Genomic DNA, 56,144 nt, shown 5'->3' with positions numbered 1-56,144 from the left:
TCGAGCGCCAGCGGGATCGAAGCGGCCGAAGTGTTGCCATGCTGGTCGACGGTGACGACCATCTTGTCCAGCGGCAAACCGAGTTTCTTGGCCGTGCTGTTCATGATGCGGATGTTCGCCTGGTGCGGGATCAGCCAGTCGATCTGGTCCGAGGTCATGTTGGCGTGCGTCAGGGCTTCGTGCGCGACCTTTTCCAGCACGGACACGGCCAGCTTGAACACGGCCGGGCCATCCATGTACAGGAAGGCGCTGCCGGCCAGCGCGCCGCCAGCCAGGCTGCCCGGCACGCTGAGGATGTCCGAGTGGCGGCCGTCCGCGTGCAGCTTGGTGGCCAGGATGCCCGGCTCTTTCGATGCAGTCATGACGATGGCGCCGGCGCCGTCGCCGAACAGCACGCAAGTGCCGCGGTCGTCGAAATTGAGGATGCGCGAAAATACTTCGGCGCCGATCACCAGCACGTTTTTATGCATGCCCGACTGGATGAAGCTGTCGGCCGTGGCCACCGCATACACGAAGCCGCTGCAGACGGCTTGCACGTCGACGGCGGCGCAGTTGTTCGTGATGCCCAGCTTGTTTTGCACGATGCAGGCGGTGCTGGGGAAGCTGCCGAAGAAATCGGGGGTCGAGCTGGCGACGATGATCAGGTCCAGGTCGTTGCCGTTCAGGCCCGCCATTTCCAGGGCCTTCTTGGCCGCTTCCACGCCCAGGTCCGAGGAATTTTGCGACGGTGCCGCGTAATGGCGCGCCGAAATGCCGCTGCGCGACACGATCCATTCATCTGACGTCTCGATGCCCTTGGCGGCGAGCTGTTCTGTCAAATCCTGGTTGGTGACGCGTTTCTCCGGCAAGTAGCTGCCGGTACCGATAATTTTGCTGTAAGTTTTGCTAAAAACAGTCATGCAAATACCCGTCCACTAAATGGTAGAGCTTGTTGATGTAGGTTCGTCCGGTACTGGCGTGCGCGGCATCAGCTCGGCGATCAGGCTGGCCAGGTGCGCTTGCACGTCATTTTTTGCCGCATCAAAGGCGCGGCGCAAGGCCCATTCGAAGGAATAGGCATCGGCGCTGCCATGGCTCTTGAAGACGAGACCACGCAAGCCCAGCAGGCTGGCGCCGTTGTAACGCGAAGGATTCAAGCGGTTGCCGATGGCTTTCAGGGCCCCGCGGGCGATCAGCGCGCCCAGCATGGTAATCGGATTGCGCTTGAATTCGGAAGTGAGCACGTCTTTCATGAAGCGCGCCAGGCCTTCGATGGCTTTCAGGGTGACGTTGCCGACAAAACCGTCGCAGACGACGATATCGGTCGTGCCCTTGAAAATATCGTTGCCTTCCACGTTGCCGTAGAAGTTCAGCGCGCCACGCTCGTGGTCGGCCTGCAGCAGCTTCGAGGTGAGCTTCACCACTTCATTGCCCTTGATGTCTTCCGTGCCCACGTTCAGCAAGCCGATCGTGGGACGTTCGATGCCTTCCATGGCGGACACGAGCACGGAACCCATGATGGCGAACTGGTGCAAGTGATGCGGTTCGCAATCGACGTTGGCGCCCAGGTCCAGCATGTAGGTGGGACCGTTCTTTTGATTCGGCAAGATGCTGCAGATGGCCGGGCGGTCGACGCCGGACATGGTTTTCAATACATAGCGCGACACAGCCATCAGGGCTGCCGTATTACCGGCGGAGACGGAGGCTTGCGCCACGCCGCTCTTGACCTGTTCGATGGCCACGCGCATGGAGGAATCCTTCTTGCGGCGCAGGGCCACTTCCAGGGGATCGTCCATGGTAACTTGTTCGGAGGCATGCAATACCGACAGGCGCGGATGCGTGTCGGCTTTATGTTTTTTCAGTTCGGCACGAATCACGTCTTCCAATCCAACAAGGATCAGTTCGGCTTCAGGCTCATGTTTTACGAAGGAAATTGCTGCGGGGATAGTGACTGAGGGACCGTGATCTCCGCCCATGCAGTCGATAGAAATTTTGATTGTCATTTGTGTTGATTCAATACCGCTGCGGGCGTGCGGCAAGATGTGAATCGGACTGGAGCATATGCAGGGCGCAGCATGTCATGCACCGCCTGAGCAAGCCTGATTCAAAATGACGGGTGCGCAAGATGAATTGCAGCCGATAAAAAAGAAGAAGCGGCGCCACGCCGAATAACCACGCAACACCGCTTTCATCTTACCCAACAAAAACGTCGATTACTCGTCGTTTTTGGTCTTCAACACTTTACGGCCACGATAGAAGCCGTTAGGGCTGATATGGTGACGCATGTGTGTTTCGCCGGTAACTGGCTCGACGCTCAATTGCGGCGCGACCAGGAAGTCGTGCGAACGGTGCATGCCGCGCTTGGAAGGGGTTTTCTTGTTCTGTTGAACTGCCATGATGACTCCTAATACATAAGTTCTAAAATTTTAGCACATTCGATTAGCAAATACATGCGAATCGAGTATCCCAGCGGCAAAGACTACCCGAAAACAGTCCGGACCGACATCGTTTATTACAATTACATTTCACTACACTTGCCATACTCGATTACTACACGCGTTTGACACGTTCTTCAAGCGGGACCTCACAAACCTACGGTTTTTGAGGCCCTCTACAAACTACCACTACTACTTAACTTATTCTGGCTTCAAGTCTTTCAGTGCCGCAAACGGCGACTTCTTTTCAGTCTTGAGAGCATCAAGCTGCGCCGTATCGGGGCAGACATCGTGTTTGGGTACCTGCGGCAGGGCCAGCAAGGCTTCATCTTCGATCAGGGCCGCGGCATCCATGCTGCGGCTGCCGACGATCACGTCGATCGATTCATCGTTGATGATTTCTTCGATCTCGTCCGCGTGCTCGTCATCCTTGCCCAGCATCAGAACAGTCGAAGAATCAATTGCGTAAGCATACGGAGTCAGGCAGCGCTGGCAAACCAGCTGAACGGTGCCGTTGACCGACAAGGTCAGTTGCGGGTAGCCCAGCTTGCTGGTGCCGCCAACGATCTTCCAGGCGATCTCGCCGGAACTATCTGCACAATCCTTGGTCAACCGGGTCATTTCAGCGACAGGAGTTACACCCTCGCGGCTCCCGCTGATACGACAAAAATCAAAGGCGTCGATCACAAAAGCATTCATTGGTAGAAAATTTCCCCGGAAAACCTGCGATAATAACAGGGTTTTTAGCACCGAGTCAAAGCCTAAGCATCTTTTTTGACGTAATGATTGCCGTATTCGTGATAAGCGCAGTTATAAACTCATCAACACCGTCATGCCGCATGGAGCCTCAGTTATGGGCTTCGCGCCCTGGAACCACGTGAAATTCCGCTGACATTGACCAGCGCGGCCATGCCGGCCGCCATCCACTACCGAATGATACCAACTTCCGCCCCATTGCGCTTGATTCTTGCATCGAGTTCGACCTACCGCAAGGAATTGCTGGAACGCCTGCGCCTGCCTTTCGAGGTGGCCGTGCCTGATCTCGACGAAAGCCCCCTGCCAGGCGAAAGCCCCAGCGCCACGGCCCTGCGCCTGGCCCAGGCCAAGGCGCAGGCCGTGCTCGACCGCTATCCTGGCAGCCTCGTCATCGGCTCCGATCAGGTCGCCACCCTGGACGGCGCGCAGATCGGCAAGCCCGGCAGCCATGACTACGCCCTGCGCCAGCTGCAAACCATGCGCGGACGCGAGACCGTGTTCCACACGGCACTGTGCCTGCTCGACGGGCGCCAGACCCCGGCCTTGGCGCAGGTGGAAGATATCCAGACCCTCGTCACCGTGCGCGACTTGCCCGATGCCGAGCTGGACGCCTACCTGCGCATCGAGCAGCCGTACGACTGCGCCGGCAGCGCCAAGAACGAAGGCCTGGGCATCGCCCTGCTCGAACGCATCGACAGCACCGACCCGACCGCCCTCACCGGCTTGCCGCTGATCGCCCTCACCGGCATGCTGCGCAAGGCGGGCGTGGCATTTTTCACCCTTTAATTTCCCCACAAGAAGAATATGACCGGCACCCTGTACCTGATCCCCAACCACCTCGGCCTGTCCGACGGCGCCATCGACCCGCTGGCCCGCATCATTCCCGAGCAGGTGCGGCACCTCACCTCGCAGCTCGATTATTTCGTTGCTGAAAATGCCAAGACGGCGCGCGCCTTCCTGAAATTGATCGGCAACCAGCATCCGCTGGCCAGGCCGCTGCAGGAAATCACGATTTCCGAACTCAACGTCAATACCCCGGCGCAAGCGCTGGCCGGCTTGCTGGCACCGCTGCTGGCGGGACGCGATGCGGGCCTCGTGTCGGAAGCGGGCGTGCCCGCCGTGGCCGACCCCGGCGCCGACCTGGTGCGCCTGGCACATCAGCACGGCATCAAGGTGCGCCCGCTGGTGGGGCCGTCGTCGATCCTGCTGGCCGTGATGGCCAGCGGCTTGAACGGCCAGAGCTTCGCCTTCAACGGCTACCTGCCCACGGATGCGGCCCTGCGCGCCAAGCGCATCAAGGAACTGGAAAGCCGTTCGCGCAATGAAAAGCAGACCCAGCTCTTCATCGAAACACCCTACCGCAACGCCGCCATGCTCGAAGCGCTGGTAGCCCAATGCGCGCCATCGACCCTGATCTGCGTCGCCACCAACCTGAGCCTGGACACGGAAAGCGTGCAGACGTGGAATGGCGGACAGTGGAAGAAACAATTGGCCGCGGGCAAGGCGCCGGACTTCCACAAGAAACCCACCGTGTTCTTGCTGCTGGGACAGTAATCCCTCGCCAGCCAATAAAAAACGCCACGGTCGACTGCACCGTGGCGTTTTTTTATTGCCGCACTACCAAGCAGAGCATGACTACACCCTTCTGGTGCCCGTATTTTTCTGTCCGCCCTTGCCCGTTTCCAGCACAAACTTCGCGCCATCGTCGCGGCCCAGTACCTTCACCAGGTAGGGCATGACTTCGCGCAACATCGGCTCCAGGGTGTACGGCGGGTTCAAGATGAACATGCCGCTGCTGTGCAAGCCGAAGCCGTCCGGCGACGGCGTGTTGACGGTCAGGGTCACGTGCAGCCAGTCCGAGCTGGGCAGTTGCTTGAGCTTGTCGGCGAACTGGCGCGATTCCATGCGCTGCAGCACCGGGTACCAGACGGCATACATGCCCGACGGGAAGCGCACGAGCGCGTCGGCCAGGGTGTCCTTGACCTTGCGGTAATCCATCTTGTCTTCGTATGGCGGGTCGATCAGCACCAGCGCGCGGCGCGATGGCGGCGGCAGCAGGGCTTTCAGGCTCTGGAAGCCGTCCGCCTTGGTGATGAGCACGCGCTTGCCGCGCACGGTCGGACGCTCGCCCTGGGCCAGCGCATGCGCCTCGACCTTGCGGAAGTTGTCAGCCAGAATCTTGGCATCGGCGGGATGCAGCTCGAACAGGCGCAAACGGTCTTGCTCGCGGCTGACCTTGTCGGCGCAATACGGCGAACCCGGGTAGTAGCGCATCTTGCCGCTCGGATTCATTTCCTTGATCAGCTTCATGTACTCAGCCAGCGAGGCCGGCCAGTCCGTGCGGTCCCACAGGGGCGCGATGCCCGTTTCGTACTCGGCATTTTTCGAGGCATAACCGCCGTCGAGCGCATACACGCCCGCGCCGGAGTGGGTATCGATATAACTATAGGCGGTATCTTTTTGATTCAGATATTGCAACAACTGAATCTGCACATAATGTTTCAACACATCGGCGTGATTACCCGCGTGAAAGGCGTGGCGGTAACTCAACATAAGCTGGCTAATTCCATAATAAAAATAAACAAAGGCGGGAGCGCTGACACCGGGCAGGGCATGAGAACAGACTGGAGGGGTCAGGCTGCGGGGCCAGGAAACAGCATGGACCAGCGTAATCAGCGCGCAATTATCAGCATTATCCACCAGAAAGGTGTATTACATCAAAAAACACCCATAAACAAGCTCATGCATTCTCGGGACTGAGGGGGCCGGGCGCGGTAGAATACGCGCATCGGGCGCCCCGCGCCCATCAGCCTACTAATATATACAGCCATGCACAGCCTGACCCTCACGACCGATAACCGCGCCGACGTCGCGGCAGCCCTGGCCGGCCCGCGCTGGACGGTGGCTTGCCTGTGCGCGCTGTGGTGCGGCACTTGCGGCAGCTACCGCGCCACGTTCGAGGAACTGGCCGCGCGCCACCCGGATACGGTCTTTGTCTGGATCGACATCGAAGACCAGGCCGATGTGGTGGGCGACCTCGACATCGACAACTTCCCCACCCTGCTGATCCAGCGCGAGGACAACGTGGCCTTCTTCGGCACCGTGCTGCCCGACGGCGGCCTGGCGCAACGCATGGTGCAGGCGCAGCAGGCGCTCAGCGCCGAGGAACTGGCGGCGCTGGCCAGCAGCACGCAGGAACGGCGCGACTGGCAGCGCGACTGCAATCTGCGCAACTTGCTGGCCGCCACCCTGGCCTAGAACACCCGACAAAACCTACTGCGCGTCGCGATTTGCGGCCTCCGATGCTCACTGTGCATCCGCACAGCTCCGCTTCTCAGCCACAACTCACTGCCGCTCGCTACGGTTTTGTTAGGTGTTCTTAATAAACTTTACCCCAGGCGCAGCGGCAGGCTGCGCAGCCGTTTCCCCGTCAAGCTGAACACGGCGTTGGCCACGGCCGGCGCAATCGGCGGCGTGCCCGGCTCGCCCACGCCTTCCGGATGCTCGGCGCTGGCGATGATGATGGTTTCCACCTCGGGCGTTTGCCCCATGCGCAGCACGGGATAGTCGTGGAAGTTGCTCTGCTCGACTTTGCCATCGTTGAAGGTGATCTCGCCGCCCAGCGCCGCCGACAGGCCGAACAGCACGGCCGACTCCATCTGCTGGGCGATGATGTTCGGATTGACGGCGATGCCGCAATCGATGGCGCACACTACGCGCTGCACGCGGATCTCGCCGTTTTCCACCGATACCTGCGCCACTTGCGCGACGATGCTGCCGAACGACTGGTGCAGGGCCACGCCATGCGCATGGCCCGGTGGCGGGCTGCCCGCCTTGGCCACTGCCGCATCGAGCACGGCCAGGTGGCGCGGATGCTTCGTCAACATGGCGCGGCGGAAGGCGATGCCGTCCTGCCCCGCCGCGTGCGCCAGTTCATCGATAAAACTTTCCTTGAAGAAAGCGTTGTGCGAATGCCCCACGGAGCGCCAGTAACCGACCGGCACGGCACTGTCGGCGATCACGTGGGCGATGCGCTGGTTGGCGATTTCATACGGCATGTCGAATTCGCCTTCGGCCGTGGTCTTGTCCGGCCCCGCACCGGGCAAGCCGAAATTACGCTGCAAAAACTGGTGCGTGATGGAGCCGCTGACGGATTTATTGTCCCAGGAAACGATGCGGCCGTGCTCGTCAAGGCGGGCCGCAAAGCGGGCCAGCGCGGCGGGGCGGTACATATCGTGTGCCGTGTCCTGTTCGCGCGTCCACACCAGTTGCACGGGAGCGCCATTGCACTGCAGCGCGATGGCCACGGCTTGCGCGACCATGTCCACTTCCAGGCGGCGGCCGAAACCGCCACCGAGCAGCAGCACCTCGATGGCCACATCCTTCGCATCTACGCCGGCCACCTTCGCCGCCACGTCGACGGCGATGCCGGGCGCCTGCGTCGACACCCACAGCATCACCTTGCCATTTTTCACCTGCGCGGTGCAGTTGACGGGTTCCATGGCGGCGTGCGCGAGGAAGGGCGCGCGGTATTCGGCCTTGACGCTGCGCAAACCCTGCACGGCTTTACTCTCCACCTCGCCGCTGGCGTGGTAGGCATAACCCGCTTCGGTGTCCAGCAGGCGGGCAAATTCCGCATACACGCCGGCGCTGGACAAGTTCGCTTGCGGCCCCGCCTTCCACTGCGTCGGCAAGGCGGCGGCCGCCTGTCTGGCGCGCCACCAGGTGTCGGCCACCACGGCGGCACAAGACACGCTGCGCTGGGCCAGCTGCGGCGTCAGGTCCACCACCTTTTTAACGCCGGGCATGGCCAGGATGGGCGCCGCATCGAACGCGGCCAAGACATCCCCCAGGCGCGGCGGCAGATGCAGGGCCGCGTACAGCATGCCGGGCGGGCGCGCATCGATGCCAAAACGCGCGCTGCCGTTGACTTTGGACGGCGTGTCGCGGCGCGGCGCCGGCTGGCCGATCAGTTTGAAATCCTTGGGCGACTTCAGCACGGGCGTGCCCGGATCGATGGCGGCGGCGCGCTGCGCCAGGCTGGCGTAGCTGGCACGGCGGCCGTCCGGGTGGAGCACGTCGCCATTTTCCGTGCGGCATTGCGCAGCCGGCACCTGCCACTGCGCGGCGGCGGCTTGCAGCAGCATGGCGCGCGCGCAGGCGCCGGCCTCGCGCATCGGGCCCCAGCCATCCTTCACGCTGGACGAGCCGCCCGTGACGATCACGCCCAGTTCGCGCGCCGCCTTGGCCACCGTCCACTGCGCCAGCGCCTTCAGCCGGCCCTGGTCGTCCGGATGGAACGGCAGGCTGTCCTTGAGCATGGCCACATTGCCGAAGATTTTATCCATGGGCGCCTGGATCAATTTGACGCTGCTCAAAGGCACGTCGAGTTCCTCGGCCACCAGCATGGGCAAGGCCGTGTGCACGCCCTGCCCCATCTCGCTGCGCGGCATGGCCAGCAGCACCGTGCCGTCCGATTGAATCGCCAGCCAGCCGTTCAGGGCCACGGCGCCATCGTGCAGCGGCAGCGGCGCGCTGCCGTGCAGGCGCTGGCGCGGCGGCAGCACGCCCCAGCCCAGCACTAGGGCGCCCACGCCGGCCACGCCGAGGCCCAGGCCGCCGAGCAGGAAACGGCGGCGCGACGTGTTTTTTTCTCCGGCCATGGGATACCCTTTAATTGGTTAGTGGTCGATCCTGCGGGTCGATCCAGCGCTCCAGCATATCCTGTGCCAGCACCGGACGGCTATAAAAATATCCTTGCGCCAGCTTGCAGCCATGGCGCAGCAGGAAGGCGGCCTGCTCTTCCGTCTCCACGCCTTCGGCGATCACGGACAATTGCATGCTCTTGCCCAGCTGGATGATGGCAATCGCAATCGCCTCGTCGTTGACGTCCGTCGAGATATCCTTGATGAAGGAGCGGTCGATCTTCAGGGTCTGCACGGGCAGCTGTTTCAGATACGCGAGCGAGGAATAGCCGGTGCCGAAGTCGTCGATGGCCAGGCCCACGCCGATCGCGTGCAGATCGTTGATGAAACCCAAGGCGTCGCCCGTGTTCATGATCACCGATTCCGTCACTTCCAGCTGCAGCCGCTGCGGCTCCAGGCCCGTTTCCTTCAGGATATCGGCCACCATGCCGGCGATGCTGCCCCGCTCGAATTGCTTGACGGACAGGTTGACGGCCATCTTCGGCACGTGCAAGCCCTGCGCCTGCCAGCGCATCATCTGGCGGCACGCTTCGTCGAGCACCCATTTGCCCAGCTGGTTGATGAAACCGCTGTCCTCGGCCAGCGGGATGAAGCGCGCCGGCGGCACCAGGCCCAGCTCCGGGTGGTTCCAGCGCACCAGCGCCTCGACGCCGACCAGGCGGCCCGTGTCGATTTCCACCTGCGGCTGGTAATTCAGGAACATCTCGTTCTTTTCCAGCGAACGGCGCAGGAAGGTTTCCAGGCGCAGGCGCTCGACGCCTTCGCCCGTCATCGACGGCGCATAGAAGCGGTAGCCGTTGCGCCCGCGCGCCTTGGCCTGGTACATGGCCACGTCGGCGTTGCGGATCAGCATGTTCAAGTCCAGCGCATCGTCCGGATACAGGCTGATGCCCACGCTGCAGGTGACGAACAGCTCGTGGTCGGCCACCGTAAATGGCTGGTCGAACATGGTCATCAGCTTTTCCGCCACCTGCGTCGCGCCATACTCGCCGTCTACGCCCTCGAGCAGCACGATGAACTCGTCGCCGCCCAGGCGCGCCAGGGTATCGCCTTCGCGCAGGCGGGCCGCCAGCTGGCCGGCCACCTTTTGCAGCAATTCATCGCCCACATGGTGGCCCAGCGTGTCGTTGACATTCTTGAAACGGTCCAGGTCGATGAACAGCACGGCCAGCTGCTCCTGGTCGCGCGCGGCGCGCAGCAGGGCGTGCTGCAGGCGGTCGTGGAACAGCAGGCGGTTCGGCAGCGCCGTCAGCGGGTCGTGGTGCGCCATGTGGTCGAGCTTTTCCTGCGACTCCTTGATCAGCGTGATATCGCTGAACACGCCCACGTAATGCGTGGTGTCGGCGCGCGCGTCGCGCACGGCGCTGATGGTCAGCCACTCCAGGTAGACTTCGCCGTTCTTGCGCTGGTGCCAGATTTCGCCGCGCCAGAAGCCGCTGGACTTCAGCTCGTTCCACATGGCCTCGTAAAATGCCGCGTCATGGCGCGCCGAGCGGTTCAGCGACGAATGCCGGCCCAGCGCCTCCGCTTCGCTGTAGCCCGTGATCTGCGTGAAGGCGGGATTGACGGTGACGATGATGCCGCTGGCATCGACCACCATCACGCCGTCGGCGATGTGTTCCAGCACGGTGGCCGACAGGCGCAGCTTTTCCTCCGCTTCCTTGCGCGCCGTGATATCGGCATACACCCAGATGCTGCCTTCGTTCGGGCGCAGCGGATCGAGCGCGCAGCCGCTGACGAGCGCCCAGAACAGGCTGCCGTCGCGGCGCTTGTACTGGCGCTCCTCGCTGAAGTCCGCGCCCGTCGCCAGGGCCGGATACTGGCGCTCGCCCGCCTCCTCGAAGTCATACGAGGTCATGAACACGATGGCGGTCGAACTGCCCGTCATCTCGGCGTGGCCGTAGCCGAACAGCTCCTCGCAGCGCCGGTTGACGGAAATGATGCGGCGGTGGCGCACGAACATCACGCCGAACATCACGTTGTCGAGAATGGCGCTCTGCTCCGTGAGCAGCGCTTCGATGCGCATCTCGTGGTGCTTGCGCTGGCTGATGTCGGCAATGATGCCGTCGACCCAGATGACGCCCTGCTCGCCCGCCTGCGGCTGGCCATTCTCGGCCACCCAGCGCTCGATGCCGAAAGCGTCGACGATGCGGTATTCCAGCGCATACGGCCGCACGTCGGCCACCGCCTGGCGCACGGCGCGGCGGTGCTCGCGGCGGTCTTCCGGGCAGATCAGGTCGGCCCAGGCATGCGTGGTGCCGCGCATGAACTGGCGCGCCGAATAGCCGGAAATCTCTTCGATGGCATCGCTGACGAAATCGATGGGGCCGTCGGGCCGGTAGCGGAAGACGGCGCCCGGCACCTGCGTGACGATGGTGCGGAAACGTTCTTCGCGCTGGCCCACGTCCTCGAACAGCTGGCCGATGGCCGCGCGCATTTGCTCGAGCTGGGCCGTCAGGCGCCCCAGCTCGTCATTGCTGTGCGAGGCCAGGGGCGTGTCGAAATCGCCGTGCGACAGGCGGTCGGAAAAGCGCGTCAGGCGGCGCAAGGGTTTCAGCAGGCGGCGGTTCAGGAACAGCACGATCAGCGCCATCGACACGGCCAGCTGCGCGCCCAGCACGAAAATATACGACACCTGCTTTTCGCGCAGCTCCTGCTGGCTGCGCGCGTCGTCCATCTCGACGACGATGTGGCCGATGCGTTCGCCGCGCACGAGGATATCGCGTTCGGCGCGGTACAGATTGCCCACGGGCCGCTGCGGCGCCTGCAGGCGGATGAATTCCGTGTCGCCCTGCCCCAGCACCTTCACCAGCAGCACGGCGCGGTCGCGCATCACCGACTCGACCAGCGAATGGGCCGATTCCGCATTCATGTTCCACAGCGACTCCTGCATGCCCAGCGCCAGGATGTCGGCATTGCGCTGCAAGGCTTCGTTCAGGCTGGTGCGCGCCGACTGGCGTTCATGCACGCCGACCAGCACATAGCTGCCGAAGATGGCGGGCACGACCAGGCCGCCAAACACCACCAGCAGCAGGGCGCCATAGATAGACGAGCCGTACAGCACGCGCAGGCTGGCGCGCAGGCGCTGATAAGGTGAATTAAACATGCGGCAACAGGGCAACAGGGATCAGGCGGGCGATCATCGAACTTTACGGGGAATCTGGGTGATAAGGCGGGAAGAAACTTTTTCAGGAGCAATTATGCATGCAAAAAGCGGGGAAAGTCACCAATAAACACGCGCCAGCGGCGACCTCATGCCATATACACAGGGTGGAAAAACCACACGCCAGCCCGCGCGCCCGGCCGGCGCCAGCAGAAAAGCGCGCAGCTTGCTATCATCGCGCCACTTTACCTAGAGGAACTACCATGACCTTCTCCATCTACTCCGCTTCCATCCCCGTCTTCAAACAGATCCTGGGCAGCCTGGCCGCCATCCTGGACAAGGCGGAAACGCACGCGCAAGACAAGAAAATCGACCCGAACGCCCTGCTGCAATTCCGTTTGTTCCCGGACATGCTGCCGTTCGTGCGCCAGATCCAGATCGCCACCGACTTCGCCAAGGGCTGCGGCGCGCGCCTGGCCGGCGTGCCCGTGCCGCCGTATGAAGACAGCGAACAGAGCTTTGCGGAACTGAAAGCGCGCATCGTGAAAACCATCGCCTTCCTGGAAAGCCTGCCGCAAGCGGACATCGACGGCAGCGAAACGCGCGCCATCACCACCGGCAGCGGCGAAAAGACCAAGCATTTCACGGGCCAGACCTATCTGTTCCACTACGCACTGCCGCACTTCTTCTTCCACGCGACGACGGCGTACGACATCCTGCGCCATAACGGCATTGAAGTGGGCAAGAAGGACTTTATCGGCAGTTACTGAGACGCATAAGCAAATCTACTGCGCGGCGCGCTTTGCGGCCTGCGATGCTCGCCGTACTTGAGTACGGCTGCGCTTCTTAGCCACAAATCATCGCCGCTCGCTACGATTTGCTTAAGCGTCGACGCTTTAGAGTAATACCGCTTGATATTGCTCTATTGCGTCGCTATCAAGTATTCCGGCGCGGATACCCTTGCGAAAGAATCCGCACCCACACCACTTCCTTCTCCTCGTCCGTCATCGACACCCAGTGGGCCACTTCCACCACGGTGCGGCCGCAGCCGCGGCAGATTTCATCGAAGGTCGTCGAGCACACGGCCACGCAGGGCGTATCTGGACGCGGCGGCAATTCCTTGTCCGCCATCAAGACACCTTCGGCAAGCCGAGTTTTTCCCAGCCTTCGACGCCCAGGGCTTCCAAAGTGGCAATATTCTTGTCGAAGATTTCGGACGCTTCCGGGAACGCCTCGACGGCGCGCTCGATGCTGTCTTCGCGCAGCAGGTGCAGCGTCGGGTAGGGCGAACGGTTGGTGTAGTTGCTGATGTCGTCCTCGAACGTCTCGGCAAACTGGTAGTTCGGGTGGAAACTGGCCACCTGCAGTTCGCCGGCCAGGTGCATGTCTTCCACGGCCGCGTCGGCCACGTCGAGAAATTCGTTGTAGTCGAGGAAATCGTTCAGGGTGTACGGGTGGATCAGCAGGGTCGTGTCGATCTGCTCGGGGTCCGTGTCGGCCAGGGTTTGCAGCTCGTCCATCAGCATCGCCAGCAGATCTTCCGGGTTCTCCGACTCGCACACGACATAGCGGATCTGCTTCTTGACGTGCACGGCCTTGGCGAACGGGCACAGGTTCAGGCCGATCACGGCCTTTTCCAGCCAGGCAACGGTATTGGCGATGATGACGGCGTTGTCGTCGTCGTGGCGCGGCGGGGTGTTCATATACTTGACTCTCTATCAATAAGGCGGCCGGCAGCCGAATGGCCGGCCAAAGCCAAATTGTACGCACTCTTTGCGCAGTCTCATACCGGACGGCTGCCAGCCTTGCGCCAGACTCCTCGCCATGTATGCTATAACAGCGGCCGAATCACGCATTGGGCAAATTAAATTTGCAATAATGACAGCATTTGCGAATGGAAACCCAGCCGTTTCCTGCTTATTGCCGCTTATTTCCTGTCATCATGCTGACATAATTCTTGACTCCGGCATGTGGATATACGTACACTCGCAGCTTGATCATGGGTCTGTCCGATGTTTCTCCGACGACAACAATGGAACACTATGCACGAAAACTCCTTTAAATCTACCGTCCTGGCGGCGTTGGCCCTGGCGCTTGCGCCCGCCCTCAGCCAGGCGTACGAAGCCGGTGTTGAGAGCGATAACGCGCCAGTCGCCGCCACCACGCCGGCCTTGATCCCGATGACCGCCCAGGTCACGGCGAAACTCCCCACCCTCGACAACCGCCTGCAAAAGACCGACCGTCTGCTGAAAAACCTCAGCGACAATTCCGATCCGCTGCGCGAAGCCGACGTCTGGGGCCGCATCCGCAGCGGCTATGCGATTCCCGACATCAATAACCAGCTGGTGGCCAACCACGTCAACTGGTACGCCACCCGCCCCGACTACATCGCCCGCACCACGGCGCGCGCCTCGCGCTACATCTTCCACGTGGTACAGGAACTGGAAAAGCGCGGCATGCCGACGGAACTGGCCTTGCTGCCGTTCATCGAGTCCGCCTTCAACCCGCAAGCGTTCTCCAGCGCCAATGCGGCCGGCATGTGGCAGTTCGTGCCCGCCACGGGGCGCGATTTCAACCTCAAGCAAAACATGTTCAAGGACGAGCGCCGCGGCGTGCTGGCCTCGACCGATGCGGCCCTGACGTATTTGCAGCGCCTGTATGACATGTTTGGCGACTGGCAACTGGCCCTGGCCGCCTACAACTGGGGCGAAGGCTCGGTGCAGCGCGCCATCAAGAAAAACCAGGCGCTGGGCAAGCCGACCGACTTCGAAAGCCTGGCCGACCTGATGCCGGCCGAAACGCGCAACTACGTGCCGAAATTGCAAGCGGTAAAGAACATCATCGCCAATCCGGCCCAGTTCGGCCTGACCCTGCCCGTGGTCGACAACCAGCCCTACTTCACGGCCATCGACAAGACCAGCGACATCGACATCACCGTCGCCGCCCAGCTGGCCGAACTGTCGATGGATGAATTCAAGGCCTTGAATCCGCAATTTAACCGCCCCGTCATCATCGGCGGCGAAAAGACCAAGATTCTGTTGCCGCAGGAAAACGCCGCCAAGTTCACCACCAACCTGGCGCAATGGGGCCATGCCTTGTCGAGCTGGACCACGCACAAGATCACCAATGCGCGCGAACGCATCGAAACGCTGGCGTCGAAATTCGGCACCACGGCCGACGTGCTGCGCCAGGCCAACAACATTCCCCAGCGCACCAGCCTGCGCGCCGGTTCCACCATCCTCGTGCCGAAAACCTCGGCCACGATGAACAACGACATCACCCAGGAAATCGCCGACAGCGCCACCATGCTGCTGGAAGCGGACCGTCCTGAACGGGCCGCCAAAGCACTGCGCCGCGCCGCCAAGGGCGGCAAGGTGCAGGCCGCGCCAATTTCCCTGGTGAAACCACGCATCCAGCGCGGCGGCGGTAACAACCGCGCCAAAGCCCGTCATTGACCGCCTGATCCGTATCGATACACGCCACCGGCCGCCACAGCTTTGCTGTCGCGGCCGGTTGTACATCCGCCCGACCCACCACCCCAGACAGGAGTCGTCATGGCTTTCTTGCAAGGCAAAAAAATCCTCATCACGGGCTTGCTGTCGAACCGTTCCATCGCCTATGGCATCGCCAAGGCTTGCCACCGCGAAGGCGCCACCCTCGCCTTCACGTATGTGGGCGAGCGCTTCAAGGAGCGCATCACGGAATTTGCGGCCGAATTCGGCAGCGAACTGGTGTTCGACTGCGACGTGTCCAGCGATGAACAGATCAGCGCTGTCTTCCGCGACCTGGCGCAGCACTGGGAACATTTGGATGGCCTCGTGCACGCCATCGGTTTTGCGCCGCGCGAGGCGATCGCGGGCGACTTCCTCGACGGCCTGTCGCGCGACAGCTTCCGCATCGCGCACGACATTTCCGCCTACAGCTTTCCCGCCATGGCCAAGGCCGCCCTGCCCCTGCTGCATCCGGGCGCGTCGGTCCTGACCCTGACCTACCTGGGCGCCGTGCGCGCCGTGCCCTACTACAACACCATGGGCCTGGCCAAGGCGTCGCTGGAAGCGTCCGTGCGCTACCTGGCCGAATCGCTGGGCCCGCGCGGCATCCGCGCCAACGGCATCTCCGCCGGCCCCATCAAGACCCTGGCCGCCTCCGGCATCAAGGATTTCAGCAAGCTGCTGGGCTTTGTGGCCGAGCACGCCCCGCTGCGCCGCAACGTCACCATCGAGGAAGTCGGCAACACGGCCGCCTTCCTGCTGTCCGACCTGGCGTCGGGCATCACGGGCGAGATTACCTACGTCGATGGCGGTTTTTCGCAAGTGATGGCCGTCAATCCCGAAGTGGAGTAATGCGGTGACGTGTGCCGACCTGGCGGCATGCCAAGGGAATGTATCAGCTGGAGTCCGGCCTGCACGGCAGGCGCCGCCGCTGCCCGCCGACATCGTGGCCATGCTCAACTAAACGGGCGAAAGCTACGTATTTCTACTGATTTCAGATAGGAAACATCTGCAAAACGTGGTAGCAGTTGCGTTACTTCCCCGTTTCTTCCCATTTAGGCCGTGCAAAACGGCGGCAAATACGGTATAGTGTCGTTGTGCGCTGCAATATGTTCCCTTGAAGCGATGGCAACACCGCAGTCATGCACTACAAACTTAGCAGCTTCGCAAGCCTTAGCGCATCCACAGGATGCCGCTTATAAAGCCCTCCCGCCTTGTGTGTCGCACCTGACACCGTCCCGGCGCAAAGCTTTTGTGCCGAAATTTCTTTCTAGTTGAGTCATTTCGTTTTGGTTGGCGTTGCTATTTTGCGTTCTGCTTTTTGCAAGAACGCTGATTTTTACGAAAGAAAAGAATGACATTTGAATCCTTAGGCCTGCATCCGTCCATCATCGCCGCTCTGACCGAATCGGGCTACACCGCGCCAACCGCGGTACAGTCGCAAGCGATTCCAGCCGCGATCGAAGGCCGTGACCTGCTGGTCTCGTCGCAGACCGGTTCGGGCAAGACGGCAGCTTTCATGCTGCCATCGCTGCACAAACTGGCCAGCGCCGAACAAAGCGCCGCCGGCAAGACGCCGAACCAGGAAATGCAAGCATCGCGCGCCCGCGGCGAGCGTCCACGTTTCAAGGCTGCCCAGCCAAAAATGCTGGTGCTGACGCCAACGCGCGAACTGGCCCTGCAAGTGACCACCAATACCGACAAGTACAGCACCGGCATCCGCCGCATCAAGGCTGTGTCGATCCTGGGCGGCATGCCTTACCCTAAACAGATGCAATTGCTGGCCAAGAATCCCGAGATTCTGGTCGCGACCCCTGGCCGCCTGATCGACCACATGGATTCGGGCAAGATCGACTTCTCGCAACTGGAAATCCTGGTGCTGGACGAAGCCGACCGCATGCTGGACATGGGTTTCATCGACGACATCGAAAAAATCGTGGAAGCGACGCCGGAAGGCCGTCAAACCATGCTGTTCTCGGCAACGCTGGATGGCGTGGTCGGCAACATGGCCCGCCGCATCACGAAAAACCCGCTGGTCATCCAGGTGGCAAGCTCGAGCAACAAGCATGAAAACATCACGCAGCGCGTCCACTTCGTCGACGATCTGTCGCACAAGAATCGCCTGCTGGACCACCTGCTGCGCGACGAATCGCTGGACCAGGCTGTTGTGTTTACCGCCACCAAGCGTGACGCCGACACCATCGCCGACCGTCTGAACATCGCCGGTTTCTCGGCTGCCGCCTTGCACGGCGACATGCATCAGGGCGCGCGTAACCGCACCCTGGACGGCATGCGCCGCGGCCAGGTCAAGGTGCTGGTTGCCACCGACGTTGCCGCCCGCGGCATCGACGTGCCAACGATCACCCACGTGTTCAACTACGATCTGCCGAAGTTCCCGGAAGACTACGTCCACCGCATCGGCCGTACCGGCCGCGCTGGCCGCAATGGCCTGGCCATCTCGCTGGTGAACCACGCTGAAGGCATGAACGTCAAGCGCATCGAACGCTTCACCAAGCAATTGATCCCGGTCAATGTCATCGAAGGTTTCGAGCCGAAGAAAACGGCATCGGCACCACGTTCGAGCGCCCGTCCAGGCGGCTGGAAACCAGGCGACAACCGTGGCGGCGCGAAGCCGGGCCAACGCACGTTCAGCAAGCCGGGCGCACCACGCAAGGACGGCGCACCGAGCACCGGCGGCGGCTACAAGGGTTCCAACCCGCGCAGCACCGACGGCGCACGCCGCAGCTACGGCGACCGTTAATCACGGCGCCATGCCGCCAGCAGGCGGCAGGCAATAAAAAAACGGCCACCAGAGCGATCTGGCGGCCGTTTTTTTATGCCGATTGCGTTTACTTCTTCGACACCTTCTGGCGCGACAGCTTGCGCAGCTTGGCTTGCTCGAAGCGCGCATGCTGCTCCGGCGTCTCGAGCACCAGCGGCGGCACGGCCACCGGCTTGCGGTTGGCGTCCACGGCCACCATCGTGAAATAGCAGCTGTTGGCGTGGCGTACCAGGCGCTGCTGGATGTTTTCCGTCACCACGCGGATACCCACTTCCATCGACGTCGTGCCCGTGTAATTGATCGAGGCCAGGAACGTCACCAGCTCGCCCACGTGGATAGGCTGCAGGAACATCACCTGGTCCACGGACAAAGTCACCACATAGCTGCCCGAATAGCGGCTGGCGCAGGCGTAGGCAACGCTGTCGAGATATTTCAGGATGGTGCCGCCGTGCACGTTGCCGGAAAAGTTGGCCATATCGGGCGTCATCAGGACCGTCATCGTCAGTTCGTGGGCCGACCAGTTCATCGCGCTGTCCAAAGTGTTCTCCAAGGGGAAATAATAGGGGGATGTGAAAACCGGCCCCAGGGGCCGGTTGCCGGGACAGGCTGTTACAGTCCCAGGGTGTCGATGTCGGCCAGCGATTCGCGGCCCTTGTCGGAAATGTCGTGGCCCTCGCCTTCGGCGCGCGCCACGATATGGGCTTTCTTGCCCAGGAAATACGCCACGTCCGAGTCCAGCTTGGTCAGCGGATCGGTCGCCACGGCGCGCAAGCCCATGATGCAGCGGCGCAGGAACAGCAGCTGTTGCGCTTTCTCGGTGATGGACAAACGGCCATCGCGTGCATAGCTGAGCAGCTTCAGGCCGGACAGGCGCTTGGCATTGCGGGCAACGCAGGCGCTCGGGCGCTCGGTCTTGATGCCGCGTGCAACTTGCTCCAGCGCGTCATATTCATCGGTTGTTAATTTCTCGTTCTTCATTACTTTTCCATAAAAGGCCAGGTGTTCGGCCCCCATGGTACGCGCCCCGCTGCGCATCGGCAACAGGCAACGTAAATCTGCCGCCGCCGGCCAGGCGGCCAGGCGGCTGAAACATGGACAAGACGGCGCTTATTTGTAGCTGCGCAGCAGCAACCAGGCCAGGCCGCAGCCAGCCACGGCGCCTGCCAGCGCCAGCGCCGCGAGGTTCTTGCTGGTGATCACAGGGCGACGGCCCAGGTAGATTTTGTTATGCAAGGAATTGCCCATGATGGTCTCCTGTACAAGAATTTTTATGATGTCTCATTATAAGAACAGAATCGTGACGGCCGCATGACACTCGGCGGTTCTCGCTTGATTTATATCCACTCGGCAACATTTATTGGCGTTTTTGTTGTTTAAATGGCGTGGCGATACCGCCGCGCATGGGTTCCATTTCCGACTGGAAATAAACCACACGGCGGCAGCTGACGCGGCCCACAGCCTGCCGTTTACCCCATCTTGACGGGCGGTGGCGGCGGCGTCGGCTCCTCGACCGGCACGGGGTCGATGTGCGGCGGCGGCTCCGGCGGCGGCGCGAGGGGATCGCCTTCCGGCGGTGGCGGCATATCGGGTTCGGGCGTGCTGTGCGCACGCAGCGGGGCAAGACGGAATTGTGGCTGCATGGTGGCCTCCTTTTGCCCCACTGTAGCCGATGCCGCAAATGCCCGGCGCCCGCCTGTGGCATGCCGAGGGAACTAAACGGCGTGGCGCCGCTCCAATTGGAGAGCATCCCCCACGGTACCAGTGCAAGCGATCCCCACACGATGGCGCGCAAGAAAATCTTATTCATGGCCGAGGCAGTGACCCTGGCCCATGTTGGCCGCCCCCTGAGCCTGGCCCAGGGCCTGGCCGAGGAAGAGTACGAGGTGCACTTTGCCTGCGCCGATGGGTATGACTTTTGTTTCAAGCAAGCCCCGTTCCGGCGCTGGCGCATCGACAGTATTTCGTCGCGGCAATTCCTGCAAGCGCTGGCCCACGGCAAGCCCGTCTACACGGAAAGCACGCTGCACGCGTACGTGGAAGACGACTTGCGCCTGCTCAATGCCGTCCAGCCCGATCTGGTGATCGGCGACTTCCGCCTGTCGCTGTCCGTCAGCGCGCGCCTGCAGCGCATTCCCTACATCACCATCAGCAACGCCTACTGGAGTCCGTGGGTGCGCCAGCACTACACGGTGCCCAGCCTGCCCCTGACCGGCATGCTGCCCATCTGGCTGGCCGATCCCCTGTTCCGCCTGATCCGCCCGCTGGCCTTCGCCTCGCACGCCGTGCCCCTGAACCGCGTGCGCCGCCGCCATGGCTTGCCCTCACTGGGCGGCGACCTGCGGCGCATCTACACGGATGCCGACCGCACCTTGTACGCGGATATTCCGCAACTGTTTCCGCCGCACGGCATGCCGCCCACGCACGACTACCTGGGTCCCGTCATCTGGGCGCCGCCGCTCGACTTGCCGGACTGGTGGCAGCGCCCGGAACTGAGCAGCGGACGCCCGATCATCTATGTCACCCTGGGCAGCTCGGGCCAGGGCCAGCTGCTGCCGCGCGTGCTGCGCGCGCTGGCGCCCCTGCCCGTCACCGTGCTGGCGGCCACGGCTGGCACCATCCGCGTCGATGCCGTGCCGCCGAATGCCTATGTCGCGCCCTTTCTGCCGGGCGACGCGGCCGCCCGCCGCGCCAGCCTGGTGATCTGCAACGGCGGCAGCCCCACCAGCCAGCAGGCGCTGACGGCAGGCGTGCCCGTCATCGGCATCGCCGGCAACCTCGATCAATTCCTCAACATGCACGGCATCGCGGGCGCCGGCGCCGGCCTGCTGCTGCGCGCCGACCGTTTCCAGGAAACCGCCCTGCGCCATGCCGCCACGCGCATGCTCGACGATGGCCGGGCCAGGCTGGCGGCGCGCCAGCTGGCCACGGCCATGCGCGAGTATGTGCCAGCGCAACGCCTGCTGCCCCATCTGCACGCCTTGCTGGGCCCCCTGCCGCAAGACGAGCAGCCTTGACCTGCAGCGTCGGTTTTTCTTACAACGCGTCCGACAACACCTGCAGCACGTCAACAAAAGCACGCCAAGTCATTGATTTCAAAAGAACCTCATGCGTTGGCATGGAAGTCGCTAGGTACTGGCCATGAGCACCTGCCGACAGGACTCAGGCAAGACTTCCAGACTCAATCAACCACGAGGTGAATGACATGAAACTTTCTAAACTGAAACTGCTCCCGGCGGTAGCAACACTGGCCATGCTGTGCGCGGCCGGCAGCGCACAAGCGGGCGCCTACGGCTACTCCTACAACAACATCTTCGGCCTGGTGATCGCCGTGCCGACGGGCCAGATCACGGTGGCCAACAGCACCACGATTTCGCGCAGCACGGCCACCCTGAACGGCGTGAGCGTCATCAACGGCGGCGCTGGCTCGCTCGACGCGCCGCGCGCCAACGTCGGCGCCGTGACCAAGGGCGAGAACGACTTCACGCAGCAAGGTCCATCGGGCAATTATTCGCGCGGCGATGCGCAGATCGTCAGCACGCAATTCCCCTCGTTCCCGCCCGGCTCCACCTCCACCCAGGCCGTCAACGTGGCCGAAGCCCACCTGGACGGGCCTGCCGGCACGGCCGACGCGTCCGGGCGCAACGGCTCGACGACGGGCTTTTCCGTCGATTTCGTCGTCGGCTCCCCCACGGCAACGCTGAGCTTTGACTTCCTGGCATCGCCCTTCATGCAAGTCTTCCTGCAAAGCACGGTGGGCGTGCTGTCCACGGCGACGGCCAACCTGGTAGTCACCTTCACCATCACCGATGCCAATGGCGCGACCGTCTTCAACTGGACGCCCGATGGCGTGGTCGGCTCGGGCATCTTCGGCGGCACGGAAAACACCGATGGCGCCAACCTGAACACCAGCCTGGCAACCAATTTCCTGACGCGCGGCAACCTGTTCACCTACGACCCTTCCGGCTGCGGCACGCCCACGGGCACGGGCGTGGGCACGGGCTGCGGCAGCAACTTCAGCTCCGTCAGCAATGCTTTAACGGCCGGCAACTACACCTTGACCTTGAATGCGGTGGAAAGCGTGGACCTGGTGAAACAGGCGGTGCCGGAACCTGGCACTCTGGCATTGCTGGGTCTGGGCCTGGCTGGCCTGGGCTATGCCCGCCGCCGCAAGATTGCCGCCTGAGCCGGGCAACAGGGGGGATTCACAGGCGAGGGAGTCTCCTCGCCTTTTTTATGTGGCAAGCCTGTCGGTTTTCCTTACAACGCGGCCGACCAGGAGATGAGGATTTTCATGACTACATTTTCTTGCACCCGGTTGCCAACGGTCCTGCTGGCCTTGCTGTTGCTGGCAGGCAGCGGCACTGCCGGCGCCGCCGCCTATGGCTATTCGTACACCAGCGTCTTCGGCCTGGTCATCAGCAATCCCACCGGCTCCACCGCCTTGATCAGCAACATCGACCTGTCGCGCACCACCGCCACGCTCAACGGCAGCAGCGTCATCCACGGCGGCAGCAACGAGATCGATGCGCCGCAAGCGACACGCGGCGCCGTCACCAAGGGGCAAAATGATTTTACGCAGCAAGGCATGGGCAATGCCTCGTATGCGCGCGGCGAGGCGCAGATCGTCACCTCGCAAATCCCGCCCTTTCCACCGGGCTCGACCAGTACGCACACGGTGAATGCGGCGGAAACCTTCCTCGCGGGCGGCGGCAGCGCCGATGCCTCGGGACGCAACGGTTCCAGCACCGCCATGGCCGTCAATTTCGTCGTCGGCCAACCGGGCGCCACCCTGGCGTTCGACTTCCAGGCCCTGCCCTACATGCAGCTGTACCTCGATGCCCTGGCCGGCACGGGCTCGGCGGCCACCACGAATATGGCGCTGACATTTACCATCGTCGATGAACATGGCCAGATCGTCTTCAACTGGGCACCCGACGGCAACCTGGGCTCCGGCATCCTGGGCGGCACCGAACTGGCCGACGCCGCCAGCCTCAATACGGGCTACGCGCAAACGCCGCTGACCAGCGGCAGCGTGTTCACCTACGATCCCAGCAACTGCGGCGCGCCCACGGGCACGGGCATCGGCACGACGTGCGGCGGGCAGTATGGCGCCGTCACGGACAACCTGGTGGCAGGCAGCTATACCCTGGTATTGAACATGCTGAACAGTTCCGAACTGGCGTATGTGCCGACGGTCACGCCGATGCCGCTACCGGGCACCTTGCCGCTGCTGGCCGCTGGCCTGGCAGCGCTGGCCAGCCTGGCGCCACGGCGGCGCCGCTGACGCGCAGGGAGCGTCTCACGGCCCAGCCGTGGGCGCCACCAGCAAGTCTTGCAGCGGACGGCGCAGCGAGCGCGCACTGGCCGCCGGCCCGGCGCCGATGCGTCCGAGGAACACGGCCCGCTCGACCGCCTCCGCCCCCAGCACGGCCTGGCATTGCACGGCCAGTTCCTGCGCCATGTCCTGCATGCCATCGGTGCGCGAAAAGGTGCGCCGTTCTCGCACGTAGCGGGCAAAGATCAGCGGCGTCAGTTCCGGCTGCAATTGCAGGCCCAGCTGCGTGGCCGTCAGCCAGAAGCGCTGCATGGCGCGGCCGGCCGCCACGTAATCGTCGATATGGCGCGGCGGCGCATCGGCCAGCAGCACGAAATGCGCGGCGCAATACAGTCCTGGCAGCAAATCCATCTGCAGCCGCGGGGCAATGGTGCCGCCCAGCCAGGTATTGAAAAAATCCACGCGGCGCCAGCTGTGCATGACCCAGCGCATCAGCCGCGCCGTCATCGGGTCGACACCGAGCGCCTGCTCCGGGATGCGGTCGGCACTGAAGCGCGCGCCCCATTCGATCACGTCGCGGTGCACCTTGTGCGCTTCGGGCATGGTCAGGCGCAGCTTCGCATTGTCGAACATCAAACGCGCACAGGCCAGGCGCGCGCGCCCGCCTTCGAACCACTGCACGCCGTAGCCCGGCGGCAAGCTGGCCGCCAGCGCCGCCTTTTCGCTGGCGCGCAGGCGGCGCGTGCTGAGCCGGCGCCGCTGCACGCTGCGGCGCGGCAGGAAGGCCGCCAGCGGATCGGGCAGCATGCCGGGGCTGTCGACCAGCAGCACATCGAAGGTGGGCAGGGTGTCGGGCATGGCCGTGCGCCGGCGCGCTTGCATGCGCAAGCCGTGACAGCTGGCCGCCAGGGCCATGCTTTCGAGCAAGGCGCCCAGCGACAGCTGGCTGGGATGGCCGTCGAGGTCATACACGCAGTGGCTGCGCGTATCGAAGCCATGCACGACGACGTGCCGCGGCTCCACGACTTCAAAGCGCCACGGCTGCGTGTTGTCGCCGCTGGGCGCCCAGCGCGCCTGCTCGAGGATGTTTTCCAGCACAGAATCGACCTGCGCGATCTGCGGTGCTTGCGCCATTTATGCCCCCTGTGCGGCGCGGCGCCGCTTGATGATGGCCATCGCCAGCCGTTGCAGCGGATGACGGTTGCCGCCGGGACGCCAGGTATGCACGAGCTTGTTGCGGTAGGCGTCGAAATGCACGCCGTGCGGCGCCGCCATCACCTTGCCCCGTTTTAACAGGATTTTCAAGGCTTCCGTGGCGGCCGCGCCCGCGCACAGCTGGCAGCCCATGATGGTCGACGGTCCGCGCCGCTCCTTCAGGTTGATGGCGGACGGGTCGACCAGATACGGGCCGTGCAGGCCGGCCGGCGCCAGGCCGACGAGAAAGCGCAGGGCCTTTTCTTCCTCGGGCAAGTCGCCCCAGCCAAAATATTCTTCGAACGTCATGCCGCCCGGCATGAAGCTGAGCACGGCCGTGCCCATGCCCAGCGGCGCGGCCGTGATGGCGGGAATGCCCAGGCGCGCGCACGTGGCGAAGGTGGCCTGGCGCGCGGGAAAGGCGAAGAAATCGAGGCCATCCACGTACAGGTCGACACCGGCAAAGAACTCGGCCAGGTTGCTGTCATGTATGCCGTCGGGAAATTGTTTAATCTCAAGCTCGGGATTGATGTCCGTCGCCATCTGCGCCAATACGGCCACCTTGGGCTGCCCCAGAGTGGAAACCATGGCGCCGGCCTGGCGGTTGAAGTTGGCGATATCGAAGGTGTCGAAATCGGCGATGTGGAAGGCGCCGATGCCCAGCCGCGCCAGGGTCAGCAAGTGCACGCCGCCCACGCCGCCCATGCCCGCGATGGCCACGCGCTTGCCGCGCAAGCTCTCCTGCTCCGCCTGCGTGACCCAGCCCAGGTTGCGGGCAAATGCCGCGTGATAGGAAAAACCTTCTGTCATGCTCACCTCTTCTGTGCATCCATTGCGGACGAAAAAGTTTGGACAGGTGAGCCGGGGGTAAGTTCCCCCCGTAACAGAAAAAAAACGGCTAGCGCGCCAGGCGCCGCTGCGCCGCGGCCGGCGCCACGGCGCCCACCTTGAACACGCTGACGATCTGCGCCAACCCCGCCGCCTGCTCGTTCATCGCTTGCGCCGCCGCCGATGCCTGCTCGACCAGGGCCGAGTTTTGCTGCGTCATGTTATCCATCTCGACGATGGCCTGGTTGATCTGCTCGATGCCGGCGCTCTGCTCGGCGCTGGCGGAGGAAATCTCGGCCACGATATCGGTCACGTGCTGCACGCTGGAAACGACTTTTTCCATCGTTTCGCCCGCCAGCGCCACCAGTTTTTCACCGGCGCCCACTTGTTCGGCGGAACTGTCGATCAATTGCTTGATCTCCTTGGCGGCACTGGCTGAGCGCTGCGCCAGGTTGCGCACCTCGCTGGCGACGACGGCGAAGCCACGGCCCTGCTCGCCCGCGCGCGCCGCTTCCACGGCCGCATTCAGGGCCAGGATATTCGTCTGGAAGGCGATGCCGTCGATGACGGCGATGATGTCGCCGATCTTCTTCGACGAGGCATTGATGGCGCCCATGGTGTCGACCACCTGGCTCACCACGCCGCCCGCCTGGCTCGCCACTTGCGAGGCGGAAATGGCCAGCTGGTTGGCCTGGCGCGCATTGTCCGCATTCTGGCGCACGGTCGAGGTCATCTCTTCCATGGTCGATGCCGTTTCTTCCAAGGAACCCGCCTGCTGTTCCGTACGCGCCGACAGGTCGTGGTTGCCGGAAGCAATCTCGCCCGATGCCGTGGAAATCGATTCCGCATCGCTGCGCACCTGGCTCACCAGGTGCGCCAGGTTGTCGCGCATGGCCTTGATCGCCATCAACAGGCTCGATGTATCGCCGGGACGCGTGTCGATCTGCGTGGTCAGGTCGCCCTGGGCGATCTGTGCCACGATGGCGGCTGCATAGTCGGGTTCGCCGCCGAGCTGGGCCAGGATGCGGCGCAGCATCAGGGCCGCCAAGGCGCCCACCACCAGCATCAGCGCGCCGCCGATGGCCAGCAGCACGCCCGCCTGGGCCCAGAACTTGTGGTTGATGTCATCGATATACGTGCCCGTGCCGATCAGCCAGTCCCACGGCGCGAATTTCACCACGGCATACATCTTCGCCACGGGATCGGGCACGCCCGGACGCGTGCCGTCCGCCTGCACCAGGCCGATGCGGCTGTTGGCCAGCGCGGCGCGGTAGCGGTCGCCCGACTGCTTCATGTTCTTTTGCGGCGTGCCGATGCGCGACGCATTCGGATGCACGTACAGCAAGTCCGTGCTGAAATCGCGCACAAAATAATACATTTCGTCCTTGACGAAGCTGCCGATGGCCAGCTTGGCCTGTTGCTGGGCCTGCTCACGCGTGAGCTTGCCCGACTGTTCCAGCGCATACGCCTTTTCCACCGACGCGTTGGCCAGCTCGACCAGCACCGTCAATTGCTCGACGCGCTCGGCCATCATGGTCTGGCGCAGGGAATACAGGGAAAAGGAAGCGATGAGGACGATGCCCAGCAAGGTGCTGAAACACAGGAGGAGAATGCGCGAACGGAGAGTCATGGGTGCCTGGAGTGAATAGGATATTTAATTGCCCGCTGGAAATCTTTTCAGAAAAGCAAAACGGGCGGCGCTACCGGGCTGTGCCCGGCAGGCACCGCCCGCTGTGAGTCTTGCTGGAGGATCAGGCCAAGGCTTCCTTGGCTGCCTCTTCCGGCGTCAAGCCGTCGTAGAACTGGTCGGTAAACCACTCGACCTGCTCTTCGATATGGTCCTGCGCCTGCGCCACGGTGGCGCCGCCGGCCACGAGGAAGCCTTCGACCTCGATGCACCAGTTGATCAACTCCAGGGTTTCCGGATCGAGTTCTTCTTTCTTCGCCATCGTATTTCCTTGCTTGTTAAATTGCAGTATCACATCAATTAGCAGCAGTTTAACAGCTTCGGCACGCTAGCGCCCCGGCAACTCCAGCATGAAGATTACTTAGATGCAACGTTTTTACGTTCCGGGTAAAGCACTACCTGCACATAATTGTGCATGTCCAGGTAGCGCTGCGCGGCCAGTTTGACGGCTTGCGGCGTGATGGCGCGCACGCGCTGCTCGTAGTTCAGGATGTGCGCGGGGTCGCGCCCCTGCGTCACCGAACCCATCAGCTGGTTCATCCAGTAGTTGTTTTCGCGCAAGGATTTCTGCTGGCGCGTGATCCAGTTCAGCTTGACCTTTTCCAGGTCGGCCACGGACGGCCCGTCCGCCTTCATCTTGTTGATTTCGGCAAAGGCCGCGGCGATCACCTTGTCCACGTTTTCGGGTCCCGTCGGCAAGTTCAGCGCCACGGAATAATGGCCGTACGGATGCTGGCCCATCGAGGTGTCGAAACCGCCGCCATAGATCATGCTCATCTTTTCACGCAGCACTTCGATGACTTTCAGGTTCAGCACCTCGCCCAGCGCCTGCAGGGTCAGCTTTTGCTCGTCCGAATACGCCGCGTCGCCATTGAAGGTGATGGAAATCGTACTCTTCGGCTCGCTGCCCATGTAGATATCCTTCTTGACGACCCCGGTCACCGGGCGCATGCCCACGTCGCGGTAGGCGTGCGCCACGTCGGCCACGGGCAAGGTGCCCAGGTAGCTGGCGATCAGCGGCTTGATCTTGTCGAGCTCGAAGCTGCCCGCAAAGATGAAGGTCATGTCGCGCGCGCTGGAAAAACGCTGGCGGAAGATGTCCAATGAGCGGTCCAGGCCCACCTTGTCGAAGTCGGCCGCGCGCGGCACGCCATCGACACGCGGGTTGTCGCCATACATGGCGTGCTGGATGGCATCGTAAAACACGGCTTCCGGCTGTGCCATGCTGTTTTTCGCCAGGTCCTGCTGCTTGCCGATGAAGGACTGGTACAGGCCCGCGTCCTTGCGCACGTCATGGAAATACAGATATACCAGTTGCAGCATGGCTTCCACGTCGGCGCTGCTGGCCGAGCCGCCAAAGCCTTCGCTCAATTCGCCCAGCGAAGCGCCCACGTTGACCGTTTTTCCTGCGAGCACTTTTTGCAGGTCCAGCGGCGCCAGGTCTTTCAGGCCCATGCTGCCGACCACGGCGCTGGCATAGCGGGCGTTGTAGATGTCGGCGTCGCCGAACAGCGACTGGCCGCCGAAGCGGGTCGAGCCCATCAGCACCTGGTCGTTCTTGAAGTCCGTCGGTTTGAGCAGCACGCGCACGCCATTGCCCAGGGTCAATTCCGTCACGCCGATGGCGCTGTTTAACTTTTCCGAGACGATGCTGCCGCCGGCCGGCGGACCGTCCATCAGCTTGCTGGCAAGCACTTTTTCCGTGCGCGGCTCGACGGTTTGCCGCTCCGCTTGCGCCACGGCGTCGAGCAATTGCTGCTGCGTCGGTACAGTCGAGGCCGCATCGCCGGCTTTCGGCTCGGCGCCCATGAAGACCACCAGCTTCTTTTGCTGGTCGGGAATCACCTTGGCCACCGTCTCGTTGATTTCCTGCAAAGTTACCTGCGGCAAGAGTTCCTGCGCGTACAGCAATTCATTGGCGATGCCGGGGACGGCTTCCTGTTCCAGGAAGTTGCGCGAATACTCGGCCACGAAACCGGCCGAATCGGACTTGTCGCGCTCGCTATACGCGCGCTCGTAATTGCGCAGCATGTCCTTGCGCGCGCGGTCCAGCTCATCCTGGCTGAAACCGAAGCGGCGCGCCCGTTCATCTTCCAGCACCAGCGCATCGACGGCCGGCTGCACGCCGCCCTTGCCCAGCAAGGCATACGCGCTGAACGATTCATAGCCGCGCACCAGCTTGCCCACGCTGCTGCCGCCCTGGATGAACGGCGGATTGGCCTGCTGCGTCAATTCCTGCATGCGCGCGCTGAGCATTTGCCCGTACAGGTTTTCGATCATCTGGCGGCGGTAGTCCGCGATGGTGACGGGCTCCTGCGCGGCGCGGATCGGGTAGCGGATGAAGACGGTATCGTCCGGCGCTTCCTTGTCCGTGATCACCAGCGCTTCCGTCTGCGAGCGCTGCGGCACTTCCACATACAGGCGCGGACGCGGTTTCGCGGGATTTTTCAGCTTGCCGAAATGCTGCCGGATCAGCTTTTCAGCCTGGCTCGGCTCCACGTCGCCCACCACCATCACGGCCATCAGGTCGGGCCGGTACCAATCCTTGTAGAAACGCTTGATGGCTTCCGGCTTGAACGTCTTTAACACGGACTCCTTGCCGATCGGCATGCGTTCCGCATAGCGCGAACCGTTCAGCAGCTTCGGATACAGCACCTTGTTCATGCGGTCGCTGGCGCCCTTGCCCAGGCGCGCCTCTTCCAGCACGATGCCGCGCTCGCTGTTGATGTCGGCCGGATTGAATTTCAAGCCATGCGCCCAGTCTTCCAGCACGAGGAAACCCTTTTCCAGGTTTTCCTTCTTGTTCGTCGGAATCGGCAGCACGTACACGGTTTCATCGAAACTCGTGTAGGCGTTCAGGTCGGCGCCGAACTTCACGCCGATCGATTGCAAATAGGAAATGAGCTCATTGCGCTTGAAATGCGTGGAGCCATTGAAGGCCATGTGTTCCGTGAAATGCGCCAGGCCTTGCTGGTCGTCATCTTCCAGGATGGAACCGGCTTTGACCACCAGCCGCAATTCCACTTTCTGCGCGGGACGGGCATTTTTCTTGATGTAGTAGGTCAAGCCGTTCGACAATTTGCCGACGGTAACTTCTGGTGCCAGCGGCAGGGGATCGGTCAAACGGATTTCCGCCTGGGCCATGCAGGCGCACGCCAGCAAGACGGCGCCCGAGATCAGGCGTAATTTACTCAGCTTCATGTATTCTCAACGGTAAGATTCAGTAAGCGTACCTTACACTGAAATCCTGTTTCCGCCATTAAAAACAGCTTAGGAAAAACCGCTTTTCCCAAGCAACTTTGCCGAATAACAAACTCAACGGTGCCCTGCCCGTTTTTTTCATCTGTGCTAAAGTATTGCCGCCGGTCATGTGGACCGGCACAACAATACGTCTTCGGGGCGGGGTGCGATTCCCCACCGGCGGTAAGACCGGCAACGGTCAAGCCCGCGAGCGCTTTCCGGGCACCGCCTGGCGAGGTCAGCAGATCTGGTGTGACTCCAGAGCCGACGGTATAGTCCGGATGAAAGAAGATGTGCAGTAGTGTGATGTCCCATCGCCACGGCGATGCGGCCAGTTGCGTCTATTCGCTTGCCCTGCAGCGTTTTTCGCCTATGCGAGGAGCGTTTCACCATGTTAGTCAACAGCTATACCCTGCTTTCCAACGACCTGGAAGGTCGCATCCAGTCCGCCCTGGCCGCCATGCGCGCCGGCATTCCCGTCATCCTGCTCGACGATTTCGACCGTGAAAACGAAGCCGACCTGATCCTGTCGGCCGAGAAACTCACGCACGAAACCATGGCTTTGCTGATCCGCGAATGCAGCGGCATCGTCTGCCTGTGCCTGCCCACGGACGTCGTCAGCAAGCTGGAATTGCCGCCCATGTCGTCCGATAACGGCAGCCGCTACGGCACGCCGTTTACCGTCTCCATCGAGGCGCGCGACGGCGTCACGACGGGCGTGTCGGCCGCCGACCGCGTCACCACCATCCGCGCCGCCATCGCGCCGAATGCCAAGCCGGCCGACCTGGTGCGCCCCGGCCACGTCTTCCCCCTGCGCGCCGCGCCCGGCGGCGTGCTCGAGCGCCGTGGCCACACGGAAGGCTCCGTGGACCTGTCGCGCATGGCAGGCCTGAATCCGGCCGCCGTGCTGTGCGAGCTGATGAATCCGGACGGCACCATGATGCGCGGCGACGATATCGAGCGCTTCGCCGAACTGCACGGCATGCCGATCCTCACCATCGAAGAACTGGTGGAATGGCGCAGCACGCGCGGACAATAAGCCTGCTTCAGACGGCGGCCACGGCCTTCGGCACATGCACGTGCCGGTACACGAGGCCCGCCGCCAGGCCATACGCGGCGGCAATCGTCGCGTAGGCCAGCGGCAAGCGCAGCGACCAGTCGGGCAACATATGCAGGATGCTGCCGATCAGCGCCACGCCCACCAGCGCGCCGATCTGGCGGTTCGCATTCAGGGCGGCCGCCGCGCTGTTCGCATGCTGTTTGCCGGCCACCCGCATCACGGTGGCCGTCATGGCGGGAATGGCGATGCCGATGGCCACGTTCATGACGGCCGTGCCCAGCGCCAGCCAGCCATACGGCGTGCCCGGACGCAAGCCCATCAGCAGCAAGGCCATCCCGGCGCCCACCAGCAAGCCGGCCAGCATGGGCAAGCGCGTGCCATGACGCGCCGCGATACCGCCCGCCATGAAATTGCCCACCGTATAGGCCGCCATCATGGGCAGCAGGCGCAAGCCCGACTGCAGGGCATCGGCGCCGCCCGATTGCTGCAAAAACAGGCTCAATAAAAACAGCTGGCCGAACACGCAGAAATTGATCAAAAAACCCACGCCATTGGCCGCGCCGAAACTGCTGCTGTGAAACAGTTCACGCGGCAACAGCGGATGACTGCCGCTGCGCTCGCGCCGCAGCAGTTGCCAGGCCGACAGCAGCGTCAATGCGCCCGCCGCCAGCACGCCGGGCGACAGCCAGCCCAGCACGGGCCCTTCGATCAGCACGAAACTCAGGCCCGCCAGCGCCGCCACGCCCAGCGCATGGCTGAACAGCGACAGATCGCGCGGCTGGCGCGCCGGCGCCACCAGCAGCAGCTGCGCCATGACGATGGCCAGCACGCCCAGCGGCACGTTGACCCAGAAGACGCTGCGCCAGCCGAACTGGTGCACGAGGATGCCGCCGATCAGGGGGCCGGAAGCGCCGGCCACGCCCACCAGCGCCGACCAGGCGCCCAGCATGCGCGTGCGTTCGCGCTCGTCTTCGAAGCTGTGCGTCAGCAGGCTGAGCGAACTGGGCATGAACAGGGCCGCGCCCGCGCCCTGCAGCAGGCGCGCCGCCGTGAGGAAATGCCCGTCGGGCGCGGCGCCGCACAATACCGAGCCGAGGATGAAGACGCCGAGACCGCCCTGGTACACGGCTTTCGGCCCGTAACGGTCGGCCAGCGCGCCGCCGGCCAGCAGCAGCGCGGCGAACGTCAAGGTGTAGCCATCGACCACCCAGACCAGGCCCGTCAGCGGAATATGCAAGTCCAGCGCAATATCGGACAGCGCCACGTTGACGGCCGTGACGTCGAGCATCGCCATGACGAAGCCGAAGGCCAGGGTCAGCAGGATCAAGCCGCTGGCGCGGCGCGGTGTGGGGGCAATCATGATATTTCCTTGCAGGGACAGCGGGGCCGCCATTATGCGAGCGTTGCACGATGCAGTAAACAGGCATAAACTCGGCACCTTGATGCAAAAATGCATCGCCATATGCAATAGGAGAAGCAGCTTGGATTGGGATAACGCGCGCATCTTTCTGGCCATCGGCCGGGCTGGCACCCTGCGCGGCGCGGCCGCCCTGCTGTGCATCGACCAGGCCACGTGCGGGCGCCGCCTGGCCGCGCTGGAAAGCTCGCTGGGCGCCACCCTGTTCCTGCGCACGCCGTCGGGCTACGTGCCCACGCCGGCCGGCGAGCTGGCGCTGACGGCCGCCGAAGCGATGGAGCGGGCGGCCGACAAGCTGCAGCGCGAGATGCAGGGCGTCGACACCCGTTTAAGCGGCCTGGTGCGGGTGGCCACCACGGACACCATGGCCAGCCATTTCGTCATCCGCGCCATGCAGCGGCTGCACGCGGCCCACCCGGACATCCGCATCGTGCTCAACGTGGCGCCCGCGCTGGCCAGCCTGACGCGGCGCGAAGCGGACCTGGCCGTACGCGGCGTGCGCCCCACCGACCCGGACCTCATTTCGCGCCACCTGGTCAAGCGCAGCCTGGGCCTGTATGCGTCGAAAACCTATCTGGCGGAACGGGGCGAACCCGTGCGCGGCACGGCGCTGGCCGGCCACGACATCGTCATCTACCACCAGTCCGTGACGCCCCGTCATGGAGAGAAAATCGCCGGCGAACCCGTCGCCAACGCCCGGGTCGCCATGGAAGTCAATTCGGCGGCCATGCTGCAGGAAGCCACGCGCGCCGGGCTGGGCGTTGCCGAGCTGGCCACCCACCTGGGCGACATCGACCCGCAGCTCGTGCGCATCTGGCCCGAGCGGGCGGAAAGCTACGACGTATGGCTGGTCATGCACGCGGACCTGAACCGCTCGGCCCGCGTGCGCGCGGCGGCCGACGCCATCATTGCCAGCGTGGCCGGTCAATAGCAAGGCTGCCAGCCACGGCCGCACTGCTGCACAATCGCTTGTATCGAACGCATGCAATGTTAAGATGCCATGATGACCCTATCCGTCTCCCTCATCATCAGCCTGCGCCGCCTGCACCGGGCCACCATGGCCTGGCTGGTCAGCTGGTGGCGCATGCTGCATTTCGCCATCCTCGTGTTTTCGCTGGCCCTGTCGCCGTCGAGCTACAACCGCGACAACCGCCCCATCCTCGCGCACCGGCTGGTGACGAACACGGCGCCCAACCTCGTGTGGTTCAGCGTCGCCTGCGCACTGGTCAGCCTGGTGCTGATACGCATCGTCGTCGTCAGCGCGCAAAGCTACGGCCTGTCGCGCTATGCGCTGGAAATGGTGGTGCGCGTGCTGGTGCTGGAACTGATCCCGCTGACGGCCGCCCTGTTCGTGGCCCTGCGCCTGACCCTGCCCGACGGCATTGCGTTTGCGCAAATGCGTTCGTCCGGCATGCTCGACACCATGCAGCGCCAGGGCGTCGACCTGCTGCGCCGCGAATACTTTCCACGCGTTATGTCCGGCATCTTCGCCGTGTGGATGCTGGCCATCGTCAGCTGCGTCACCTCGCTGATCCTCGCCTACCTCACCATCTACGGTTTCACGCCGTGGGCGCTGCAAGGCTACACGCGCGTGGTGGGGCAAATCTTCAATCCGGCCGTGGCGCTGATCCTGATGCTCAAGGTCATCTTCTTCAGCTTTGCCGTGGCCCTGATTCCGCTGGCCTCCTCGTACTACCCGGAAGAGCCGCACGGCCGGCGCAACCGCCTGTGGGCCGCACACGGCCTGTCCGAAATGCTGCGCCTGTTTTCCGTCATCCTGCTGGTCGAAGTGGCTTCGCTGATGGGCAATTACTACTGATGCCCCGCCCGCCACCGCCAGCGATCCCGAACCACCCATACGAGAGCCAGAAGCCATGAGCCAACCGCAAAATCCCGACCAGGTCGACGTCACGGCGCCCGCCGGTCTCACGCCAGACGCCGTATTGCCCGCGCCGCCGCCCGTGCGCCACGCCGAACTGAAGGCGGCCATCCTGCTCATCTTCATGTTCGTGCTGGTGGTCGGCTCCGTCGTCTACCTGATGTATGCACGCGGCGCCTTTGAGGCAACGCAAACCCTGGTGCTGACGGCCGACGATTCCGACGGCGTGGGCGTGGGCGCCGACCTGACCTTTTCCGGCTTTCCCATCGGCCGCGTGCAGCGCATCGAGCTGGCGCCGGACGGCCGCGCGCGCGTCATCGTCGACGTGCCGCGCAAGGATGCGCACTGGCTGCGCAGCAGCTCCATCTTCACCCTGGAACGGGGCATCGTGGGCGGCGCCAAGCTGCGCGCCTACAGCGGCATCCTGACGGACCCGCCGCTGCCCGACGACGCCACGCGCGACTTGCTGGTGGGCGACATGGCGGCGGAAATCCCCCGCCTGCTGGCCGCCGCGAAGGATTTGCTCAACAACGTGGCCAGCCTGACGGGCAGCGATTCCGCCCTCGACGGCACCTTGCGCAATGTGCAAGCCGTGACGGGCAAGCTGAGCGGCCCGGGCGGCGCCATGGGCTTGCTGACGGGCGACGACAAGCAGTCGCGCCTGCTGGTCGAGCGGGCCAACGCCCTGCTGGTGACAGCGGACCAGCTGGCGCGCCGCACGGATGGCCTGGTGGCCAATGCCGATACGCGCGTGTTCGGCGACAAGGGCGTCATGACGGATGCGCAGGCCACCATCGTGCAGCTGAACGCGCTGCTGGCCGACACGCGCGCCAGCCTGAAAAAAGTCGACGCCGTGCTGGTCGAGGCGCAAGCCGTGGGCGCCAACGCCAGGGCGGCCACAGCCGACCTGGGCCCGCTGCGCGCGGACGTGGAAAGCAATCTGCGCAAGGTCGAGCAGCTGGTCAATGAAATCAACCGCAAATGGCCGTTCAAGCGCAATCCGGAGATCAAACTGCCATGATAAATATCAAGTTCTTCTTGCCTGCCCTGCTTGTGACGGCGCTCGGCGCCTGTTCCAGCGGCCCGCCCGTGCCCGACTGGAAGATGAATGCGCAAAGTTCCGTCGAACGTTTTCAAGCGGCTTACCTGAGCGGCAACACCCTCGTCGAGCAAACGGAATTCCGCCGCGCCCGCAGCCAGGTGGCCGGCACGGGCAAGCTCGAACTGGTGGCGCGCATCGAACTGCTGCGCTGCGCCGCGCGCGTGGCCAGCCTGGCCTTCGAGGACTGCGGGGGCTTCGATGCCCTGCAAGCGGACGCGAACGACGCCGACCGCGCGTATGCCGCCTGGCTGGCCGGCAAGGCGCAAGGGGCCGACGTCGCCCTGCTGCCGGAAACGCAGCGGGCGGCAGCAGGTGCCGGCTCCGACACGGCCGCCGCCAGCGCCGTGGCGGCCATCAAGGAACCGCTGTCGCAGCTGGTGGCGGCCGGCGTGCTGCTGCGCTCGGGCCGCGCCACGCCGGAATTGCTCGACACGGCCGTCGCCACCGCCTCGGACCAGGGCTGGCGCCGCCCGCTGCTGGCCTGGCTGGGCGTGCAGCGCCTGCGCGCCGAACAGGCGGGCGACACGCAAGCGGCGCAGCGCATCGCGCGGCGCATGGCGATCGTCGAGCAGCCGCCGGCCCCCTGAGCGCGCCGATGGCGGCCCAAGGCAGACAGAATCAGGCATAGTCAGGCATAATTCAGCCAGGATGACAGCTATGCCGTGCAGGCAGCGAGGTGTGACGATGCAGTTCGAGGATTTCGACCTTTCCACCCCCGATACCGGCCGGCATGCCGGGGCGGCGCCTGGCGACGAAGAGTCGGCGGCCACGGCCGTGCGCCTGCAATACCTGCTCGACAATACCCCCTCCATCATCTATTGCACCGTGCCCAGCGGCGACTTCAAGATGACCTTTGTCAGCAACAATGCCCTGAACGTGCTGGGCTACCAGCCCGAGGAAATGGTGGCCGACCCGAATTTCTGGTTCGACCACATCCACCCCGACGATGCGCCCGGCATCTTTTCCAGCCTGGCGCAGATCTTCGTCGAAGGCGCGCGCGCCTATGAATACCGTTTCCGCGTGCGCGACGGCAGCTACCTGTGGATGCACGACAGCCTGCGCCTGGTGCGCGACGAGCACGGCGTGCCGTTCGAGGTGATCGGCTCGCTCACGGACATCACCGAGCGCAAGCGCATGGAAGCGATGCTGCAGGCGCGCGGCGAGGAGCAGCAACTACTGATCAGCAAGTTGCAGGAAGCGCACGACCAGCTGCTGCAATCGGAAAAGATGGCGTCCATCGGCCAGCTGGCGGCCGGCATCGCGCATGAAATCAACAACCCGATCGGTTTCGTCAACTCCAACATGAGTTCGCTGCAAGCCTATGTCGGCACCCTGTTCGACGTCATCGCCCAGTATGAAGCGGCGATGCGCGAGCCGCCCGACGGCCCGGCCCTGGCCGACAGAGTGACCCAGGTGCGCGCGCAGGCCGACCTGGCCTTCCTGCAGGACGACATCGGCGACCTGGTGCGCGAGTCGATGGATGGCTTGAAACGCGTGCGCGACATCGTGCAGGCGCTGAAGGATTTTTCCCACGTGGGCGAGACGGACTGGCAAGTGGCCAGCCTGCACGCGGGCCTGGACAGCACCCTGAATATCGTCGCCAACGAATTGAAATACAAGGCGCGCATCGAGAAGCACTATGGCGAGCTGCCGCAGATACTGTGCCTGGCCTCGCAGCTGAACCAGGTGTTCATGAACCTGCTCGTCAACGCGGGCCAGGCCATCAGCAGCGATGGGGTGATCAGCATCCGCACGGGCCACGCGGGCGACTGGGTGTGGGTGGAAATCGGCGACACGGGCGCCGGCATCGCGCCCGAGCACCTGAACCGCATCTTCGAGCCGTTCTTCACCACCAAGGCCGTGGGCAGCGGCACGGGCCTGGGCCTGTCGCTCTCGTACGGCATCGTCAACAAGCACGGCGGCCGCATCGAGGTGGCGTCGGAAGTGGGCCAGGGCACGCGCTTTACCGTGCACCTGCCCGTTGCGCCGCCCGCGGCCCAGGCAGCGCCCTAGGCTTCCTTGACGGGCGCGTACACGCGGATGCTCAGGCGTCCGCCATTCTTGCCTTCGAAATCGAGCAGCTGGGCGATCACGCGGGCCGTCAGCACGTGTTCGGCCGCCAGCAGCATCAGGCCGTCGCGGCTGATCAGGTCGCGCGACAGCGTCATGCCCGGCTCCAGCTGGCCCGACAGCACGGTCAGGTCGCGCGCCGGCGGCTCCGTCTCCTCCATGATGCTGCGGAAAGCGGCCACCACGGCCGGGTCGTAGCGCTTGCCGACGCTGTCGTAGATCAGGGTGCGCGCCTCCTCGGCGCGCAGGCTGCGCTGCACCATGGCGCCGATCTGCAAGCCGTCGTAGTCGGACGCCAGCGCCAGGATGCGCGCGCCCATGGGAATGGCCAGGCCCACCAGGCCATCGGGAAAACCGCCGCCGTCGAAGCGCTCCAGCTGCGAGCGCAGGATGACGGAGACGGCGCGCAGCTCGTCGAGCGCCATCAGCAGCTGTTCGGCGCGCAGCGGATGCTTGCGGAAGGCGGCCAGCTGCTCGCCCGTCCAGGCGCTGGCCGGCAGTTCCAGCACGTCGTCGCTCAGACTGAGCTTGCCGATATCCTTGAGCAGGGCCGCGATGAACACGTCGCGCGCCTCCTGCCCTTCCAGGCCCAGCGCCTGCGCCAGCTTGCGCGACAGCTCGGCCACCCGCCGCGCATGGCCGGCCAGCTTGCCGCCGCGCATTTCGATCAGGTTGGAAAACACCTTGATGGTCGTCACGAACGTGGCCTTCAGGCGCTCGTTGGCCGCCTGCACCTCGTCGTGCGACTGCTTCAGCTGCTGCGTGCGCGTGGCCACCTTCGCTTCCAGGCTGGCATTGAGCGCCTGCAGCTCCACGTTCTGGCTGGCCGTCAGCGCTTCCAGGCGCCGCTTTTCCTGTTCCAGCGCGCGCCGTTCCAGCGCGTGGCGCACCACCAGCACGATATCGTTCTCGTCCCACGGCTTGGTCACGTAGCGGTAGATCTCGCCCTGGTTGATGGCGTCGAGGATGGACTGGATGTCGGCATAGCCCGTCAGCAGCAGGCGGATGGTGCCGGGCCAGCGCTGGCGCACCTGGGCCAGGAACTGCGCGCCATCCATGTGCGGCATGCGCATGTCGGAAATGACCAGGTCCACCGTCTCGCTCTCGAGCAGGGCCAGGCCGGCCGCGCCGCCGTCGGCCGTCAGCACGCGGTAGCCGTGCGGGCGGAACAGCCGCCGCAGCGACGACAGGATATTCGGTTCGTCGTCGACGCACAGGATGGTGGGCGGCGCGGCCGCGGTGCTGGCGCTGGTAGTTGTGCTCATGCTGTCCTGTTCGGTCATGGTGCGACGGCCTGCGCCTGGCGCACGGGCAAGGTGATGCGGAAGGTGGTGCCGCGGCCGATGACGCTGCGCACGTCGATGCGGCCATGGTGTTTCTGCACCGTCGTGTAGGCCAGCGACAGGCCCAGCCCCGTGCCCTTGCCGACGGCCTTGGTGGTGAAGAACGGGTCGAAGATGCGCGACAGGTGTTCGGGCGCGATGCCGCCGCCCGTATCCTCGACCTCGATCCACACTTCCGTCGCGTTGTCGCTGCCCGTGCGCAGGGTGATGCGCCCGCGCGCCTCGCCCATGGCGTGGGCCGCGTTGACGACCAGGTTCATGATCACCTGGTTCAGCTCGGAAGGCTGGCATTCGATGTCGGGAATGTCGCCATATTCGCGCACCACGTCGGCCTTGTACTTGACCTCGTTGTTAACGATGTTGAGCGTGGTATCGATGCCCTGGCGCAAGTCGGCCCAGACCCACTCCTGGTGCGCATCCGTGCGCGAAAAATCCTTCAGGTCCTGCACGATGCGGCGCACGCGCGCAATGCCTTCCTTCGACTCACCCATCAGCATGGGAATGTCGCTGCGCAGGAAATCCAGGTCGATCTGTTCGCGCAGCGCGCGCAGGCGCGCCGCCACCACGGGGTCGGCGACGGCCGGCTCGGCTTCCTCGTAGGCGTCGAGCATGCTGAACAGGTCGTCCAGATAGCCTTCCAGGGTGCCGACATTGGAAAACACATAGCCGATGGGATTGTTGATCTCGTGCGCCACGCCGGCGGCCAGCTGGCCGATCGAGGCCAGCTTTTCCGACTGCAGCAGCTTTTGCTGGGCCAGCGACAGCTTGCTGTTCAATTCCGTCAGGGCAAGGTTGCGTTCGCGCAATTCCAGATCGGCGATCTGGCGCTGGCGGATATCGTCGGCCAGGCGCTCGTTCATTTCGGCCAGCTGGGCCGTGCGCTTGGCCACCAGGTGTTCCAGGTTGTCGTGCGCCTTGCGCAGCGCCAGTTCCGCCAGGCGCCGCTCGCTCACGTCGCGCAGGGTTTCGATAGCGCCCACCAGGCGGCCCTGGCGGTCGCGCAGGGGCGCCGCCGTGAAATGCAGCCAGTGGCCGTCGGGGCCGATATCGGCAAAGAAATCCTCGGCCTCGTAGGCGCCGGGGATCACGGGGGAGCGCTTCAGCTTGCCAAGGTAGAGGTCATTTTCACCGAGCGCGATATCGTCGGCCACCAGCAGGTCGGCCAGGCAGGCGCGCGGCTGCGGATAAAACGCCTTCCAGTGGTCGCGCGTGCCGACCATCTCGGCGGCCGAAAAGCCCAGCAGCTGCTCGCAGGCGCTGTTCCAGTGCGTCACCACGTGCTCCGTATTGATGGCGAAGGTGGCCACGGGATGGCCGTCGAAAAACGCCGACAGCGCGATGGAGTCTCCCTGGCGGCGTTCCGGCGTGGCGGGCAGCGCCTGTCCTGCGTCTGTGTCCATGGCCTGTATCCTGTTCATGCCAGCATGATGCGCGACATTTCATCGAAGGTGTGTTCCGTTTGCGCCAGCAGCGCCAGCCAGGCCTGCTCGTCCAGGGCGACGCTGCGCCAGCCCGTGGGCGACAGGGGCGGCACCAGCGCATCGTCGACGCCGGCCAAGTCGAGCGCCAGGGCGACGGCATTGGCCATGTGCACGGCCAGCGGCAGGCCGCCCCCTTCCAGCCGGTCGATGGCATGGTGGTCGGCCACCGCCTGCTGTATCGCCTCGGGAAACTTCCAGTACGCGGCCAGGGCGCTGCCCACTTGCGCATGGTCAATACCGATGACGGCCAGTTCCGCCTCGGCCATCTGGCAGTCCTGCGCCTGGCGGTGGCTGCGCACGAGTGCGTGCTCGGCCGGAAAGCGCGTCACCAGCACCAGGGTACCCAGGTCGTGCAGCAGGCCGGCCGTGAATGCCGTTTCGGGATTGACGCGCAAGTGCGGCGCCAGCAGGCGCGCGGCGATGGCCGTGGCCAGCGAGTGGCGCCAGAACGCCTGGAAATCGAAGCCGCCGCTGACGGGCGCGAAGCTGCCCGTCAGGGCGCAGGCCGTGACGACGGTGCGGATGCTGTGAAAGCCCAGCACGGAAACGGCTTGCGGAATGCTGGTGACCTTCGATTGCATGCCGTAGAACGAGGAATTGGCGATGCGCAAGGTCTTCGCCGCCAAAGCCTGGTCCAGCTCGATCTTTTGCGCCAGCACATGCACGTCCGTGTCGTCCTGGTCCATACTCGACAGCAATTCGAGCACCACCACGGGCAGCGAGGGCAGTTCCTGTATCTGGCGGATGATGTGTTCAAAACTGAGCCGTGTCATGCCGCGCCCCCTTGCCGGTAGCGCTGCAGCAGGGCCAGCAGTTCCGCCCCGGCGGAATCGGGCGGCGTGGCGCGGAACAGCACGGCCAGCCGTTCCAGGCGGCGCACCCGCTCCTGCTCGGCATGCGCCTGCGCGGCGGGGTCGGGCGCCTCGTCCATGACGACATGGCAGCGCTCCACATTGCGCCTGCGCAAGGCCGTCAGGTTCGCCGCCGTCAGGGTGGCGCCCTGGGCCAGCAGCACGGCGCCGCTGGCGTCGTTCAAGGCCTGCGCCAGCACCATGCCTTCCTGCGCTTGCTCCATGGAAATCTCGCGTCCGCTCTCACTCACGCTTTCACTCATGTAGCCACTCCATGACGGCTCAATGTGACCAGGCTGCCGCGCGAGCGCGAATGCAGGCCCATGGGATGGACCGCCACGGCATATGGCTGGCCATCGATGGCGGCCAGGCGGGGCGCGCCCTGCCCGTCGAACAGCTGCGGCAAGACGATCGCCGCCTCGTTGCCCAGCAGGGCCGCGCCCCGCTCGAACAGGTTGGCCGCCGCCGCGTTGATGAAGGCGATCATGCCGTCCTCGTCGAGCCCGATCACGGGCAAGGGTAAAAATTGCAGCAATTCGCGCGCGATGCCCAGGCTGACCTCGTCGCGGCTGATCTGGTGCTGCTGCTGGCGCACCAGCACCTGCATGGCGGCATTGGCCGCCGCCAGCGCCTGGTTGGCGTCGCGCAGTTGCGCATTCAGGCGCACATTGTCGTCGTCGATGCCCTTCAGGCGAAAGGCTTCGGCGATATGTTCGCGCAATTGATGGTCTTCCCAGGGCTTGGTGAGGAACTTGAAGATGGCGCCCTCGTTGACGGCGTCCGTGACGGCCTGCAATTCGGTATAGCCCGACAGCATGATGCGGATGGTTTGCGGGCACAGCAGCTTGGCCTTGCGCAGGAAATCGGCGCCCAGCATGCCCGGCATGCGCTGGTCCGACACGATCACGTCGACGGCATGGCTGGCCAGCACCTCCAGCCCTTCCTGGCCGCTGCCGGCCGTGAGGATATGGTAGGCATCGCGCCGCAGCAGGCGCTTCAGGGAAGCGAGGATATTCGGCTCGTCGTCGACCAGCAGCAAGGTGCGCGGCGGCGCCACGGCCTGCTGCCCGGCGTCCGCCGCCAGCACCGCAGTACCCGGCATGCCATGCTCGTCGTGCAAATCCATCGGACTATCCTCTCATCGCCATGGCGATATCGGAGCTTGCCTGGAGGGGGAAATCTGCCGCGCAAGTCAGTCTTGCGAGTCTTGTGCGGCAGCCAGCTTGCCTTGAAATTATACGACTAAATATTCCTTCATGGCACTTATCCGGCACTTATCCGGCACTTATCCGCGCCGGGGCGGACAAGGCGTGTCGCGGTAGAACACAAAGCCGCCCAGGCCGATGGCCCTGGTGTCGGCTTTCACCGCATATACCAGCGTATTCTTGTCTGCCTCGATGCGCAGCAGATTCTGGTGCTGCACGATTTGCGCGTGGGACAGCTCCAGCGAGGGCGTCGGCGCCAGCGCCAGGCGCAATTCGGACGCGGCCGCGTCATACGTCCAGCGGCCGGGGTTATAGAAGGCGAAGCCGCCGTCGAAACGCAGGCTGCCATCCTTGAACTGGGTCAGGCAAATGCCGGGAAATTCGCTGGGCGGGTTGTACCAGGTGGCAGCCACGGCCGCATCGGCCGGCGCTTTGCCCGGCATCTGCATGCCGGTGCTGTCACTGTTGCCGCCCATGCCGGCGCAACCGGCCAGCGCCAGCGCGCCGGCCACAGCGCCCGCGCGTTTGATGAATGTCATGTGCATTCCCGTCCCCTTGCTTTATAGAAACACAATCTTAGTCCGGGAAACGCGGCCGTTCAAGCGGCCAGCGCACATAAGGCGAATTTAATTACCTGTGGCCGCCTTGGCAGCCGCCTCGCGCAATTTGTCCTTCTTGCTCTTGCGCGCACCCTTCACGCCGCCGTTCACCGCATCGGTGACGGGGTTCGCGGGCGCGGGCAGTTCCGTCGGTTCGAAACCGGCCACCACTTCGCGCACGATGCGCAAGTCGTTGCGGTTCTCGATCAGGCGGAAATGCGCTTCCGTGTCGGCCGTCACGAAACTGATGGCCGTGCCGCTTTCGCCGGCGCGGCCCGTGCGGCCGATGCGGTGCGTGTAGTCGACGGCAGAACGGGGCAAGTCGTAGTTGACGACGGCGGGCAGGCCGGCGATGTCGATGCCGCGCGCGGCCACGTCGGTGGCCACCAGCACCTGCAGCCGGCAGGCCTTGAAGTCGGCCAGCAGCTGGCTGCGCGTGCCCTGGCTGAACTCGCCGTGGAAGGCGCCCACGTGCAGGCCCGCGCGCTGCAGCTTGTCGGCCACGTGTTCGGCCGCGTACTTGGTGGCGACGAATACCAGCACCCGCTCCCACTGCTGCTGCAGGATCAGGTAGCGCAGCAGCTGCGTGCGGCGCGGCACGTCGACCGTGATGGCGCGCTGCACGATGTCGGGCTTGTCCTGCGGTTCGGACGCCACCTCGATGCGCACGGGCTCCCGGAGCAGGCTGTCGGCCAGCGCCTGCACGCTGTCGGGGAAGGTGGCGGAAAAGAACAGGTTTTGCCGCTGTTTGGGCAGCAGCGCCAGGATGGCGTTGATTTCCTCGCTGAAACCCATGTCCAGCAGGCGGTCGGCTTCATCGAGCACGCACAGCGACACGCCGCCCAGCTTCACGGCATTTTGCCGCACCAGGTCCAGCAAGCGGCCCGGCGTGGCGACGACGATATCGGCGCCGCCGCGCAAGTCCATCATCTGCGGATTGATCGACACGCCGCCGAACAGCACGGAAATCTTCAGTTTGACGGGCAGCGGCTTGGCCAGCGCGTGCACCGTCTGCCCCACCTGCGCCGCCAGCTCGCGCGTGGGCACGAGGATCAGCGCGCGCACCTGGCGCGGGCCGGAAGCGGGCGCCATCAGCGCCTGCAGCAGCGGCAGCGCGTAGGCAGCCGTCTTGCCGGAGCCCGTCTGGGCCGCGCCCAGCACGTCGCTGCCGCGCAGGATGGCGGGAATGGCGGCCGCCTGGATGGCCGTCGGCGCGGCATAGCCGGCCTTGTCGACGGCACGGACCAGGGCGGGAATCAGACCCAGGGAGGAAAATGGCATAGCGGGCCTTCTTTATTCGTAAAGTGAGACCGGCCGCAATGTGCGGCCGGTCGGAATAGCGACAGTATAAGGCAATGACCGTTAACGCCCAACCAAACCTACTGCGCGTCGGCATAGGCGGCCTGCGATGCTCACTGTACTATTCGTACAGTTCCGCTTCTCGGCCACCTCTTCCTTCCGCTCGCTACGGTTTGATTGAGCGTCGTTGCGACAGTAGATTATTGCTTGGGCATTTGCAGCGCCGGAAAACCCGCGTCATCGTAGCCCGGCATGCCGCGCCGGATCGCGTGCGAAAAGTCCGCATCGTCGTTCGCCGCCCGCGCGCGCGCCGTGACGTGGCCCCCAATACGCAGCTGCTGGAAGGTCTGGCCGGGCACCAGGCCCTTGACGTCGAACAGATAGCGGTCGAGGTAGCCCGAGGCCAGCAGCCGGTAATCGAGCGGCAGGCCCGGCACGATGCGGCGCACCATCTCGAAGACGATGGTGGTGCAATTGGCCGTCAGCGTGTTGTAGAACTGCGGCTGCGCCTTCAGCGCCTGCGCCTCGTCCAGGTAGGCGAGGAACAGCGAGCGCATGGCCGCCTTGGGCATCATCACGCGGTACAGATGCATGTCCTCGCCGCGCGCATTCGTGCGCACGCGCAGGATGTCGCGCTCGTCGGCGGCGATCAGGCTCATCTCGAAATGCTTGAAGAAGCCGCCGATGGCGGAAAAGCTCTCGCCCTTTTCCTTGCGGATCTCGATGGAAAACGTCAGAAAGCGCCCGTCGGCGAAGCCGAACGAGATCAGCGTATGCGCGATGTAGGGCCCCGTCCAGTACGACAGCGCCGTGTCCACCGTGCGCAGTTCGTCGAGGTCGTAGCTGCGCTGCTCCCACTTGACCGTGTAGTCGTCATCGCTGCGCCAGTCGAAATTGCGCACATTGTCCAGGGTGACGAGATTGCCCTTGACGGTGCCCGTCACATTGCGCGCCACGTCGTCGGCCCACACGCGCTGCTGCTTCGGCGTGATGAAACTCCACCACACGAGCAGCAGGATGAAACCGGCCGCATATGGCAGCAGCGCGCGCGCGTCGCCGCGCGTCCACCACAGCGCGATGCTGGCCACGCCCAGCACGCCCCACAGCAGCGCGCCGATGGCTTGCGCCGCCGTGCCGCCGGACAGCTGGTACCACAGCGCCAGCGCGCCCCACAGTGCAGACAACAGGAGAATCAGGGAAACGGCCATTTTGCCGAAGGTGGCCAGCACGGAGCGGGCACGCAGTGATAAGAAAGTCATGCCCCGATTATACGGGCAAGCGCAGGAAGAGGTGCGTCCGGGCAAGCAGTGCTGCAACAGGCCCGGCCGAAAAATCATTGCTTGCCTGCCAATTTATTTCATGAGAGCATGTTGCAAAAATAAAATGTATAGACAAGGTATCCTGTCACCGCAGCGCTGCCTTGCCGATTTCCGGAGACACCTTTGCAAGCCCCTTCCCTCTACACCCTCGCCGGCAGCCTCAATTCCCTGTTCATCGTCGTCAGCCTGTACGGCCTGTGGTCGCAGCTGCAAAAAATCTGGCGGCGCAAGCGCGATGCCGGCATCGGTGCCGGCCAGACGACGGACATCCTGTCGATCAACCAGTTCACCGTCAGCTTCCTCGCGTATTGCGCGTTCTTCGTCTACGGCTATTCGATCACGCCGTTCAACCACTACATCGTCTGGCCCCGCCTGGTCGCCTCGCTGATCGCGCTGGCCATCCTGTATGAAATCGAGCGCGACCGCCGCAGCCTGGCCTCGCGCCATGCGCTGCTGGCCTGCGCGCTGCTGCTGGGCGCGGGCGTGGCGGGGCTGGCCTTCGGCCCCACGTTCAGCGATGAAAAGCGCGTGATCTCGCAAAGCCTGCTCGTCGCCGTCACCGTGCTGCTGGCGCAGGGCTATGCGCACCAGATCCGCTTGATCTGGCGCTCGGGCAAGACGGGCGCCGTGTCGTTAAAGATGAGCCAGTTCATCCTGGCGATGGATGTCAGCACCATCTTCTTCGCCTGCGTCATGGGCCTGCCGACGGGCTGGCCATTGCTGCTGCTGGCCTGCGTCAGCGCCACCACCAAGCTCATTATCATGTGGCTGTTCCGCTGGGAGAAGGCCAGTCCCGCCGCACGCATGAAGCGCCAGGCGCCGGCCTGCGGCTAGAATGGCGGCACCGCCACCTGTCGAAAGCACCGCCATGCATGCTGCCATCCCCATCCTGCGCATCTTCTCGGAAGAAAAGGCGCGCGAGTTCTACCTCGGTTTCCTCGGCTTTACCCTGGACTGGGAACATCGCTTCGAGCCCACGGCGCCGCTGTACCTGCAGGTGACGCGGGGCGAGTTGGTGCTGCACCTGTCCGAGCACTACGGCGACGCCACGCCGGGGGCGGCGCTGTTGATCCCCGTCAATGACGTCGCCGCCCTGCACGCGGAACTGCAGGCCAGGGATTACCCGTATGCGCGGCCCGGCATCCGCGACGAGGACTGGGGCCGCATCCTGGAAGTGGCGGACCCGTTCGGCAACAAGCTGCGCTTCTGGCAGCGCAGCGAGTAAGGTTATTGCCCGCTCAGCGCCCGCATTTCCGCATACAGGTTCGCCTTGCCCTCGAAGCCGATGCCAACCAGGTCCGGCATGGTGATGTGACCATTTTCGACGCGCACGCCGTCGGGGAAGCCGCCGAACGGCTGGAATAAATCAGGATACGATTCATTGCCGCCCAGGCCCAGGCCCGCCGCGATATTCAAGGACATCTGGTGGCCGCCGTGCGGAATGCAGCGGCTGCGCGACCAGCCGTGCTGGTGCAGCATGTCCAGCGTGCGCAAATACTCCACCAGGCCGTAGCTGAGGGCGCAGTCGAACTGCAGCCAGTCGCGGTCGGCGCGCATGCCGCCGTAGCGGATCAGGTTGCGCGCATCCTGCATGGAAAACAGGTTCTCGCCCGTCGCCATGGGCTTGTCATAATAGCTGCGCAGGGTCGCTTGCAGCTCGAAGTCGAGCGGATCGCCCGCCTCCTCGTACCAGAACAGGTCATATTCACGCAGCGCCTTGGCGTAGGCGATCGACGTATCGAGGTCGAAACGGCCATTCGCGTCCACGCACAGCTTCTGTCCATCCTGCAGCACTTCCATGATGGCGTCGATGCGGCGCAAGTCCTCGTCCAGCGAGGCGCCGCCGATCTTTTTCTTGACCACCGTGTAGCCGCGGTCGATATAGCTGCGCATCTCGTCCTGCAGGGCGGACAGGCTCTGGCCCGGGTAGTAATAGCCGCCCGCGGCGTACACAAAGACTTTTTTGTCGGGCGCACCCGTGCCGTGGCGCTCGGCCAGCAGCTGGAACAGCGGCTTGTTCTCGATCTTCGCCACGGCATCCCAGATGGCCATGTCGATGGTGCCGATGGCCACCGAGCGCTCGCCGTGGCCGCCCGGCTTTTCATTCGTGTACATGCAGTCCCACACCTTGTGCGGATCGAGGTTGCCGCCGTCCTCCGTCACGAGACTGGCCGAATCGGCGTCGAGGATGCGGGGAATGAAACGCTCGCGCATCAGCATGCCCTGGCCGTAGCGGCCGTTCGAATTGAAGCCGTAGCCGACGACGGGCTTGCCGTCGCGCATCACGTCCGTGACGACGGCCACCAGGCTCAAGGTCATCTTCGTGAAATCGATGTAGGCGTTGCGGATGGGGGAAGAAATGGGGATGGTCTTTTCGCGGATCTCGACGATTTTCATGCGGCTCTCCTGTGCTTGAATGGTGACGCCAGCTTACCCGCGATACAAAGCCCTATAATCGATTGTAATTTAAAGCATTATTCACTTGAAGTGAAAGATCAATCATGAAAACGGACGCCACCACGGAAATGGCCTTCTTTGTGCTGCTGGCCAAGCTGGGCAGCCTGTCGGCCACGGCGCGCGAACTGGGCATCACGCCGCCCGCCGTCAGCAAGCGATTGGTGCTGATGGAGCAGCGCCTGGGCGTGCGCCTGCTGAACCGCAGCACGCGGCGCATCAGCCTGACGGGCGATGGCGAAAGCTATCTGCAGCAGGCGCGGCAGATCCTCGACGATATCCGTGCCATGGAAGAGTCATTGGCCAGCGGCAGCGCCGAACCGCGCGGGTTGCTGCGCGTCAACGCCACCCTGGGCTTCGGGCGCACGGTGATCGCGCCCCTGCTGTCGCAATTCGCCCTGCGCCACCCGCAGCTGGAAGTGCAGCTGCAGCTGACGGACAGCCCCATCAACCTGGTCGAGCAGGCGTACGACCTGGGCATCCGTTTCGGCGAGCTGCCCGACACGCGCCTGTCGGCGCGCAAGATCATGTCGAACCGGCGCTTCCTGTGCGCCTCGCCCGCCTATTTGCAGGCGCACGGCACGCCGCAAACGCCGGACGAGCTGGCGCAGCACCGCTGCATCGTGCACCGGCAAAACGACGACGCCTACGGCATCTGGCGTTTGAGCCGTGGCCGCGCCAGCCACACGGTGAAGGTGCGCGGCACCGTGGCCAGCAACGATGGCGACGTGGTGCTGGGCTGGGCGCTGGACGGCCACGGCATCCTGCTGCGCTCGGAATGGGACCTGGCGCGCTACCTCGACAGCGGCCGCCTGCGCGTGGTGCTGGCCGATTACACGCTGGCGCCGGCCGACCTGTACGCCTATTACCCGAGCCGCCACCAGCTGCCCGCCAAAGTGCGCGCTTTTATCAATTTTCTCGGCCAGCAGCTGCAGCCGGACTCGGCCAATGCAGACAAATCGGGTTACACTACAATATTGCGATATGGCAATATTATGAAGGAGTAGGTTTTGCTAGTCATACTCGGATTTCTCGTCGTCCTGTTTTCCGTCTTCGGCGGCTTCGCCATGCAGGGCGGCCATCTGGCGGCCCTGTTCCAGCCGCTGGAACTGCTGATGATCGGCGGCGCCGCGCTGGGCACCTTCTTTGTCGGCAACGACGCCAAGGCCATCCGCGCCACGTTCGCCGCCATACCCACCCTGTTCCACGGTTCGCAGTACACGAAGGCGCGCTACATGGAACTGATGGGGCTGATGTATGAAATCCTCAGCAAGATCCGCAAGGAAGGCCTGATGTCGGTCGAGGACGATATCGACGACCCTTACCGCAGTCCCATCTTCGTGAAATACCCGTACACGCTCGGCGACGAGCACATCCTGGAATTCATCACCGATTATCTGCGCCTGATGGTGTCGGGCAATATGGATGCCTATCAGATCGAAAACCTGATGGATAACGAGATCGAGACGCACCACGAGGATGCGGAAATGCCGATCCAGACGATTTCGCAGCTGGCCGACGCCATGCCCGCCTTCGGCATCGTGGCCGCCGTGATGGGCGTGGTGCACACGATGGCTTCCGTCGGCTTGCCGCCGGCCGAACTGGGCGTGCTGATCGCACAGGCGCTGGTGGGCACCTTCATCGGCATTTTGCTGGCCTACGGCTTCATCGCCCCGCTGGCCAGCTTGCTGCGCCGCAAGCACCATGAAACGGCGAAGATGTACCAGTGCGTGAAAGTGACCCTATTGGCCAGCCTGAACGGCTACGCCCCGGCGCTGGCCGTGGAATTCGGCCGCAAGGTCATTTCCGCCACGGAACGCCCCTCGTTCAGCGAACTGGAAAACCACGTGCGCCAGGTGCGCACGAAGAACTGATACGGCCAGTTGCCCTTGCCCGGCGCCTCAGGCTTCCGGCGCCGTCCAGACCAGGTTCCACAGGTGGCCATCGATATCCTCGAAGCCCTGGTCATACATGAAGCCATGGTCCTCGGGCGGATGCGGGATGCGGCCGCCGGCGGCCGCGGCCCTGGCGATCAGGCTGTCCACCTCTTCCCGGCTTTCGCAGCTGAGGCAAATGACGACTTCATTGCCTTCCTTCGCATTCGCCACCGGCTTGCCGATCAGGGACTGGAAGAAGGCTTCGGTCGTCAGCATGGCCTGGATGCTGCCGTCGACGATGTTCATGAACGCCGCGCTCTCGCCGCTGAAGCGGGTATCGAAGGTAAAGCCGAGAGCGGAAAAGAAGGCCCTGGATGTCTCCAGGTCCTTCACGGGCAGGTTGAGGATGATCTGTTTATTCATGGCGCTTCCTTGCTTCCTGGGTGAAGGTGGAATGGGCAACCGGTGCGCCCGCCCCCTGCAGCGGGTGACGGCATACCAAATTGACACGCTGCCGAAAAAATCGTTCCTCCAGAATATCAACAAATTGTGCAAACGTCGCCAAAAGCGCGCTGGATGGCGTGACGCCGTAGCATGGCTGAAGAGCTGGTGCCTGTTTGTGCACGCAGCACAAATAATTTCTAGCAACACCATCTTTCAGATACAGTTGTCATTCTGATCAATATGACAAGGATGACGGTATGCACAGCAATACACAGCGGGATCCCGATGCTGCGGCAGCGATGCTGGGCGCGCCGAGTTTGCAACTGAACTCCTTGTCATGGGCAGCGGCGGGCAGTTTGACCAAGTGGGTCGGCAAGAATGCCGCCAGCGGGATCGTCGGGGCGGCCGCTGGCATGCTGTTCCAGGAATTCCTGGGTGCGGTCGGCATGGGCGGCCCGGACCTGGCTGGCAAGCTGGACGTAATCAGTGACAAGCTGACTGAAGTCCAACGCTCGCTGGACCGGGTCACGTCCATGACCTTGGAAATTCTGTTGAAACTGGACGAGTTGCACAATTTCATGGAAAAGAGCCTGAAGGTGGAAACCTTGCTGGCGGCCATGGGACGCATCGATGTCGCCTATGGCTACGCCGACGCCAGCCTGCTGAAGGCCGATGCCACTGGCAGCGCCATCTCTTTGCGGCTACTGACGGAAAATATGCCGCACTTTCCAGGCATGACGCCGGAATATCTGACGAAAGCGGCTCATGAGTTCGCGTCGTACGTAGCCGATATGCCGGATTGCATCGATACCATCCGCCGGGTCTTGGCGCAAGCGGCATTTGGGCAGGATTCATTGCTCGATCATTGGGCCAAGGAGCTGGCGCAGCAGGTGCGCAACAAGAAGATCAGCCGCGAGGCGGCATATCTGGTGCTCGAGGGATATTTCCTCCAGGCTGTCTCTGTCCAGCTGAAGGGGCTGTGCGTGCATTGCCTGGCACTCAGTACCGACCCATTCGCTGCCAAGCGCATCGAGCAATATCTGCAGCAAAACTTCGGATTGTTGATGCGCGAGCAGACTGAGGCTTATACCGCCGCAGTCGAGGATTTGGTTTTCCTGTCGCTCGATCCCATCATGCGCGCCGGCATGAGGGACATGGGCATGAGCGCACGCGAGTTTCCTGTGCATGTGGACGAGATACTGCTGCGTACCGACTTGCTGTGCGCCGCATTGAATCTGGTGGGCAGAAAGTCGACAGGGCCGCTGGCGGCTTCTCCGCAAGCGGCGATCCAGGGCATTTATGCCCGTTCGCTGTTCCGTCCTTCTGATTTGCGCGATGGCAAAGTCCCGCCCATGGAGGTGAATGGCTACGCACCGGCCCAGGCCGGGCAGCAGCGTCAGGCGCCGTTCGGTTGCCTGGATCTGATCGCCTCCGATGACAGGGCCGTGCTGAGCGATGTAGCGACGACGCGCGTGACGGTCGCGCGCTACAGATGGCACTTCCCGGCGACTGCGCCCACAGTTGACGTATCGATCGATAGCAGGTTCCGTAGCGCCACGCCAGCGCTGTACCCGGTGTTTGGTGCCGACGAGCCGGTGCTGGCTGTGGGCATCTTTAACGGCAGCCCGCTGTGTCGCGGCGTTCCTGACAGTGTGCCGCAAAGCCGCAAGTACACGCCATTCCCTACAGGCAATCCGCATGTCACGTATTTTAACGAAACGCACACGCCCGGCAGACACCCGCTGACCAATGGCGAAGGCGAGGTTACCGAGACGTATTTCCAGGTCCAGAATGCCTACAAGGCAGACGCGCAGGAGCACAGTCTGGTAATGCAGCATCTGTTCAGCTACACAGGCCAGGAAATCGACGTCAGGATGCATGCGCAAGTGCTCACCCGATTGCAGGTCGGCCCCCGGGCGGATATGCATCTGGGCGCGGACCGGCATCACTACTCGGTCTTTCACCGCTTGCTGGTGCGGTTTCCCGACGGCAAAGACAGGGCAATTTACAATTCGGAAATTGATTTTGATCACGCTGTCGATATACAGCGGGTCCATCATTCCTTCAATAACTTCGTCGATGTGGCGCGCTCGGGCTTGTTCGCCATGGACTTCAAGCTGATTCCAGGCCACTATCACCTGATACTCGACAACGAAACCTACTTTCCACGCGCGGCCAACAAATACAACGGCTGGAATTTAGCCAACCTGGTTTTCAAACTTGGCGGCGTGGCGCTGGAAATGCGCTACCCGACCAGTTAGTTGCCACGGGACAACGAACTGCAATGGGAGGCCATGGCGATGGCTGGCGTGGACGGCCGGAACAGCCCGGCGCACGGAGTCATTGCCGCTACCGAAGGCACGCGTTTGCTCCGGCGCGCCAAGTCCTCCCACCGCCATTTACGGGCCCGGCGCCGTCTCCTCCGGGCAGCTGACCTCGTCCTCCTGCGTATATAAGGTCATCGGCACGCGCTGGCCGTCGACTTCCAGCTCGCGCACTTTCGGCGGCACCAGCTGGAACTCGCCCGCCTGCAGTTTTTCGCGCAGGGGCTTGCAGCGCAGGGCGTCCGTGGGGATTTGCCCGCGCGCGGTCCAGCTGCCGTCGTCCTTTTCCGCCAGCAACACCGACGAGGCGCGCGGGTCATTACTGATCAGCAGCACGTCCTGCTTGCCGTCGCCATCGAAATCGAGCAGGTAGGCGTCGCACTGGGGCCCTGCCCGCTTCAGGCAGGCGGGCAGGCGCCAGGCCGGGCTCACTTGCGTCCAGTCCTGGCGCAGGAAACTCTGCGGCAGCTTCGCCGTGGCCGGGCGCAGGGTCAGGTTGATCGACACGTCGCTCAGCGCGCCCGTCTCGTCGAGACGGTTCTGGCGCTTGAGCATGGCCTCGGCGCGCGCCCGCACGATGGCCGCGTCGGTGCCCGTCGTGCGTTTGCTCAATTCCTGCAAGGCCGTCTGGCCATAGCGGGCACCCTGGAAGCGCAGGTATTCGAAATCGAACTTGTCCACGCCCACTTTACCGCTGTCCAGGCGCGCCATCTGGCTGGCCACGGAAATGCGCGCCGGGTCGGCCAGCGGCGAGAACAGGGCGAACAGCACCAGCAGGGTGACAAAGGCGGTGGCCACGTTGACGTTAGCGATCAGGTGCAGCCAGTCGCCGTACTTGCTGGCCGCCCAGGCATAGCCGGCGGCGTAGCAGGTGGCGATCAGCAGGCAGGCGGCGGCGATCAGGCGGTCGGACGTCCAGCCATGCGACATCACGCGCAGGGTCAGCGCATAGATGGCGATGCCCACCACCCACGGCAGCAGCAGGCAGGCCAGGCGCGTGCCGAGGCGGATGCCGCGCGCCACGCCATGGCCCACTTCGCCATTCTGGAAGGCGGCATTGATCAGCACCACCAGCACGCCAGCCATGCCCAGCAGCACGGACGCCGCATGGCGCGTGGCCCACAGGCGCTCGAAGCCGATGAATGGCAGGGTCAGCAGGAAACCGGAAACAAGCACGGCGGCAATCGGCATCAGCCACGACAGCAGTACCAGCAGCAAGGTACGAATGCCGCGCACGATGGATGGACGCACGTCCGTGATGTGGATGGCGAACGAGAACGCGAAACAGATGACGGGAATCACGAACCAGGCCTGGCCCAGCAGCTTTTTCAGGAAACTGAGCTTGATCAGCAGGAACAATTGTCCGCCCAGCCACAGCACCAGCCACAGGCCCAGCACGAACAGCAGGGAAAACAGCAGCTGGATGCCCAGCTTCCAGGCGATTTCGAAGTAGGTGGGGTAGCGGGCGATGCGCTGGCCATCCTGGGCACTGGCCAGCACCAGCGCGTGGGCGATATACAAGCCCACCACGCAAAAACCGAACAGCTGGGCGGAAATCACGCGCAGGGGCGCGCCCGGCTTGTAATTGCCCCAGATCACGTGTTCGGCGCCGCGCGCCACGTCGTGCCAGGCCAGCACGGCCAGCACGACGGCCGCGCCCGCCATCCACAGGCCGATGCGCTTCGCCGACATGTGGCCCAGGCTGGACACCAGCAGGATGGGCAGCAGCAAGCCGATCAGCATCAAGGGCGCCAGCAGGTAGGCTTCCGTGGCGGGCCACACCTTGTCTTGCGCCGTGCTGTACAGCCAGTACAGCAGCAAGCCTTGCAGCAGGCCCGTCACCAGGCGCGTCACCGCGATGCGCGGCGCCACCACCGGATCGAGCAACGCCATGTTTTTTCCTGCGGCATCCTGCTGCATAGTCATTCCCTTAGAGTCGTTCATTGCAGTCATTGTTGCACTGCGAGCACGGCCATTATTGCATTTCGTTATCGTCATCTCAACAGCGATTCGTGCGCGCGCCCTTCCCGCCCGGCCCCGGCGCGCTGCAATGGCAAGCTTTGCGCGAGGCCCCAGGCCAGTTCCGGCACGAGGAACAGCCACAGCAGGGGCTGGCCCGTCACCAGCAAGGCCCACGCCATCCAGGTGGAAAACAGGTAGCGGGCCGCCGCGTCATAGCGGCCGAAACGCGGCTGCGGGTCGAGCATGCGCAGTACCGACCAGACCATCACCACGCTGCCAAACAAGCTGCCGATGAGCACATGAAACGGTTCGAAGGCGGGCAACGGCACGCCGCCCAGCGACACATTGAGGGCGCTCAAGTGCTCGCGCAGCAGCAAGAACGTCCACGGCGTGGTAAACGGGGCCGTCATGAGCACATCATAAATGGCGCTGGCGCGCACCACGCGGCGGAAGGCGGAAACGGACAACATGGGGAACTCCTGTCAGTGGAAAGCGCCCATGATCGAGGCTGGAGTACACTCCAGGGTCAAGCATTTTATGAAAGAAAAGAACCATGCAGATCGGCGAAATGGCGCAGGCGACGGGCTTGAGCCGCGATACCCTGCGTTTCTATGAAAAACGGGGCTTGCTGCGCGCGCGGCGCGGCGCGAACGGCTACCGCGACTACCCGCCCGAGGCGGCAGACTGGCTGCGCTACCTGCGCACGGCGCAGCAGCTGGGCTTTACCCTGGCGGAAATCGAAGCCGACATGCCGCTGCTGGCGGCCGCCGGCGATCCCGCCACGGCGGACCAGCTGCGCGCGGCGCTGGCGCGCAAGCTGGGCGAAATCGATGCGCGCATCGATGGATTGACGCAGTTGCGCGGCGAACTGGTGCGGCGGATGGGGGCGGCAGCGGCGGCGTGTCCGTTGCGGGGAAATGCCGACGTCGCCCGCTAAATGACTGCCGTGGCTGCAGTTGCCGGGCGCGGCTTACGCGCACGGC

Annotated in this window: 52 protein-coding genes, 1 pseudogene and 1 riboswitch (1 of these 54 cut by a window edge); of the genes and pseudogenes, 22 read left to right on the top strand and 31 right to left on the bottom strand. The window is 63.7% G+C overall.

Annotation, left to right across the window (positions count from 1 at the left end):
• From AC1RJW_RS03670 to AC1RJW_RS03655, 4 genes are all read right to left on the bottom strand, one after another.
• Positions 1 to 899: the 5' portion of a beta-ketoacyl-ACP synthase III gene (locus AC1RJW_RS03670; protein WP_493043520.1), read on the bottom strand. It extends 100 nt beyond the left edge of the window; the window shows 899 of its 999 coding nt (coding positions 1-899); it begins with the start codon at positions 897 to 899; the stop codon falls past the left edge of the window.
• 15 nt (positions 900 to 914) lie between these two features.
• Entirely contained in the window at positions 915 to 1,982 is a 1,068-nt protein-coding gene (plsX, locus tag AC1RJW_RS03665) for a phosphate acyltransferase PlsX (RefSeq protein WP_035820253.1), read from the bottom strand.
• A 210-nt stretch (positions 1,983 to 2,192) separates the two neighbouring features.
• Positions 2,193 to 2,375, bottom strand: coding sequence for a 50S ribosomal protein L32 (rpmF, locus tag AC1RJW_RS03660; protein ID WP_034749653.1), 183 nt, complete (start codon positions 2,373 to 2,375; stop codon positions 2,193 to 2,195).
• A 240-nt stretch (positions 2,376 to 2,615) separates the two neighbouring features.
• Entirely contained in the window at positions 2,616 to 3,113 is a 498-nt protein-coding gene (locus tag AC1RJW_RS03655) for a YceD family protein (RefSeq protein ID WP_493044201.1), read from the bottom strand.
• Positions 3,114 to 3,347: 234 nt separating this feature from the next.
• Between AC1RJW_RS03655 and AC1RJW_RS03650 the strand changes: the two genes are divergently transcribed.
• Positions 3,348 to 3,956 (top strand): Maf-like protein, encoded by a 609-nt coding sequence (locus tag AC1RJW_RS03650; RefSeq protein WP_493043518.1) that lies wholly within the window; start codon positions 3,348 to 3,350, stop codon positions 3,954 to 3,956.
• Between the two features lie 18 nt (positions 3,957 to 3,974).
• The gene (locus AC1RJW_RS03645; protein ID WP_493043516.1) at positions 3,975 to 4,724 is read left to right on the top strand and encodes an SAM-dependent methyltransferase; all 750 of its coding nucleotides are present in this window, start codon (positions 3,975 to 3,977) and stop codon (positions 4,722 to 4,724) included.
• 81 nt (positions 4,725 to 4,805) lie between these two features.
• Here AC1RJW_RS03645 and AC1RJW_RS03640 read toward each other — a convergent pair whose 3' ends face one another.
• The gene (locus AC1RJW_RS03640; RefSeq protein WP_092714677.1) at positions 4,806 to 5,723 is read right to left on the bottom strand and encodes a 23S rRNA (adenine(2030)-N(6))-methyltransferase RlmJ; all 918 of its coding nucleotides are present in this window, start codon (positions 5,721 to 5,723) and stop codon (positions 4,806 to 4,808) included.
• Between the two features lie 276 nt (positions 5,724 to 5,999).
• Here AC1RJW_RS03640 and AC1RJW_RS03635 point away from each other — a divergent pair, with 276 nt between their 5' ends.
• On the top strand, positions 6,000 to 6,428 hold the full coding sequence (locus AC1RJW_RS03635; RefSeq protein ID WP_493043514.1) for a thioredoxin family protein: 429 nt from the start codon (positions 6,000 to 6,002) through the stop codon (positions 6,426 to 6,428).
• Positions 6,429 to 6,559: 131 nt separating this feature from the next.
• Here the strand turns inward: AC1RJW_RS03635 and AC1RJW_RS03630 are convergent, their stop codons facing one another.
• On the bottom strand, positions 6,560 to 8,833 hold the full coding sequence (locus AC1RJW_RS03630; protein ID WP_493043512.1) for a xanthine dehydrogenase family protein molybdopterin-binding subunit: 2,274 nt from the start codon (positions 8,831 to 8,833) through the stop codon (positions 6,560 to 6,562).
• 10 nt (positions 8,834 to 8,843) lie between these two features.
• On the bottom strand, positions 8,844 to 11,981 hold the full coding sequence (locus tag AC1RJW_RS03625; RefSeq protein ID WP_493043510.1) for a sensor domain-containing protein: 3,138 nt from the start codon (positions 11,979 to 11,981) through the stop codon (positions 8,844 to 8,846).
• Positions 11,982 to 12,241: 260 nt separating this feature from the next.
• On the opposite strand from AC1RJW_RS03625, the gene AC1RJW_RS03620 reads away from it, so the two are divergent.
• Positions 12,242 to 12,748, top strand: coding sequence for a DUF1993 domain-containing protein (locus AC1RJW_RS03620; RefSeq protein WP_493043508.1), 507 nt, complete (start codon positions 12,242 to 12,244; stop codon positions 12,746 to 12,748).
• A gap of 166 nt (positions 12,749 to 12,914) precedes the next feature.
• Here the strand turns inward: AC1RJW_RS03620 and AC1RJW_RS03615 are convergent, their stop codons facing one another.
• Complete coding sequence (locus tag AC1RJW_RS03615) at positions 12,915 to 13,109, bottom strand: DUF1289 domain-containing protein (protein ID WP_493043506.1); 195 nt, start codon at positions 13,107 to 13,109, stop codon at positions 12,915 to 12,917.
• A complete protein-coding gene (locus tag AC1RJW_RS03610) occupies positions 13,109 to 13,681 on the bottom strand; it encodes a DUF1415 domain-containing protein (RefSeq protein WP_493043504.1) in 573 nt (190 codons plus the stop codon). The genes AC1RJW_RS03615 and AC1RJW_RS03610 overlap by 1 nt, the downstream gene beginning before the upstream one ends.
• A 339-nt stretch (positions 13,682 to 14,020) precedes the next feature.
• On the opposite strand from AC1RJW_RS03610, the gene AC1RJW_RS03605 reads away from it, so the two are divergent.
• The 3 genes from AC1RJW_RS03605 (at position 14,021) to AC1RJW_RS03595 (ending at position 18,230) form a co-directional block, all read left to right on the top strand.
• Positions 14,021 to 15,433, top strand: coding sequence for a transglycosylase SLT domain-containing protein (locus AC1RJW_RS03605; RefSeq protein ID WP_493043502.1), 1,413 nt, complete (start codon positions 14,021 to 14,023; stop codon positions 15,431 to 15,433).
• Between the two features lie 99 nt (positions 15,434 to 15,532).
• Positions 15,533 to 16,321, top strand: a complete 789-nt coding sequence (fabI, locus tag AC1RJW_RS03600; protein ID WP_070311433.1) for an enoyl-ACP reductase FabI — start codon at positions 15,533 to 15,535, stop codon at positions 16,319 to 16,321.
• Positions 16,322 to 16,823: 502 nt separating this feature from the next.
• Entirely contained in the window at positions 16,824 to 18,230 is a 1,407-nt protein-coding gene (locus tag AC1RJW_RS03595; protein ID WP_035820280.1) for a DEAD/DEAH box helicase, read from the top strand.
• Positions 18,231 to 18,318: 88 nt separating this feature from the next.
• Here the strand turns inward: AC1RJW_RS03595 and AC1RJW_RS03590 are convergent, their stop codons facing one another.
• From AC1RJW_RS03590 to AC1RJW_RS03575, 4 genes are all read right to left on the bottom strand, one after another.
• Positions 18,319 to 18,777 carry an acyl-CoA thioesterase gene (locus AC1RJW_RS03590; RefSeq protein ID WP_034750191.1) on the bottom strand — a complete coding sequence of 153 codons (459 nt, stop codon included), beginning with the start codon at positions 18,775 to 18,777 and terminating at the stop codon, positions 18,319 to 18,321.
• A gap of 83 nt (positions 18,778 to 18,860) precedes the next feature.
• Positions 18,861 to 19,229 carry a hypothetical protein gene (locus AC1RJW_RS03585; protein ID WP_493043499.1) on the bottom strand — a complete coding sequence of 123 codons (369 nt, stop codon included), beginning with the start codon at positions 19,227 to 19,229 and terminating at the stop codon, positions 18,861 to 18,863.
• A 129-nt stretch (positions 19,230 to 19,358) separates the two neighbouring features.
• Positions 19,359 to 19,496 (bottom strand): hypothetical protein, encoded by a 138-nt coding sequence (locus tag AC1RJW_RS03580; RefSeq protein ID WP_170840448.1) that lies wholly within the window; start codon positions 19,494 to 19,496, stop codon positions 19,359 to 19,361.
• Between the two features lie 221 nt (positions 19,497 to 19,717).
• Complete coding sequence (locus tag AC1RJW_RS03575) at positions 19,718 to 19,891, bottom strand: hypothetical protein (RefSeq protein WP_493043497.1); 174 nt, start codon at positions 19,889 to 19,891, stop codon at positions 19,718 to 19,720.
• Positions 19,892 to 20,056: 165 nt separating this feature from the next.
• Here AC1RJW_RS03575 and AC1RJW_RS03570 point away from each other — a divergent pair, with 165 nt between their 5' ends.
• From AC1RJW_RS03570 to AC1RJW_RS03560, 3 genes are all read left to right on the top strand, one after another.
• Positions 20,057 to 21,265, top strand: a complete 1,209-nt coding sequence (locus AC1RJW_RS03570) for a glycosyltransferase (RefSeq protein ID WP_493043496.1) — start codon at positions 20,057 to 20,059, stop codon at positions 21,263 to 21,265.
• A gap of 188 nt (positions 21,266 to 21,453) precedes the next feature.
• A complete protein-coding gene (locus AC1RJW_RS03565; RefSeq protein WP_493043494.1) occupies positions 21,454 to 22,434 on the top strand; it encodes an EDSAP-1 family PEP-CTERM protein in 981 nt (326 codons plus the stop codon).
• A gap of 108 nt (positions 22,435 to 22,542) precedes the next feature.
• The gene (locus AC1RJW_RS03560) at positions 22,543 to 23,535 is read left to right on the top strand and encodes an EDSAP-1 family PEP-CTERM protein (RefSeq protein WP_493043492.1); all 993 of its coding nucleotides are present in this window, start codon (positions 22,543 to 22,545) and stop codon (positions 23,533 to 23,535) included.
• A 15-nt stretch (positions 23,536 to 23,550) separates the two neighbouring features.
• Here AC1RJW_RS03560 and AC1RJW_RS03555 read toward each other — a convergent pair whose 3' ends face one another.
• From AC1RJW_RS03555 to AC1RJW_RS03535, 5 genes are all read right to left on the bottom strand, one after another.
• Positions 23,551 to 24,660, bottom strand: coding sequence for a nitroreductase family protein (locus AC1RJW_RS03555; protein ID WP_493043490.1), 1,110 nt, complete (start codon positions 24,658 to 24,660; stop codon positions 23,551 to 23,553).
• Positions 24,661 to 25,530, bottom strand: coding sequence for a ThiF family adenylyltransferase (locus AC1RJW_RS03550; protein ID WP_493043488.1), 870 nt, complete (start codon positions 25,528 to 25,530; stop codon positions 24,661 to 24,663).
• 88 nt (positions 25,531 to 25,618) lie between these two features.
• Positions 25,619 to 27,178, bottom strand: coding sequence for a methyl-accepting chemotaxis protein (locus AC1RJW_RS03545; RefSeq protein ID WP_493043486.1), 1,560 nt, complete (start codon positions 27,176 to 27,178; stop codon positions 25,619 to 25,621).
• A gap of 121 nt (positions 27,179 to 27,299) precedes the next feature.
• Entirely contained in the window at positions 27,300 to 27,497 is a 198-nt protein-coding gene (locus AC1RJW_RS03540; RefSeq protein ID WP_010399555.1) for a hypothetical protein, read from the bottom strand.
• A gap of 95 nt (positions 27,498 to 27,592) precedes the next feature.
• Entirely contained in the window at positions 27,593 to 30,436 is a 2,844-nt protein-coding gene (locus tag AC1RJW_RS03535; RefSeq protein WP_493043484.1) for a M16 family metallopeptidase, read from the bottom strand.
• 185 nt (positions 30,437 to 30,621) lie between these two features.
• Positions 30,622 to 30,772, top strand: a riboswitch (FMN riboswitch).
• A gap of 94 nt (positions 30,773 to 30,866) precedes the next feature.
• On the opposite strand from AC1RJW_RS03535, the gene ribB reads away from it, so the two are divergent.
• A complete protein-coding gene (gene ribB, locus AC1RJW_RS03530) occupies positions 30,867 to 31,514 on the top strand; it encodes a 3,4-dihydroxy-2-butanone-4-phosphate synthase (protein WP_493043482.1) in 648 nt (215 codons plus the stop codon).
• A 7-nt stretch (positions 31,515 to 31,521) separates the two neighbouring features.
• Here the strand turns inward: ribB and AC1RJW_RS03525 are convergent, their stop codons facing one another.
• The gene (locus AC1RJW_RS03525; RefSeq protein ID WP_493043480.1) at positions 31,522 to 32,895 is read right to left on the bottom strand and encodes an MFS transporter; all 1,374 of its coding nucleotides are present in this window, start codon (positions 32,893 to 32,895) and stop codon (positions 31,522 to 31,524) included.
• A gap of 121 nt (positions 32,896 to 33,016) precedes the next feature.
• On the opposite strand from AC1RJW_RS03525, the gene AC1RJW_RS03520 reads away from it, so the two are divergent.
• The 5 genes from AC1RJW_RS03520 to AC1RJW_RS03500 all read left to right on the top strand — a co-directional run bounded on the left by AC1RJW_RS03520 (position 33,017) and on the right by AC1RJW_RS03500 (position 37,946).
• Positions 33,017 to 33,883 (top strand): LysR family transcriptional regulator, encoded by an 867-nt coding sequence (locus tag AC1RJW_RS03520; protein WP_493043478.1) that lies wholly within the window; start codon positions 33,017 to 33,019, stop codon positions 33,881 to 33,883.
• A gap of 72 nt (positions 33,884 to 33,955) precedes the next feature.
• A complete protein-coding gene (locus AC1RJW_RS03515) occupies positions 33,956 to 34,771 on the top strand; it encodes an MlaE family ABC transporter permease (protein WP_326459428.1) in 816 nt (271 codons plus the stop codon).
• 55 nt (positions 34,772 to 34,826) lie between these two features.
• The gene (locus tag AC1RJW_RS03510; protein WP_493043476.1) at positions 34,827 to 35,852 is read left to right on the top strand and encodes an MlaD family protein; all 1,026 of its coding nucleotides are present in this window, start codon (positions 34,827 to 34,829) and stop codon (positions 35,850 to 35,852) included.
• Positions 35,849 to 36,520 carry a hypothetical protein gene (locus tag AC1RJW_RS03505; RefSeq protein WP_493043474.1) on the top strand — a complete coding sequence of 224 codons (672 nt, stop codon included), beginning with the start codon at positions 35,849 to 35,851 and terminating at the stop codon, positions 36,518 to 36,520. The genes AC1RJW_RS03510 and AC1RJW_RS03505 overlap by 4 nt, the downstream gene beginning before the upstream one ends.
• A 97-nt stretch (positions 36,521 to 36,617) precedes the next feature.
• Positions 36,618 to 37,946 (top strand): ATP-binding protein, encoded by a 1,329-nt coding sequence (locus AC1RJW_RS03500; RefSeq protein WP_493044200.1) that lies wholly within the window; start codon positions 36,618 to 36,620, stop codon positions 37,944 to 37,946.
• Here AC1RJW_RS03500 and nosR read toward each other — a convergent pair.
• From nosR to AC1RJW_RS03460, 8 genes are all read right to left on the bottom strand, one after another.
• Positions 37,943 to 39,268 (bottom strand): response regulator c-di-GMP phosphodiesterase, NosR family, encoded by a 1,326-nt coding sequence (nosR, locus tag AC1RJW_RS03495; RefSeq protein ID WP_493043472.1) that lies wholly within the window; start codon positions 39,266 to 39,268, stop codon positions 37,943 to 37,945. The two genes, AC1RJW_RS03500 and nosR, sit on opposite strands and share 4 nt — an antisense overlap.
• Before the next feature lie 14 nt (positions 39,269 to 39,282).
• Positions 39,283 to 40,746 carry an ATP-binding protein gene (locus AC1RJW_RS03490; protein ID WP_493043471.1) on the bottom strand — a complete coding sequence of 488 codons (1,464 nt, stop codon included), beginning with the start codon at positions 40,744 to 40,746 and terminating at the stop codon, positions 39,283 to 39,285.
• Positions 40,747 to 40,760: 14 nt separating this feature from the next.
• Positions 40,761 to 41,600, bottom strand: a complete 840-nt coding sequence (locus AC1RJW_RS03485; protein ID WP_493043469.1) for an HDOD domain-containing protein — start codon at positions 41,598 to 41,600, stop codon at positions 40,761 to 40,763.
• Complete coding sequence (locus tag AC1RJW_RS03480; RefSeq protein ID WP_493043467.1) at positions 41,597 to 41,941, bottom strand: hypothetical protein; 345 nt, start codon at positions 41,939 to 41,941, stop codon at positions 41,597 to 41,599. The genes AC1RJW_RS03485 and AC1RJW_RS03480 overlap by 4 nt, the downstream gene beginning before the upstream one ends.
• Positions 41,938 to 42,804, bottom strand: a complete 867-nt coding sequence (locus tag AC1RJW_RS03475; RefSeq protein ID WP_493043465.1) for a response regulator — start codon at positions 42,802 to 42,804, stop codon at positions 41,938 to 41,940. Before AC1RJW_RS03475 ends, AC1RJW_RS03480 begins: the two co-directional genes overlap by 4 nt.
• 159 nt (positions 42,805 to 42,963) lie before the next feature.
• Positions 42,964 to 43,422, bottom strand: a complete 459-nt coding sequence (locus AC1RJW_RS03470; RefSeq protein WP_493043463.1) for a hypothetical protein — start codon at positions 43,420 to 43,422, stop codon at positions 42,964 to 42,966.
• A gap of 87 nt (positions 43,423 to 43,509) precedes the next feature.
• Positions 43,510 to 44,763, bottom strand: a complete 1,254-nt coding sequence (locus AC1RJW_RS03465; protein WP_493043461.1) for a DEAD/DEAH box helicase — start codon at positions 44,761 to 44,763, stop codon at positions 43,510 to 43,512.
• 218 nt (positions 44,764 to 44,981) lie between these two features.
• The gene (locus AC1RJW_RS03460) at positions 44,982 to 46,040 is read right to left on the bottom strand and encodes an Lnb N-terminal periplasmic domain-containing protein (protein ID WP_493043459.1); all 1,059 of its coding nucleotides are present in this window, start codon (positions 46,038 to 46,040) and stop codon (positions 44,982 to 44,984) included.
• A 183-nt stretch (positions 46,041 to 46,223) separates the two neighbouring features.
• Between AC1RJW_RS03460 and AC1RJW_RS03455 the strand changes: the two genes are divergently transcribed.
• Complete coding sequence (locus AC1RJW_RS03455) at positions 46,224 to 46,934, top strand: hypothetical protein (protein ID WP_493043457.1); 711 nt, start codon at positions 46,224 to 46,226, stop codon at positions 46,932 to 46,934.
• A gap of 34 nt (positions 46,935 to 46,968) precedes the next feature.
• A complete protein-coding gene (locus tag AC1RJW_RS03450) occupies positions 46,969 to 47,325 on the top strand; it encodes a glyoxalase superfamily protein (protein ID WP_493043455.1) in 357 nt (118 codons plus the stop codon).
• Positions 47,326 to 47,327: 2 nt separating this feature from the next.
• Here the strand turns inward: AC1RJW_RS03450 and AC1RJW_RS03445 are convergent, their stop codons facing one another.
• The gene (locus tag AC1RJW_RS03445; protein ID WP_493043453.1) at positions 47,328 to 48,497 is read right to left on the bottom strand and encodes a mandelate racemase/muconate lactonizing enzyme family protein; all 1,170 of its coding nucleotides are present in this window, start codon (positions 48,495 to 48,497) and stop codon (positions 47,328 to 47,330) included.
• A 104-nt stretch (positions 48,498 to 48,601) separates the two neighbouring features.
• On the opposite strand from AC1RJW_RS03445, the gene AC1RJW_RS03440 reads away from it, so the two are divergent.
• Complete coding sequence (locus tag AC1RJW_RS03440; protein ID WP_493043451.1) at positions 48,602 to 49,561, top strand: LysR family transcriptional regulator; 960 nt, start codon at positions 48,602 to 48,604, stop codon at positions 49,559 to 49,561.
• 3 nt (positions 49,562 to 49,564) lie between these two features.
• Positions 49,565 to 50,428: a flagellar motor stator protein MotA gene (gene motA, locus AC1RJW_RS03435; RefSeq protein ID WP_077406831.1), complete on the top strand. Its 864-nt coding sequence runs from the start codon at positions 49,565 to 49,567 to the stop codon at positions 50,426 to 50,428.
• A 27-nt stretch (positions 50,429 to 50,455) separates the two neighbouring features.
• Here motA and AC1RJW_RS03430 read toward each other — a convergent pair whose 3' ends face one another.
• Positions 50,456 to 50,854, bottom strand: a complete 399-nt coding sequence (locus AC1RJW_RS03430) for a VOC family protein (RefSeq protein WP_493043449.1) — start codon at positions 50,852 to 50,854, stop codon at positions 50,456 to 50,458.
• A gap of 278 nt (positions 50,855 to 51,132) precedes the next feature.
• Between AC1RJW_RS03430 and AC1RJW_RS03425 the strand changes: the two genes are divergently transcribed.
• Positions 51,133 to 53,136 carry a hypothetical protein gene (locus AC1RJW_RS03425; RefSeq protein ID WP_493043447.1) on the top strand — a complete coding sequence of 668 codons (2,004 nt, stop codon included), beginning with the start codon at positions 51,133 to 51,135 and terminating at the stop codon, positions 53,134 to 53,136.
• A 138-nt stretch (positions 53,137 to 53,274) separates the two neighbouring features.
• On the opposite strand, the pseudogene AC1RJW_RS03420 reads toward AC1RJW_RS03425, so the two are convergent.
• Both AC1RJW_RS03420 and AC1RJW_RS03415 read right to left on the bottom strand, forming a co-directional pair.
• Positions 53,275 to 54,921: pseudogene (locus AC1RJW_RS03420) on the bottom strand (DUF4153 domain-containing protein); the annotation flags it as partial.
• Positions 54,922 to 55,193: 272 nt separating this feature from the next.
• Complete coding sequence (locus tag AC1RJW_RS03415) at positions 55,194 to 55,631, bottom strand: hypothetical protein (protein WP_493043445.1); 438 nt, start codon at positions 55,629 to 55,631, stop codon at positions 55,194 to 55,196.
• 83 nt (positions 55,632 to 55,714) lie between these two features.
• Here AC1RJW_RS03415 and AC1RJW_RS03410 point away from each other — a divergent pair, with 83 nt between their 5' ends.
• A complete protein-coding gene (locus AC1RJW_RS03410) occupies positions 55,715 to 56,098 on the top strand; it encodes a MerR family transcriptional regulator (RefSeq protein WP_493043443.1) in 384 nt (127 codons plus the stop codon).
• Positions 56,099 to 56,144: the final 46 nt, after the last annotated feature.

This window comes from Janthinobacterium sp. GW822-FHT07A03, from assembly GCF_058798815.1.
This window is presented reverse-complemented; position numbering and strand designations above follow the sequence as displayed.

Bases quoted from the DNA above. Each gene is read 5' to 3' on its own strand.
- plsX (WP_035820253.1), bottom strand. From the start codon at position 1,982: ATGACAATCAAAATTTCTATCGACTGCATGGGCGGAGATCACGGTCCC.
- rpmF (WP_034749653.1), bottom strand. From the start codon at position 2,375: ATGGCAGTTCAACAGAACAAGAAAACCCCTTCCAAGCGCGGCATGCAC.
- AC1RJW_RS03655 (WP_493044201.1), bottom strand. From the start codon at position 3,113: ATGAATGCTTTTGTGATCGACGCCTTTGATTTTTGTCGTATCAGCGGG.
- AC1RJW_RS03650 (WP_493043518.1), top strand. From the start codon at position 3,348: ATGATACCAACTTCCGCCCCATTGCGCTTGATTCTTGCATCGAGTTCG.
- AC1RJW_RS03645 (WP_493043516.1), top strand. From the start codon at position 3,975: ATGACCGGCACCCTGTACCTGATCCCCAACCACCTCGGCCTGTCCGAC.
- AC1RJW_RS03640 (WP_092714677.1), bottom strand. From the start codon at position 5,723: ATGTTGAGTTACCGCCACGCCTTTCACGCGGGTAATCACGCCGATGTG.
- AC1RJW_RS03635 (WP_493043514.1), top strand. From the start codon at position 6,000: ATGCACAGCCTGACCCTCACGACCGATAACCGCGCCGACGTCGCGGCA.
- AC1RJW_RS03630 (WP_493043512.1), bottom strand. From the start codon at position 8,833: ATGGCCGGAGAAAAAAACACGTCGCGCCGCCGTTTCCTGCTCGGCGGC.
- AC1RJW_RS03625 (WP_493043510.1), bottom strand. From the start codon at position 11,981: ATGTTTAATTCACCTTATCAGCGCCTGCGCGCCAGCCTGCGCGTGCTG.
- AC1RJW_RS03620 (WP_493043508.1), top strand. From the start codon at position 12,242: ATGACCTTCTCCATCTACTCCGCTTCCATCCCCGTCTTCAAACAGATC.
- AC1RJW_RS03615 (WP_493043506.1), bottom strand. From the start codon at position 13,109: ATGGCGGACAAGGAATTGCCGCCGCGTCCAGATACGCCCTGCGTGGCC.
- AC1RJW_RS03610 (WP_493043504.1), bottom strand. From the start codon at position 13,681: ATGAACACCCCGCCGCGCCACGACGACGACAACGCCGTCATCATCGCC.
- AC1RJW_RS03605 (WP_493043502.1), top strand. From the start codon at position 14,021: ATGCACGAAAACTCCTTTAAATCTACCGTCCTGGCGGCGTTGGCCCTG.
- fabI (WP_070311433.1), top strand. From the start codon at position 15,533: ATGGCTTTCTTGCAAGGCAAAAAAATCCTCATCACGGGCTTGCTGTCG.
- AC1RJW_RS03595 (WP_035820280.1), top strand. From the start codon at position 16,824: ATGACATTTGAATCCTTAGGCCTGCATCCGTCCATCATCGCCGCTCTG.
- AC1RJW_RS03590 (WP_034750191.1), bottom strand. From the start codon at position 18,777: ATGAACTGGTCGGCCCACGAACTGACGATGACGGTCCTGATGACGCCC.
- AC1RJW_RS03585 (WP_493043499.1), bottom strand. From the start codon at position 19,229: ATGAAGAACGAGAAATTAACAACCGATGAATATGACGCGCTGGAGCAA.
- AC1RJW_RS03580 (WP_170840448.1), bottom strand. From the start codon at position 19,496: ATGGGCAATTCCTTGCATAACAAAATCTACCTGGGCCGTCGCCCTGTG.
- AC1RJW_RS03575 (WP_493043497.1), bottom strand. From the start codon at position 19,891: ATGCAGCCACAATTCCGTCTTGCCCCGCTGCGTGCGCACAGCACGCCC.
- AC1RJW_RS03570 (WP_493043496.1), top strand. From the start codon at position 20,057: ATGGCCGAGGCAGTGACCCTGGCCCATGTTGGCCGCCCCCTGAGCCTG.
- AC1RJW_RS03565 (WP_493043494.1), top strand. From the start codon at position 21,454: ATGAAACTTTCTAAACTGAAACTGCTCCCGGCGGTAGCAACACTGGCC.
- AC1RJW_RS03560 (WP_493043492.1), top strand. From the start codon at position 22,543: ATGACTACATTTTCTTGCACCCGGTTGCCAACGGTCCTGCTGGCCTTG.
- AC1RJW_RS03555 (WP_493043490.1), bottom strand. From the start codon at position 24,660: ATGGCGCAAGCACCGCAGATCGCGCAGGTCGATTCTGTGCTGGAAAAC.
- AC1RJW_RS03550 (WP_493043488.1), bottom strand. From the start codon at position 25,530: ATGACAGAAGGTTTTTCCTATCACGCGGCATTTGCCCGCAACCTGGGC.
- AC1RJW_RS03545 (WP_493043486.1), bottom strand. From the start codon at position 27,178: ATGACTCTCCGTTCGCGCATTCTCCTCCTGTGTTTCAGCACCTTGCTG.
- AC1RJW_RS03540 (WP_010399555.1), bottom strand. From the start codon at position 27,497: ATGGCGAAGAAAGAAGAACTCGATCCGGAAACCCTGGAGTTGATCAAC.
- AC1RJW_RS03535 (WP_493043484.1), bottom strand. From the start codon at position 30,436: ATGAAGCTGAGTAAATTACGCCTGATCTCGGGCGCCGTCTTGCTGGCG.
- ribB (WP_493043482.1), top strand. From the start codon at position 30,867: ATGTTAGTCAACAGCTATACCCTGCTTTCCAACGACCTGGAAGGTCGC.
- AC1RJW_RS03525 (WP_493043480.1), bottom strand. From the start codon at position 32,895: ATGATTGCCCCCACACCGCGCCGCGCCAGCGGCTTGATCCTGCTGACC.
- AC1RJW_RS03515 (WP_326459428.1), top strand. From the start codon at position 33,956: ATGACCCTATCCGTCTCCCTCATCATCAGCCTGCGCCGCCTGCACCGG.
- AC1RJW_RS03510 (WP_493043476.1), top strand. From the start codon at position 34,827: ATGAGCCAACCGCAAAATCCCGACCAGGTCGACGTCACGGCGCCCGCC.
- AC1RJW_RS03505 (WP_493043474.1), top strand. From the start codon at position 35,849: ATGATAAATATCAAGTTCTTCTTGCCTGCCCTGCTTGTGACGGCGCTC.
- AC1RJW_RS03500 (WP_493044200.1), top strand. From the start codon at position 36,618: ATGCAGTTCGAGGATTTCGACCTTTCCACCCCCGATACCGGCCGGCAT.
- nosR (WP_493043472.1), bottom strand. From the start codon at position 39,268: ATGAGCACAACTACCAGCGCCAGCACCGCGGCCGCGCCGCCCACCATC.
- AC1RJW_RS03490 (WP_493043471.1), bottom strand. From the start codon at position 40,746: ATGGACACAGACGCAGGACAGGCGCTGCCCGCCACGCCGGAACGCCGC.
- AC1RJW_RS03485 (WP_493043469.1), bottom strand. From the start codon at position 41,600: ATGACACGGCTCAGTTTTGAACACATCATCCGCCAGATACAGGAACTG.
- AC1RJW_RS03480 (WP_493043467.1), bottom strand. From the start codon at position 41,941: ATGAGTGAAAGCGTGAGTGAGAGCGGACGCGAGATTTCCATGGAGCAA.
- AC1RJW_RS03475 (WP_493043465.1), bottom strand. From the start codon at position 42,804: ATGGATTTGCACGACGAGCATGGCATGCCGGGTACTGCGGTGCTGGCG.
- AC1RJW_RS03470 (WP_493043463.1), bottom strand. From the start codon at position 43,422: ATGACATTCATCAAACGCGCGGGCGCTGTGGCCGGCGCGCTGGCGCTG.
- AC1RJW_RS03465 (WP_493043461.1), bottom strand. From the start codon at position 44,763: ATGCCATTTTCCTCCCTGGGTCTGATTCCCGCCCTGGTCCGTGCCGTC.
- AC1RJW_RS03460 (WP_493043459.1), bottom strand. From the start codon at position 46,040: ATGACTTTCTTATCACTGCGTGCCCGCTCCGTGCTGGCCACCTTCGGC.
- AC1RJW_RS03450 (WP_493043455.1), top strand. From the start codon at position 46,969: ATGCATGCTGCCATCCCCATCCTGCGCATCTTCTCGGAAGAAAAGGCG.
- AC1RJW_RS03445 (WP_493043453.1), bottom strand. From the start codon at position 48,497: ATGAAAATCGTCGAGATCCGCGAAAAGACCATCCCCATTTCTTCCCCC.
- AC1RJW_RS03440 (WP_493043451.1), top strand. From the start codon at position 48,602: ATGAAAACGGACGCCACCACGGAAATGGCCTTCTTTGTGCTGCTGGCC.
- AC1RJW_RS03430 (WP_493043449.1), bottom strand. From the start codon at position 50,854: ATGAATAAACAGATCATCCTCAACCTGCCCGTGAAGGACCTGGAGACA.
- AC1RJW_RS03425 (WP_493043447.1), top strand. From the start codon at position 51,133: ATGCACAGCAATACACAGCGGGATCCCGATGCTGCGGCAGCGATGCTG.
- AC1RJW_RS03415 (WP_493043445.1), bottom strand. From the start codon at position 55,631: ATGTTGTCCGTTTCCGCCTTCCGCCGCGTGGTGCGCGCCAGCGCCATT.
- AC1RJW_RS03410 (WP_493043443.1), top strand. From the start codon at position 55,715: ATGCAGATCGGCGAAATGGCGCAGGCGACGGGCTTGAGCCGCGATACC.